50 protein-coding genes (1 of these 50 running past the window's edge) are annotated in these 57671 nt (G+C 67.5%); 21 read left to right on the top strand and 29 right to left on the bottom strand.

What is annotated here, in order from left to right:
* On the bottom strand, positions 1–1523 hold the 5' portion of the coding sequence (locus tag AB4Y80_RS07945) for a class I adenylate-forming enzyme family protein (RefSeq protein WP_442213459.1). It extends 43 nt beyond the left edge of the window; only the first 1523 of its 1566 coding nucleotides appear in the window; the start codon lies at positions 1521–1523; its stop codon lies off the left edge, out of view.
* Positions 1524–1571: 48 nt separating this feature from the next.
* On the opposite strand from AB4Y80_RS07945, the gene ypfJ reads away from it, so the two are divergent.
* Entirely contained in the window at positions 1572–2471 is a 900-nt protein-coding gene (ypfJ, locus tag AB4Y80_RS07940) for a KPN_02809 family neutral zinc metallopeptidase (protein ID WP_442213456.1), read from the top strand.
* An 89-nt stretch (positions 2472–2560) separates the two neighbouring features.
* On the opposite strand, the gene AB4Y80_RS07935 is transcribed toward ypfJ, so the two are convergent.
* From AB4Y80_RS07935 to AB4Y80_RS07910, 6 genes are read right to left on the bottom strand one after another with little or no spacing between them, the layout of a single operon-like run.
* Complete coding sequence (locus tag AB4Y80_RS07935; protein WP_442213454.1) at positions 2561–2911, bottom strand: metal-sulfur cluster assembly factor; 351 nt, start codon at positions 2909–2911, stop codon at positions 2561–2563.
* Between the two features lie 36 nt (positions 2912–2947).
* Positions 2948–3715: a Fe-S cluster assembly ATPase SufC gene (gene sufC, locus AB4Y80_RS07930; protein WP_442213452.1), complete on the bottom strand. Its 768-nt coding sequence runs from the start codon at positions 3713–3715 to the stop codon at positions 2948–2950.
* Positions 3716–3760: 45 nt separating this feature from the next.
* Positions 3761–4123, bottom strand: a complete 363-nt coding sequence (locus AB4Y80_RS07925) for a non-heme iron oxygenase ferredoxin subunit (RefSeq protein ID WP_442213449.1) — start codon at positions 4121–4123, stop codon at positions 3761–3763.
* Positions 4123–5439, bottom strand: a complete 1317-nt coding sequence (gene sufD, locus AB4Y80_RS07920) for a Fe-S cluster assembly protein SufD (RefSeq protein ID WP_442213447.1) — start codon at positions 5437–5439, stop codon at positions 4123–4125. Before sufD ends, AB4Y80_RS07925 begins: the two co-directional genes overlap by 1 nt.
* Positions 5440–6915 carry a Fe-S cluster assembly protein SufB gene (gene sufB / locus AB4Y80_RS07915; protein WP_442213444.1) on the bottom strand — a complete coding sequence of 492 codons (1476 nt, stop codon included), beginning with the start codon at positions 6913–6915 and terminating at the stop codon, positions 5440–5442.
* Positions 6915–7685, bottom strand: coding sequence for a helix-turn-helix transcriptional regulator (locus AB4Y80_RS07910; protein ID WP_442213442.1), 771 nt, complete (start codon positions 7683–7685; stop codon positions 6915–6917). The genes sufB and AB4Y80_RS07910 overlap by 1 nt, the downstream gene beginning before the upstream one ends.
* Before the next feature lie 186 nt (positions 7686–7871).
* Between AB4Y80_RS07910 and AB4Y80_RS07905 the strand changes: the two genes are divergently transcribed.
* The 3 genes from AB4Y80_RS07905 to AB4Y80_RS07895 are packed head-to-tail and all read left to right on the top strand — an operon-like array spanning position 7872 to position 10659.
* Positions 7872–8897 carry an ABC transporter ATP-binding protein gene (locus AB4Y80_RS07905; protein WP_442213440.1) on the top strand — a complete coding sequence of 342 codons (1026 nt, stop codon included), beginning with the start codon at positions 7872–7874 and terminating at the stop codon, positions 8895–8897.
* Entirely contained in the window at positions 8894–9697 is an 804-nt protein-coding gene (locus AB4Y80_RS07900) for an ABC transporter permease (protein WP_442213438.1), read from the top strand. The genes AB4Y80_RS07905 and AB4Y80_RS07900 overlap by 4 nt, the downstream gene beginning before the upstream one ends.
* Before the next feature lie 5 nt (positions 9698–9702).
* A complete protein-coding gene (locus tag AB4Y80_RS07895; protein ID WP_442213435.1) occupies positions 9703–10659 on the top strand; it encodes a COX15/CtaA family protein in 957 nt (318 codons plus the stop codon).
* 197 nt (positions 10660–10856) lie between these two features.
* Here AB4Y80_RS07895 and AB4Y80_RS07890 read toward each other — a convergent pair whose 3' ends face one another.
* Positions 10857–11816 carry a heme o synthase gene (locus AB4Y80_RS07890; protein WP_442213513.1) on the bottom strand — a complete coding sequence of 320 codons (960 nt, stop codon included), beginning with the start codon at positions 11814–11816 and terminating at the stop codon, positions 10857–10859.
* Positions 11817–12162: 346 nt separating this feature from the next.
* Between AB4Y80_RS07890 and tkt the strand changes: the two genes are divergently transcribed.
* From tkt to pgl, 6 genes are all read left to right on the top strand, one after another.
* Entirely contained in the window at positions 12163–14289 is a 2127-nt protein-coding gene (gene tkt, locus AB4Y80_RS07885; RefSeq protein ID WP_442213433.1) for a transketolase, read from the top strand.
* An 89-nt stretch (positions 14290–14378) separates the two neighbouring features.
* The gene (gene tal, locus AB4Y80_RS07880; protein WP_442213431.1) at positions 14379–15500 is read left to right on the top strand and encodes a transaldolase; all 1122 of its coding nucleotides are present in this window, start codon (positions 14379–14381) and stop codon (positions 15498–15500) included.
* A 3-nt stretch (positions 15501–15503) separates the two neighbouring features.
* Entirely contained in the window at positions 15504–17168 is a 1665-nt protein-coding gene (locus AB4Y80_RS07875; RefSeq protein WP_442213429.1) for a glucose-6-phosphate isomerase, read from the top strand.
* Between the two features lie 15 nt (positions 17169–17183).
* Positions 17184–18728: a glucose-6-phosphate dehydrogenase gene (gene zwf / locus AB4Y80_RS07870; protein WP_442213427.1), complete on the top strand. Its 1545-nt coding sequence runs from the start codon at positions 17184–17186 to the stop codon at positions 18726–18728.
* Positions 18725–19666 (top strand): glucose-6-phosphate dehydrogenase assembly protein OpcA, encoded by a 942-nt coding sequence (locus AB4Y80_RS07865; protein WP_442213424.1) that lies wholly within the window; start codon positions 18725–18727, stop codon positions 19664–19666. Before zwf ends, AB4Y80_RS07865 begins: the two co-directional genes overlap by 4 nt.
* A complete protein-coding gene (gene pgl, locus AB4Y80_RS07860) occupies positions 19663–20478 on the top strand; it encodes a 6-phosphogluconolactonase (RefSeq protein WP_442213422.1) in 816 nt (271 codons plus the stop codon). The genes AB4Y80_RS07865 and pgl overlap by 4 nt, the downstream gene beginning before the upstream one ends.
* Before the next feature lie 73 nt (positions 20479–20551).
* Here the strand turns inward: pgl and secG are convergent, their stop codons facing one another.
* The 15 genes from secG to AB4Y80_RS07785 all read right to left on the bottom strand — a co-directional run bounded on the left by secG (position 20552) and on the right by AB4Y80_RS07785 (position 38906).
* Positions 20552–20824: a preprotein translocase subunit SecG gene (gene secG, locus AB4Y80_RS07855; RefSeq protein ID WP_442213419.1), complete on the bottom strand. Its 273-nt coding sequence runs from the start codon at positions 20822–20824 to the stop codon at positions 20552–20554.
* A 160-nt stretch (positions 20825–20984) separates the two neighbouring features.
* Entirely contained in the window at positions 20985–21800 is an 816-nt protein-coding gene (tpiA, locus tag AB4Y80_RS07850) for a triose-phosphate isomerase (protein WP_442213417.1), read from the bottom strand.
* A 96-nt stretch (positions 21801–21896) separates the two neighbouring features.
* Positions 21897–23135, bottom strand: a complete 1239-nt coding sequence (locus tag AB4Y80_RS07845) for a phosphoglycerate kinase (RefSeq protein WP_442213415.1) — start codon at positions 23133–23135, stop codon at positions 21897–21899.
* A gap of 9 nt (positions 23136–23144) precedes the next feature.
* Positions 23145–24155 carry a type I glyceraldehyde-3-phosphate dehydrogenase gene (gene gap, locus AB4Y80_RS07840; RefSeq protein ID WP_442213413.1) on the bottom strand — a complete coding sequence of 337 codons (1011 nt, stop codon included), beginning with the start codon at positions 24153–24155 and terminating at the stop codon, positions 23145–23147.
* Positions 24156–24465: 310 nt separating this feature from the next.
* On the bottom strand, positions 24466–25089 hold the full coding sequence (locus AB4Y80_RS07835; RefSeq protein WP_442213411.1) for a superoxide dismutase: 624 nt from the start codon (positions 25087–25089) through the stop codon (positions 24466–24468).
* 108 nt (positions 25090–25197) lie between these two features.
* Entirely contained in the window at positions 25198–26178 is a 981-nt protein-coding gene (whiA, locus tag AB4Y80_RS07830) for a DNA-binding protein WhiA (RefSeq protein WP_442213409.1), read from the bottom strand.
* A gap of 23 nt (positions 26179–26201) precedes the next feature.
* Positions 26202–27185 (bottom strand): gluconeogenesis factor YvcK family protein, encoded by a 984-nt coding sequence (locus AB4Y80_RS07825; protein WP_442213511.1) that lies wholly within the window; start codon positions 27183–27185, stop codon positions 26202–26204.
* A gap of 26 nt (positions 27186–27211) precedes the next feature.
* Positions 27212–28135 (bottom strand): RNase adapter RapZ, encoded by a 924-nt coding sequence (rapZ, locus tag AB4Y80_RS07820; RefSeq protein ID WP_442213407.1) that lies wholly within the window; start codon positions 28133–28135, stop codon positions 27212–27214.
* Positions 28136–28198: 63 nt separating this feature from the next.
* The gene (gene uvrC, locus AB4Y80_RS07815; RefSeq protein ID WP_442213405.1) at positions 28199–30193 is read right to left on the bottom strand and encodes an excinuclease ABC subunit UvrC; all 1995 of its coding nucleotides are present in this window, start codon (positions 30191–30193) and stop codon (positions 28199–28201) included.
* Between the two features lie 98 nt (positions 30194–30291).
* On the bottom strand, positions 30292–30960 hold the full coding sequence (locus tag AB4Y80_RS07810; RefSeq protein WP_442213403.1) for a lysophospholipid acyltransferase family protein: 669 nt from the start codon (positions 30958–30960) through the stop codon (positions 30292–30294).
* The gene (locus tag AB4Y80_RS07805) at positions 30947–31711 is read right to left on the bottom strand and encodes an HAD hydrolase-like protein (RefSeq protein ID WP_442213401.1); all 765 of its coding nucleotides are present in this window, start codon (positions 31709–31711) and stop codon (positions 30947–30949) included. The genes AB4Y80_RS07810 and AB4Y80_RS07805 overlap by 14 nt, the downstream gene beginning before the upstream one ends.
* A 70-nt stretch (positions 31712–31781) precedes the next feature.
* Positions 31782–34679: an excinuclease ABC subunit UvrA gene (uvrA, locus tag AB4Y80_RS07800; RefSeq protein ID WP_442213399.1), complete on the bottom strand. Its 2898-nt coding sequence runs from the start codon at positions 34677–34679 to the stop codon at positions 31782–31784.
* Between the two features lie 167 nt (positions 34680–34846).
* Complete coding sequence (locus AB4Y80_RS07795; RefSeq protein WP_442213397.1) at positions 34847–35239, bottom strand: GntR family transcriptional regulator; 393 nt, start codon at positions 35237–35239, stop codon at positions 34847–34849.
* Positions 35236–37167 (bottom strand): ABC transporter ATP-binding protein, encoded by a 1932-nt coding sequence (locus tag AB4Y80_RS07790; protein ID WP_442213395.1) that lies wholly within the window; start codon positions 37165–37167, stop codon positions 35236–35238. Before AB4Y80_RS07790 ends, AB4Y80_RS07795 begins: the two co-directional genes overlap by 4 nt.
* Positions 37164–38906 carry an ABC transporter ATP-binding protein gene (locus AB4Y80_RS07785; protein ID WP_442213393.1) on the bottom strand — a complete coding sequence of 581 codons (1743 nt, stop codon included), beginning with the start codon at positions 38904–38906 and terminating at the stop codon, positions 37164–37166. The genes AB4Y80_RS07790 and AB4Y80_RS07785 overlap by 4 nt, the downstream gene beginning before the upstream one ends.
* A gap of 190 nt (positions 38907–39096) precedes the next feature.
* On the opposite strand from AB4Y80_RS07785, the gene AB4Y80_RS07780 reads away from it, so the two are divergent.
* On the top strand, positions 39097–39804 hold the full coding sequence (locus AB4Y80_RS07780; RefSeq protein ID WP_442213390.1) for an MBL fold metallo-hydrolase: 708 nt from the start codon (positions 39097–39099) through the stop codon (positions 39802–39804).
* Between the two features lie 35 nt (positions 39805–39839).
* Here the strand turns inward: AB4Y80_RS07780 and AB4Y80_RS07775 are convergent, their stop codons facing one another.
* Entirely contained in the window at positions 39840–40367 is a 528-nt protein-coding gene (locus AB4Y80_RS07775; protein WP_442213388.1) for a TetR/AcrR family transcriptional regulator, read from the bottom strand.
* A gap of 217 nt (positions 40368–40584) precedes the next feature.
* Between AB4Y80_RS07775 and AB4Y80_RS07770 the strand changes: the two genes are divergently transcribed.
* The 6 genes from AB4Y80_RS07770 (at position 40585) to AB4Y80_RS07745 (ending at position 46058) form a co-directional block, all read left to right on the top strand.
* Positions 40585–41652 (top strand): ABC transporter substrate-binding protein, encoded by a 1068-nt coding sequence (locus AB4Y80_RS07770; protein WP_442213386.1) that lies wholly within the window; start codon positions 40585–40587, stop codon positions 41650–41652.
* Complete coding sequence (locus AB4Y80_RS07765; protein WP_442213384.1) at positions 41653–42444, top strand: ABC transporter ATP-binding protein; 792 nt, start codon at positions 41653–41655, stop codon at positions 42442–42444.
* A 46-nt stretch (positions 42445–42490) separates the two neighbouring features.
* Positions 42491–43282 (top strand): ABC transporter permease, encoded by a 792-nt coding sequence (locus AB4Y80_RS07760; protein ID WP_442213382.1) that lies wholly within the window; start codon positions 42491–42493, stop codon positions 43280–43282.
* 63 nt (positions 43283–43345) lie between these two features.
* On the top strand, positions 43346–44053 hold the full coding sequence (locus AB4Y80_RS07755; RefSeq protein ID WP_442213381.1) for a metal-dependent hydrolase: 708 nt from the start codon (positions 43346–43348) through the stop codon (positions 44051–44053).
* A 50-nt stretch (positions 44054–44103) separates the two neighbouring features.
* The gene (locus tag AB4Y80_RS07750; RefSeq protein WP_442213379.1) at positions 44104–45246 is read left to right on the top strand and encodes an FAD-dependent oxidoreductase; all 1143 of its coding nucleotides are present in this window, start codon (positions 44104–44106) and stop codon (positions 45244–45246) included.
* Positions 45243–46058: an HpcH/HpaI aldolase family protein gene (locus AB4Y80_RS07745; protein WP_442213377.1), complete on the top strand. Its 816-nt coding sequence runs from the start codon at positions 45243–45245 to the stop codon at positions 46056–46058. The genes AB4Y80_RS07750 and AB4Y80_RS07745 overlap by 4 nt, the downstream gene beginning before the upstream one ends.
* 25 nt (positions 46059–46083) lie before the next feature.
* On the opposite strand, the gene AB4Y80_RS07740 is transcribed toward AB4Y80_RS07745, so the two are convergent.
* Together AB4Y80_RS07740 and AB4Y80_RS07735 are read right to left on the bottom strand one after the other, a co-directional pair.
* On the bottom strand, positions 46084–46782 hold the full coding sequence (locus AB4Y80_RS07740) for a PIG-L deacetylase family protein (protein ID WP_442213374.1): 699 nt from the start codon (positions 46780–46782) through the stop codon (positions 46084–46086).
* Positions 46779–47633, bottom strand: coding sequence for a trans-aconitate 2-methyltransferase (locus AB4Y80_RS07735; protein ID WP_442213372.1), 855 nt, complete (start codon positions 47631–47633; stop codon positions 46779–46781). Before AB4Y80_RS07735 ends, AB4Y80_RS07740 begins: the two co-directional genes overlap by 4 nt.
* Before the next feature lie 43 nt (positions 47634–47676).
* Between AB4Y80_RS07735 and AB4Y80_RS07730 the strand changes: the two genes are divergently transcribed.
* The 3 genes from AB4Y80_RS07730 (at position 47677) to AB4Y80_RS07720 (ending at position 52108) form a co-directional block, all read left to right on the top strand.
* Positions 47677–50211 (top strand): DEAD/DEAH box helicase, encoded by a 2535-nt coding sequence (locus AB4Y80_RS07730; protein ID WP_442213370.1) that lies wholly within the window; start codon positions 47677–47679, stop codon positions 50209–50211.
* A gap of 62 nt (positions 50212–50273) precedes the next feature.
* On the top strand, positions 50274–50798 hold the full coding sequence (locus tag AB4Y80_RS07725) for a GNAT family N-acetyltransferase (protein WP_442213368.1): 525 nt from the start codon (positions 50274–50276) through the stop codon (positions 50796–50798).
* Positions 50795–52108: an alpha/beta fold hydrolase gene (locus tag AB4Y80_RS07720; protein ID WP_442213366.1), complete on the top strand. Its 1314-nt coding sequence runs from the start codon at positions 50795–50797 to the stop codon at positions 52106–52108. Before AB4Y80_RS07725 ends, AB4Y80_RS07720 begins: the two co-directional genes overlap by 4 nt.
* 50 nt (positions 52109–52158) lie before the next feature.
* Here the strand turns inward: AB4Y80_RS07720 and AB4Y80_RS07715 are convergent, their stop codons facing one another.
* The 3 genes from AB4Y80_RS07715 to coaE form a co-directional block, all read right to left on the bottom strand.
* Positions 52159–53142 (bottom strand): TerC family protein, encoded by a 984-nt coding sequence (locus AB4Y80_RS07715; RefSeq protein WP_442213364.1) that lies wholly within the window; start codon positions 53140–53142, stop codon positions 52159–52161.
* A 173-nt stretch (positions 53143–53315) separates the two neighbouring features.
* Positions 53316–55397 carry an excinuclease ABC subunit UvrB gene (uvrB, locus tag AB4Y80_RS07710; RefSeq protein WP_442213363.1) on the bottom strand — a complete coding sequence of 694 codons (2082 nt, stop codon included), beginning with the start codon at positions 55395–55397 and terminating at the stop codon, positions 53316–53318.
* A 99-nt stretch (positions 55398–55496) separates the two neighbouring features.
* The gene (gene coaE, locus AB4Y80_RS07705) at positions 55497–56702 is read right to left on the bottom strand and encodes a dephospho-CoA kinase (protein WP_442213361.1); all 1206 of its coding nucleotides are present in this window, start codon (positions 56700–56702) and stop codon (positions 55497–55499) included.
* 85 nt (positions 56703–56787) lie between these two features.
* Between coaE and AB4Y80_RS07700 the strand changes: the two genes are divergently transcribed.
* Positions 56788–57465 carry an IMPACT family protein gene (locus tag AB4Y80_RS07700; protein ID WP_442213359.1) on the top strand — a complete coding sequence of 226 codons (678 nt, stop codon included), beginning with the start codon at positions 56788–56790 and terminating at the stop codon, positions 57463–57465.
* The last annotated feature ends 206 nt before the right edge of the window (positions 57466–57671 follow it).

Below are 57671 nucleotides of genomic sequence, written 5' to 3'. Positions count from 1 at the left end.
TCGCGCAGCAGCGCCCGGCTTGGCTTCCCGGCGCGGGTCAGGGGCGGCTCGGTCGCCACGTAGTACCGGGACGGGCGCGCCTGGTGCGCCAGCAGCGCCGCCCGGCCCCGGATCCCGGCCAGTGCCTGCCGAAGGAACGAGTCGGGCGCGTCGGCCGGGGCATCGACATAGAGGCCCGCGACCACGCGCTGACCCCGGTAAGGGTCCGCGATGCCGGTAACCATTACCGTGACGTCCGGTTGCTTCGCCCCCGCGGCAGGGGATTTCGCGGGGGGCGCGAGGGCGGCCTCGACCTGTTGCGGGTACACGTTGTTGCCGCCGGTGACGATCATCTCCGAGGCCCGCCCGACAACACTCAGCGTTCCCTCGGCGTCGAGGAATCCCTGGTCGTGGACGGTGGACCAGGGGCCGCCGCCGTCGTCCGCCGGCACGGAGCTGAAGGCGAGCCGGTCATCTCCCCAGGCGTAGCCGTCACTGACATAGGGGCTGCGCACATGGATGCCGCCCGTTTGCCCGGCCGGCAGCGGCACGCCGGCCGCGTCCCGAATGCTGAGCCGGGCGCCGGGGAATGCGCCTCCCACGCGCAGCGGCACGAACGGCCGCGTCGCGGTTGGACCGGCCACAACGCCGGCGGCCACGAAGCCCAGCTCCGAGGCGCCGTAATACTGGTGGATGACCGCCTGCGGGGCCCACGCGGCGGCGGCGGCCAGGGCGGGTGTGGATAGTGCCGCACCGGCGCACACGATGGAGCGCACGGCCTCCGGGCCGCGGCCGGTGGCCAGGCCGCGCTCGGCGAGCAGCGCCAAGACGGTGGGCACCAGCACGAGCCGGGTGACGCCGTCGTCCGCCAGGGCGTCCAGGACGGCGTCGGCGCTGAAGTCCGGCAGGGCACGGAACGTGGAGCCGGCGGCCAGGCATTCCGCGAGGGCGTACAGGTTCATGCTGGCGGACATGGGGCCGGGGGCCAGCGTGACGGTCTCGGGGCGGACGGCGAAGTAGCGCACGCTGGTGGCGAAGGACTCCGTCCAGGAGCGGCGGGTCCGGGTGAACGCCTTGGGCAGGGCGCTGGTGCCCGAGGTGAAGCCCAGCAGGAACGCCGATTCCGGCGGGCCGTCAGCGAGACCGGTCGCGACCCCGCGCGTCCTGCCGGCGGACCAGTGTGCCGCGGCGGCGGTGAGGGAGGCCCGCAGCGGCGCCGGCCACGACGGGTCCAGGACGGCGGCCACGCCGTCGCCGGCCACAGCGGTGCAGAACTCGACGGCGAGGTCAAGGCCGTTGGCCCGGTCCACGACGGTCACGAGCGGGCGCGGTGCGCCTTCCGGGGCTGCGCCTTCCGGGGCGTCCGCCCGGCGCAGGGCGGCCTCGAGGGTGGCCTCGACGGCGGCCTGCAGCTGGGCATAGCTGAGTGAGCGGGCACCCACGGCGACGGCGGTGCGCTCCGGTTGCATCTTGGCCCACCGGCGCACCTGGTTGAGAAACGGCATCGCCTTCATGGTAAGCGACGGGGCTCCGAAAATGTTCACTCGTCTCCACCCATGGGATGGTCGCCGGCCGGCGTCTAGTGTGGTGCCATGACGTTTAACGAGGGGGCCCGCCTTGATCCGTCGCAGGCCGAGGACCGGCGGGGCGGCATGCGCCCCGCCGGCAAGGTGGGGATCGGCCTCGGCGGCGGCCTGCTGCTCCTGATCGGCGCATTGCTTGGCATCAACCCGGACCTGCTGGCAGGGCTGGTGGGAGGCGGGTCCACCCAGCCGGCCATCGAACAGGGTGGCGGCTCGGAGCTGGAAAGCTGCCTCACCGGCCAGGACGCCAACAGCCGGCTGGACTGCCGCATCCTGGGCACGGCCAATTCGCTCAACAGCTTTTGGCCGGCCTACCTGCGGCAGTACAACGTCACCTACACGGCGCCGAAAACGGTGATCTTCAGTGCCCGGGTCGGAACGGGGTGCGGCACGGCCTCCTCCGACGTCGGCCCATTCTATTGCCCCGCGGACAACAAGGCCTACTTCGACCCGGACTTCTTCGCGCAGCTGGAAACCCGGTTCGGTTCCTCGGGCGGACCCCTGGCGCAGGAATACGTGGTGGCCCATGAGTTCGGCCACCACCTCCAGGACCTGCTGGGTACCGTCGGCAAGGCCCAGGCGGATCCGCGGGGCGCCCAGTCGGCCTCGGTGCGCACGGAGCTGCAGGCCGACTGCTACGCGGGCATCTGGATGCGGTACGCCTCCAGCCAACCCGCACCGGGCTCCGGCCGGCCGTTCCTGGCGCCGCTGGTGCAAAAGGACCTCAATGATGCGTTGTCGGCGGCCGCCTCCGTAGGGGACGACCGCATCCAGCAGGCCGCCACCGGCCGCACCAACCCGGAGTCCTGGACGCACGGCTCCAGCGCGCAACGCCAAAAGTGGCTGTACACCGGCTACCAGTCCGCCGACCTGGCCGGCTGCGACACATTCGCGGTCCCCGCGGTCTAACTTAAGGAAACTGACCCGCAATACATGTCGAAAAATCGGAAAAATCAACGATTTTCGACATGTATTGCGGGTCAGTCGCCAGGCGCGAGCTAGATGTTGAAGCCGAGGGCGCGCATCTGGTCGCGGCCGTCATCGGTGATCCGCTCGGGACCCCACGGCGGCATCCAGACCCAGTTGATCCGCCACTCGTCCACGATGGGTCCGAGCGCGTTTTCGACCTGTTCCTCGATGACGTCCTGGAGGGGGCAGGCCGCCGTGGTCAGCGTCATGTCCAGCAGCAGGGCACCGTCGTCCCCGTAGCGGTGCCCGTACAGGAGGCCGAGGTCGACGATGTTGACGCCGAGCTCCGGGTCGATGACGTCCTTGAGTGCTTCCTCGACGTCTTCCAGACTTGTCTGTGCGCTGGCCGCTGGGGCCGTTGATTCGCTGATATCAGTCATGATTCCTTCTTAGCGTAGGCGTGGGCCCGGTGCCGGCTAGGCCTGGACGGCTTGCGCCGACAGGTAACGGTCGTAACCTTCATCTTCGAGGCGGTCGGCGAGCTCGGGGCCGCCCTGCTCGGCGATGTTGCCGTCAACGAAAACGTGCACAAAGTCGGGCTTGATGTAGCGCAGGATGCGGGTGTAGTGGGTGATGAGCAAGGTGCCCAGCCCGCCCGTTTCGATGGCGCGGTTGACGCCCTCGGAAACAACCTTCAAGGCATCCACGTCCAGGCCGGAGTCGGTCTCATCCAAGATGGCGAACTTCGGCTTGAGCAGTTCCAGCTGCAGGATYTCGTGGCGCTTCTTCTCGCCGCCGGAGAAGCCTTCGTTGACATTGCGCTCGGCGAACTCCGGCTCGATGCGCAGCTGCTGCATGGCCGCCTTGACGTCCTTGGTCCAGGTGCGCAGCTTGGGGGCCTCGCCGTCGATCGCGGTCTTGGCGGTGCGCAGGAAGTTCGTCATGGTGACACCGGGGATTTCCACCGGATACTGCATGGCCAAAAACAGGCCGGCCCGGGCGCGCTTGTCCACGCTCATGGCCAGGACGTCCTCGCCGTCGAGCGTGATGGACCCGCTGTCCACCGTGTACCGGGGGTGTCCGGCGATGGTGGCGGCCAGGGTGGACTTGCCGGAGCCGTTGGGGCCCATGATGGCGTGGGTCTCACCGGTCTTGATGGTCAGGCTGACGCCCTTGAGGATCGGCTTGGCGCCTTGCTCGGTGGCGATGCTGACGTGCAGGTCCTTGATTTCCAGAGTAGACATACTCTATTTTCTCCTAAAAAAAGTTTGGTGGTGTTCGTTCCAGCGCTACTGCGTGATGACGCCGTTGAGAATGTTGGTGACGTCCACGTAGACGTCGTCGCCGTGGATGGCCAGGGCAAAGACCGGCACCGGTTCGAAGGCCGGCAATGTCAGCGGTTCGCCCGTTTTCAGGTCGAACGAGCTGCCGTGTGCCCAGCATTCGATGGTGGCGTCCTCCACGTCGCCCTCGCTGAGCGAAATTTCCGCGTGCGAGCACGTGTCCCCGATCGCGTGCAGCTCTCCATAGGAGTCGCGCACGATCGCCACGGGCAGCTCGCCGATTTCGACCAGGAGGGACGACTTGACGGATACGTCACCCACATGGCAGACGACGACGCCGGCCGGCAACGTGGCGGATGCTTCGGTCATTACAGCGTGCCTGCCGCCAGTTCACGCTCCACGGACTCGCGCAGGCGCTCCTCCAGGGCGGGAACCTTGATGTGCTGGATGACCTCGTTGAGGAACCCGCGCACCACCAGGCGCCGGGCGACGTCTTCGGGGATGCCGCGGGCCTGGAGGTAGAACAGCTGCTGGTCGTCAAAGCGGCCGGTGGCGCTGGCGTGGCCGGCACCCTCGATCAGCCCGGTCTCGATTTCCAGGTTCGGCACGGAGTCCGCGCGCGCACCCTGGGTCAGGATCAGGTTCCGGTTCAGCTCGTACGTGTCGGTTCCCTCGGCCTCCTTGCGGATGAGGACATCGCCGATCCACACGGCATGCGCGCCCTCGCCCTGCAAGGCGCCCTTGTAGGTGACCCGGGACTTGCAGTTGTTCGTGGAGTGGTCCACGAACAGGCGCTGCTCCAGGTGCTGGCCGGCGTCGGCAAAGTACAACCCGTACATTTCCACTTCGCCGCCGGTGCTGCTGTAGCGGGCGGACGGTGTGGTGCGCAGCAGGCTGCCGCCGAGGTTGACGACGACGTGCTTGACCTTGGCGTCCCGGCCCACCTTGATGTGCTGGGCGCTGGCGTGTACGGCGTCGTTGTCCCAGTCCTGGATGCTCACGACCGTCAGGGTCGCGCCGTCCTCCACCAGGATCTCCACGTTTTCACTCAGGACGGCGCTGCCACGGTGGTCCAGGACCACGACCCCGGTTGCGAACGGCTTGGCGTGCACCAGGATGTGCGACGCCGCAGGGGTCTCGCCCGCGCCGGTGATCGTCAAGGTGGTGATGTCATCGACCGTGCCGGCGTATTCCTTGGGCAGGGTGACGACGGTGGCGGTGGTGAAGTTTTCCCAGGCGGCCGCGGCCACCCGGTCCTCGGGAATGCCCGCGCTGCCGATGCGCGCATCCTCACGCCCCACGGTCTCAACCGTGACCGCGTCAGGGGTGGTGACCTCAATGGTGGGGGCCGGGCCGTTGAGTTCCTGGCCCTTGACACCCACGCGGTCCAGCCCGCGCAGGCGCTTGAGCGGGGTGAAGCGCCAGTCCTCTTCGCGGCCGGTGATGAGCGGGAAATCGGCCAATTTGTAGGAGGTGAGGCGGCCGGCGCGTGAGCTGTCCGGAATGCCGACCCCGCCGCCGTGGCTGTCGCCGCCGTGGCTGTGGGCCTTGGCTGCGCTGCCGCCGAGCGGGCCGGTCTCGGGATTGATCTCGGAAAGCTTTTCGCCTTCCTCGGTCATGCCCTTGATGAACCCCTGGGACCAAACTTTTTCGTCGGTTGTCTTTTCTTCGGTGAGCTCGGTCATTTAGCCGACGGCCCCTTCCATCTGCAGTTCGATCAGGCGGTTCAGTTCAAGCGCATATTCCATGGGAAGTTCACGCGAAATCGGCTCGATAAAGCCGCGCACGATCATAGCCATGGCCTCGTCCTCGGGCATGCCGCGGGACATCAGGTAGAACAACTGCTCCGCGCTGACCTTCGAAACGGTGGCCTCGTGGCCCATGGAGACGTCATCCTCGCGGACGTCGACGTACGGGTAGGTGTCCGACCGGGAGATGGTGTCCACCAGCAGGGCGTCGCAACGGACCGTATTGGCCGAATGGGTGGCGCCTTCGCGGATTTGGACCAGGCCGCGGTAGGCGGAGCGGCCGCCGCCGCGCGCCACGGACTTGGAGATGATGGAGGACTGCGTGTTCGGCGCAATGTGAACCATCTTCGAGCCGGTGTCCTGGTGCTGGCCCTCGCCGGCAAACGCGATGGACAGGGTCTCCCCCTTGGCGTGCTCGCCGACCAGGTAGACGGCCGGGTACTTCATGGTGACCTTGGAGCCGATGTTGCCGTCGACCCATTCCATCGTGGCGCCTTCGTGCGCGATGGCGCGCTTGGTCACCAGGTTGTACACGTTGTTGGACCAGTTCTGGATGGTGGTGTAGCGAACGCGGGCGTTCTTCTTCACCACGATCTCCACGACGGCCGAGTGCAGGGAGTCCGAGGTGTAGATGGGGGCCGTGCAGCCCTCGATGTAGTGGACGTAGCTTCCCTCGTCGGCGATGATGAGCGTGCGCTCAAACTGGCCCATGTTCTCCGTGTTGATGCGGAAGTAGGCCTGCAGCGGGATTTCGACGTGGACGCCCGGGGGGACGTAGACGAAGGAGCCGCCGGACCAGACGGCCGTGTTCAGCGACGCGAACTTGTTGTCGCCCACCGGGATCATGGTGCCGAAGTATTCCTCGAAGAATTCGGGGTGTTCGCGCAATGCGGTGTCGGTGTCGGTGAAGATGACGCCCTGGGCTTCCAGGTCCTCGCGAATCTGGTGGTAGACGACCTCGGACTCGTACTGGGCCGTGACGCCGCCGACCAGGCGGTTGCGCTCGGCCTCCGGGATGCCGATGCGCTCATAGGTGGTGCGGATGTCCTCGGGCAGGTCTTCCCAGGTCTGGGCTTGCTTTTCCGTGGAGCGCACAAAGTACTTGATGTTATCGAAGTCGATGCCGGAGAGGTCCGCGCCCCAGGTGGGCATGGGCTTGCGGTCGAAGTACTTCAGGCCCTTCAGGCGCATATCAAGCATCCACTGCGGCTCGCCCTTTTTGGCCGAGATGTCACGGACGACTTCCTCGCTCAGGCCGCGCCGGGCGTTGTCACTGGCGGTGTTTTTGTCCGACCAGCCGAAGGCATAGGTTCCGATGCCCTCCAACTCCGGGTTTCGTTCGAGGATATCGGTGGTGACACTGTCATGGACAGCAGCATCGGCGCCTACTTCCTGCGCTAGTTGATCCGTCATCACGGCCTTTCTTGCTGATGGTTGGAAATATTGTTCGACGGCGCGGCGTGGACTGCTGGCGTGTTGACACGCTTGCGGACCACGGCCCGCCCCGTTGGCACATGGGTGGTGCAAACATGTCCGCCGCTGGCGAGCGTGGACAGCCTGCGCACATCGACGCCCAGAAGCCGTGCAAAGACTTCCGTTTCGGCGTCGCAAAACTCGGGGAAGGTGGTCGCGAGCTCCTGGATGGGGCAGTGCCCCTGGCACAGCTGCTCGGCGGCCATGGCGGAATGGGGATTGAGCGAATTGGAGGTCGCCACGAAGCGGTCGGTGTTCAGGGCCGAGGCCAGGGCCTTGGAGCGGGCGGCCACGTCCGGGCCGGCGGCGTCAACCAGCGGCTGGTATTTTTCTTCCATCTTGGCAAACCGGCGCTCGGCAAAGTCGACGATCCCCTGTTCGCCCTGCCCCCCGGCAATCTCCGTCAGGGCCAGGCGTGCAATTTCCAGGTAGTCGTCACCGATCTCGCTTTGGCCCTGCTTGGAGACTACGTAGCGGCGCGCGGGCCGCCCCGCGCCGGCGTGGGCGTTGCTGGTCAGCTTGACCTCGATCACTCCCTGCCGGGAGAGCGTGTCCAGGTGGCGGCGCACCGCGGCGGGGGTCAGTCCGAGCAGCCTGCCCAATTGGGCGGCGCTGACGGGGCCGCGTTCGAGCACCGCGGTCAGCACCCGATCGCGGGTCCGCTCGTCCGGATCCGGCACGGCGGCAACACCCGAGACTGCCTGCGTCACCTGCACACCTCCAGCACATGGAAAAAACCGCTACTAATAAACAACACAAGTATGTCGTAATTCGCCGGTCCATACCAGTAAGGTGAGCCTACCCACGTTGCCGGGGTGCCCGGACGCAACGGCGCATACTCTTGTCCCTTCGCTGGTGCAGACTTTCGCGCATACTACCTCGCGTAGAATAGGCCCGTGCCAGAATCTCATTTCCCCGCCCCGGGGGCCGGCCCCGACGCCGTTCCCGCGCTGGATATCGCCGGCCTCGTCAAGGATGTCGGCCCGATACCGGCCTTGGAGGGCCGGATGAAGCGGATCATCTCCAACATCAGCCTGCGGGCCCATTACGGCCAGGTCACGGCCCTTTTGGGGGCCAATGGCGCCGGCAAGACGACGACCATTGAATGCGCCCAGGGGCTGCAGCGCCGTACCGCCGGCACCATTTCGCTCCTGGGCCAAGACCCCGAAACGGCCGATGCCGGGCTGCGGGCCCGGGTGGGGGTGATGCTCCAGGACGGCGGCCTGCCCCCGGCGGCCCGACCCGTGGCGCTGCTGCGGCACATTGCCGGGATGTATGACCATCCGCTGAGCGTGGATGCGCTGGTGGCGCGGCTGGGCATCGGCGAATTCTCCGGCACCACCATCCGCCGGCTCTCGGGCGGGCAAAAGCAGCGGGTGGCCTTGGCGGCGAGCCTGCTGGGCAATCCCGAAATTCTCTTCCTGGATGAACCCAGCGCCGGGTTGGACCCGCAGTCGCGGATCATGGTGTTCGAGCTCATCCGCGAGTTGCGCGACGCCGGCAAGGCGATCGTCCTCACCACGCACCTGCTCGATGACGCCCAGCGGCTCGCCGACTACGTCTACATCGTGAACAACGGCGAGTCGGTCACCCAGGGCACGGTGCCGGAGCTGCTGCGCCAGTCCACGGCCACCTTGACCCGGCGCACCATGACGTTTGAGGCGGCCCCGGGCGGGGACCTCTCCGGCCTGCGCCGGGCGGGGGTGGCGTGCGAAGAGACCCGGCCGGGCAGCTACCGGCTCACCGGTTCGCTGGAGCCGGCGGACCTGGCCGCCTTTGGCCGGTGGTGCGCGGAGCTGGCCATCATGCCGACGTCGGTGCACCTGGCGTCACAGTCCCTGGAGGATGTGTTCCTGGCCGTGTCCAGGGAAAGCTCCCCGCCCCAGCCCCTGTCCCCGGCCGTTGAAAGGGAAATCCGATGAGCGTCCCGGTCCACTCCCCCCACAACCCGGCGTCCCTGAATTTTAGGGACGCCCAGCCGGGCGCCGCCGCCCCGCTATTTCGGCGGGTGCTCAACCAGGGCCGGCACGAGGCTGCCACCATGTTGCGCAACGGCGAACAGCTGGTGCTCATGATCGTGATGCCGCTGCTGGGCCTGATCGCGCTGGCCGTCACCCCCATCCTGGACGGCATGGGAGATTCCCGCATCAACATCGCCACCCCCGGCATCCTGGCCCTGTGCGCCCTGTCGACGGCGTTCACCGGGCAGGGCATCGCGACCGGCTTTGACCGCCGGTACGGAGTCCTGCGTTTCCTCTCCACCACCCCGCTGGGCAGGACCGGGCTGATCGCCGGGAAGGTCATCGCGGTGCTGGCGGCGCTGGCCATCCAGGTGGCCGTCATCTCCACCGTGGCCGCCTTCCTGGGCTGGCGTCCGCCCGTCGTCGGCATCCTGCTGGGCATTCCACTGCTCGTGCTGGGCGCCGCCACCTTTACGGCCCTCGGCCTGCTCATTGCCGGGACGGTCCGGCCCGAGGCCACCCTGGCGATCACCAACCTGGGCTGGATCCTGTTCGCGGCCCTCGGCGGGATTGTGCTGCCGGCGGAAAAGTTCTCAACCACCATGGCCGGAATCGTCGACTGGCTGCCCTCCGGGGCGCTGGGAACACTGATGCGCGCGGCCCTGCTGGACGGCGACGTGAATATCTTCGCCCTTGTCATCTTGCTCGCGTGGGCCGTCGCCGGTTCGCTCGCGGCAATCAAATGGTTCAAATGGAGTTGAAAGACGTGAATGAAGTGAGTCAACGCAGCACGGCCGCCCGATCCCTGGGCAGCCGCCTCCCCACCACCATCACCCCCGCGCTGCGCCGGCTGTCCGTCGCGTCCCTCATCGGCCAGGGCGTGCTGATCGTCTCCGGCGGCGTCGTGCGGCTGACCGCCTCCGGCCTGGGCTGCCCCACGTGGCCCAAGTGCACCGCCGAGTCCGTGGTCAACACGCCCGAGATGGGCATTCACGGCATCATCGAGTTCGGCAACCGGACCCTGACGTTTGCGCTGGCCGCCGTCGCGCTGGCCATGCTGGTGATGTTGTGGAAGCTGCGCAGGGAACGGCGGGACCTGTTCGGGCTGGCGGTTGGCCTGCTGGCCAGCATTCCGGCCCAGGCCGTCATCGGCGGGATCACCGTGAAGACCGGCCTGAATCCTTACGTCGTCAGCCTGCACTTCCTGGTCTCCGCCGCCCTGGTGGTCTTTGCCATGCTGCTGGTGAACCGCACCTACGGCAGGACGGGCGTCTCGGCTCCCGCCGGCGTCGTGCGTCCGGGGCGGACCATCCGCCAGCTGAGCGTCGTGGCCGCCGTCTGCACCTACCTGGCCGTGGTGCTCGGGACCATGGTGACCGGTTCCGGTCCGCACGCCGGCGACGCCAACGCCCCCCGGAACATGCTTGACCCGTACCTGATCACCCGCACCCACGTGGTGCCGGTGTACCTCCTGGTGGCCGTCTCGGTCATCCTGGTGATCCTGCTGTGGCGCCGCGGCAAGGGCGACCTCCTGCGCACCGCCGCCATCTTGTTGATCGCCACCGTGGTGTTCCAGGGCGTCATCGGCTACTGGCAGTACTTCACCGGCGTCCCTGCCCTGCTGGTGGGCCTGCACATGCTTGGCTCCTCGGCACTGCTGGCCACGGGCACCAATATGGCCGACCTCGCCCTGCGCCGCGGTGCGGACCGGGTCCGCGCCTAAGCGACGACCGAACTAGTCCCCCAAGCGGGGACGACGGCGGCCCCGCACCTTGAACGCCCAAGGTACGGGGCCGCCGTCGTCCCCGGCTCACCACGCAACCAACCCGCAATAGATGTCGAAAAACACGCTCAAATCACGAATTTTCGACATCTATTGCGGGTCAGGTAGGGGTGGGGCGGGGGCGGTGCGGCGGCTAGTTAGCCGATCAACGGGGCCCCGACGAAGGGGTCGATGGCCAGGGAGAGGAACACCAGGGTCAGGTAGGTGATGGACACGTGGAACACCTTCATGGCGTTCTTCTTGGTGACCAGGTCCTTCGTGGAGTTGTTGTACAGCGTGTGGGCCTCAAAGAGGAACCACGCGCCGGCGGCCACGGCCGTGACCGTGTAGACGACCCCGGCACCGCCGAGGGGCACCATCAGCAGGGAGCACGCCACCATGGCCCACGTGTACAAGACCACCTGGACGGCGACGGTGCGGGACCCGGCCACGGCGCCGAGCATGGGGACATTGACGGCGTTGTAGTCGTCGCTGTAGCGCATGGACAGCGGCCAGTAGTGCGGCGGAGTCCACAGGAAGATGATCATGAAGAGCACGACGGCGGGCCAGTCCACCGTGTTGGTCACGGCCGCCCAGGCGATGAGCACGGGCATGCAGCCGGCGGCCCCGCCCCACACGATGTTCTGCGTGGTGCGGCGCTTGAGGATCAGCGAGTAGACCACGACGTACAAGAAGATGGCGCCCACGCCCAACAGGCCGGTCAGCGGGTTGGCGCCGAACCACAGGATGACCACCGACAACACGGCCAGCACCCAGGAAAACACGAGCGCCTCACGGGGGGTGATGACCCCGGTCACCAGCGGGCGCTTGGAGGTGCGGTGCATGATCTTGTCGATGTCGCGGTCAATGTAGCAGTTGAACGCCCCGGACGCGCCGGCGGCCAGCGCACCGCCGACCATGGTGGCCACCATGAGCCAGACGCCCGGAACGCCCCGCTGGGCGAAGAACATGGTGGGCAGCGTCGTCACCAACAGCAACTCCACCACCCGGGGCTTGGTCAGGGCCAGGTATCCCTTGGCCTTGGCGGAGAACCCCACGGAGCCGTTGGATGCGGTTCCGGCGGTGGGGGCATGCGTTGCACTCACGTGTAATGTCACCATGTTTCATCGTTGGATTCCAGCAATCGGCCGGACCTGCGTCAGGCCCCGGCCGAGCCTCTCAATATCATACCCGTCCGACGCTGGATAGGCATGAATCGACATTAGTCAAGGATCAGGGTGAACTTCCCTGAAACTTGATCACATGTCCGCGCAGGTGACCGCAATGTGAATGCGTGCGAGCCGCCGGATTTAGTGGTCGCCCATGGCTGTTGGACTAAGCTGAAGCCAGATGAAATTTTGTACCGTGAGCAGTGCGCACCGGGGCGGCTGGCAGGGTTTCGACCACGTCCGTCCGATGTCACCGCGCCTGTTTCATCCATGCACCCAACGAGAGGGACTGTAAGTGTCACATTTGGATTCCGCACCGTTTACCTGGACAGCCGAAGACCAGCGCGCGGTGGACACCGCCCGGGTGCTGGCGGCCGACGCAGTGGAAAAGGTCGGCAACGGCCACCCCGGAACCGCCATGTCCCTGGCCCCGGCAGCCTACCTGCTCTTTCAAAAGGTCATGCGCCTGGACCCGAAGACGCCCGACTGGATTGGCCGCGACCGGTTCATCCTCTCCCCCGGCCACACGTCCCTGACGCTCTACATCCAACTCTTCCTTTCCGGCTACGGCCTGGAGCTCACCGATCTTCAGGCGCTGCGCACCTGGGGCTCCCTGACCCCCGGCCACCCCGAGTACAAGCACACCCGGGGTGTGGAGATCACCACCGGCCCCCTCGGCCAGGGCCTGGCCTCCGCGGTCGGCTTTGCCTACTCCCAGCGGCGCATGCGCGGGCTGATGGACCCCGACGCCGCCCCCGGCACCAGCCCCTTCGACCACACCGTGTGGGTCATCGCCTCCGACGGCGACCTCCAGGAAGGCGTGACCAGCGAGGCGTCCTCGCTGGCCGGGCACCAGGAACTGGGCAATATGGTGGTCATCTACGATTCGAACCACATCTCCATCGAGGACGACACCAACATCGCCTACTCGGAGGATGTCCTTGCGCGCTACGAGGCCTACGGCTGGCACGTGCAGCGCGTGGACTGGACGAAGACCGGCGAATATGTCGAGGACGTCGCAGAGCTCAACGCCGCCCTTCAGGCGGCAAAGGCCGAGACCAGCAAGCCGTCCCTGGTGCTGCTGCGCACCATCATCGGCTACCCCTCCCCCAAGAAGCAGAACACGGGCGCCATCCACGGCTCGGCGCTGGGCGCCGCCGAGGTGGCCGCGCTGAAGACCGAGCTGGGCTTCGACCCGGAGAAGCACTTCGACGTCGACCCCGCCATCCTGGCCCACGCCCGCCAGCTGGTGGAGCGCGGCGCCGCGGCCCGCACGGAATGGACCGCCGGCTTCACCGCCTGGCAGGCCGCCAACCCGGAGAATGCGGCCCTGCTCGAGCGCCTCGAGAACAAGAAGCTGCCGGCCGGCTGGGAGGCCAGCCTGCCCGACTTTGCCCCCGGCAAGGACGTGTCCACCCGTGTCGCCTCCGGCAAGGTCCTCAACGCCATCGGCCCGGTGCTCCCGGAGCTGTGGGGCGGCTCCTGCGACCTCGCCGGCTCCAACAACACCACCATCGAGGGGTCGGGCTCGTTTGTGCCGGCTTCCAAGCAGACGGACACCTGGTCCGGGGGGCCCTACGGCCGGGTGCTGCACTTTGGCATCCGCGAGCACGCCGCGGCCGCCATTGTCAATGGCATCCACCTCGGCGGCCCCACCCGGGCGTTCTCCGGGACGTTCCTGATCTTCAGCGACTACCAGCGGCCGGCGATCCGGCTCAGCGCCCTCATGGGCGTGCCGTCCATCTACGTCTGGACGCACGACTCGATCGGGCTGGGCGAGGACGGCCCCACCCATCAGCCGGTGGAGCAGCTCGCCACGCTGCGGGCCATCCCCGGCCTGGACGTGGTGCGCCCCGGCGACGCCAACGAGGTCGCCGCGGCCTGGGCCAAGATCCTGCAGACCACCGACCACCCGGCCGGGATCGTGCTGACCCGCCAGAACATCCCCACCTACGCCCGCGGCGCCGGCCCGGCCACGGCCACCGACTTCGGCTCCGCCGCCGGGGTGGCCAGGGGCGGCTACATCCTGGCCGAGGCCGTGCGTGAGGGCACCGTCACCACCCCCGACGTGATCCTGATCGCCACGGGCTCGGAGGTCCAGCTGGCCGTGGAGGCCCGCGAGGCCCTGGCGGCCGACGGCGTCGCCGCCCGGGTCGTGTCCATGCCGTGTGTGGAATGGTTCCACGCCCAGCCGGCCGACTACCGCGAGCAGGTGCTCCCCGCCGCCGTCAAGGCCCGCGTGTCCGTGGAGGCCGGCCTGTCCCTGGGCTGGCGCGAATTCACCGGCGACGCCGGCCGTTCCATCTCCCTGGAACACTTTGGCGCCTCCGCCGACTACAAGCGCCTGTTCCAGGAGTTCGGCATCACCACCGAGGCCGTCACCGCCGCCGCCAGGGACTCCATGGCCGCCGCCGGTGCCTAGCCTCCCGCCGCAGGGCACGGGCCCTCCACCCGCCCCTGCGGAGTCTTCCTACCAAAGTCACATATTTTTTTCAGAAAGAAGATAAAGAGATGACTGATTTGACTCCCACTGCGGCCCTTTCCGCCGCCGGCGTTTCCATCTGGCTTGACGACCTCTCCCGCACGCGCCTGGAGTCGGGCAGCCTGCAGACCCTCATTGGCGACAAGAACGTTGTCGGCGTCACGACCAACCCCAGCATCTTCGAGGCCGCCATCACCAAGAGCGACGCCTACAAGGCCGAGCTGCGGGCCTTCTCGGCCCAGGGCGTGCACTCCGAGGACGCCCTCTTTGAGCTGACGACGGCGGACGTGGCCGCGGGCTGCGACTTGTTCGCCCCCATCGCCGAGTCCACCCGGGGCGTCGACGGCCGCGTGTCCATCGAGGTCGACCCGCGCAAGGCCTGGGACACCGAGGGCACCATCGCCGAGGCCAAGCGCCTCTACGCCAAGGTGGACAAGAAGAACGTCTACATCAAGATCCCGGCCACCCTGGAGGGGCTGGAGGCCATCACGGCCACCCTGGCCGCGGGCATCAGCGTCAACGTCACGCTGATCTTCTCCCTGGAACGCTACCGCGCCGTCGTCAACGCCTTCCTCAACGGGCTCGAGCAGGCCAAGGCCAACGGGCATGCCCTCGCCGATATCCACTCGGTGGCCTCCTTCTTCGTCTCCCGCGTGGACACGGAGATCGACAAGCGCCTCGATGCCGTGGGCACCGAGGAGGCTCGCGGGCTCAAGGGCAAGGCCGGCATCGCCAACGCCCGCCTGGCCTACCAGGTGTTCGAGGAGATGTTCAGCACCGAGCGCTGGGCCCTGCTGGCCGACGCCGGGGCCCTGCCCCAGCGCCCCCTGTGGGCTTCCACGGGTGTGAAGGACCCGGCCTACCCGGACACGATGTACGTCACCGAGCTGGTTGCCGCCAATGTGGTCAACACCATGCCGGAGAAGACCCTCGAGGCCGTCTTCGACCACGGCGTGGTCACCGGGGACACCATCACCTCCGGCTACCAGGATGCCAACGCCCTGCTGAACAAGCTCGAGAGCCTGGGTGTTTCCTACAACGACGTCGTGGACTTGCTGGAGCGCGAGGGCTTGGCGAAGTTCGTGACCAGCTGGAAGGAACTGCTGGACCACGTCCAGGACGCCCTGGACGCCGTCGGCGCGGAGGCCTAGGGCATGACGACGCTGGCATTCGCGGCCACCGGCGCCGCCCGGGCCGCCGGCACGGCCCACCTTCCGACGCTCGTGGCCGAGCGGATCGCCTCCCGGATCTTCGCCAAGGACGCCACGTTGTGGGGTCCGGACGCCGAAAGCGAGTCCGCGATCCGGCTCGGCTGGGTGAGCGCCCCCGAGGTGTCCGCGCCCCTGGTGGCGGACATCGAGGCCCTGCGCCTGGAACTGGCCGCCGAGGGTGTCACCCACATCGTGCTGTGCGGCATGGGCGGCTCGTCCCTGGCCCCGGAGGTCATCACGGCCACGGCCGGCGTCGAACTCACCGTGCTGGACAGCACCGACCCGGACCAGGTCCGTGCCGCGGTCTCCGACCGGCTCGCGCAAACCGCCATCGTCGTATCCTCCAAGTCCGGTTCCACGCTGGAGACGGATTCGCAGCGGCGCATCTTCGAGCAGGAGTTCGCCGCGGCCGGCATTGACGCCCGGCGGCGCATCATTGTCGTGACCGACCCCGGCTCGCCGCTGGACGCTTCCGCCCGCGCGGCCGGCTACCGCAAGGTCTTCAACGCCGACCCCAATGTGGGCGGGCGCTATTCGGCACTGACCGCGTTCGGTCTGGTTCCCTCTGGCCTGGCCGGGGTGGATGTGCGGGCGCTGCTGGACTCGGCCGAGGAGGCCGCGGAAATCCTGCGTGAGGACGCCGCGGAGAACATCGGCCTGGCCCTGGGCGCGGCCCTGGGCGGGACGGCCCCGCTGCGGGACAAAATCGTGATCGTGGACGAAGGATCGGGCATCGTCGGGTTCGCCGATTGGGCCGAGCAGTTGATCGCCGAATCGACCGGCAAGCTGGGCACCGGGCTGCTGCCCGTCGTGGCCGGCCCGGACTCCCCCGAGGTGACCGGCGGGGCGCCCGACGTGCTGACCGCGCGGCTGGTGGCCGCGGACGCCGACGTCGAGCTGGGCGAGAACGGCGCGAACGGCGAGAGCGGCTCAAATTCGGTATCCATCGCCGGGGACCTGGGCGCGCAATTGATGGTGTGGGAGTTTGCCACCGTCGTCGCCGGCCGCCTGCTGGGCATCAATCCCTTTGACCAGCCGGACGTGGAGGCCGCCAAGGTCGCCGCCCGCGGCCTGCTCGACGCCACCCCCGCACCGACGCCCGCCCTGTTCACCGACGGCGCCGTCGAGGTCCGCACGGCCAATGACGACGCCGGCTGGCTGGCCGGGGCCACGACCGTGGCCCAGGCCCTGGAGGCCGTGACCGGGCGGCTGCCGGCCAACGGCTACCTCAGCGTCCAGGCGTACCTGGACCGGCCCGCGAACCCGTCGCTGGCCGACGTCCGCGACCCGCTGGCGGCGGCCACCGGCCGTCCCGTCACGTTTGGCTGGGGACCCCGCTTCCTGCACTCCACCGGCCAGTTCCACAAGGGCGGGCCCGCCGTCGGGGTGTTCCTTCAAATCACCGGTTCCACCGCCGCGGACCTGCCCATCCCGGAGCGCCCCTTCACCTTTGGGGAGCTGATTGCCGCCCAGGCGGCCGGCGACGCCCGGGTGCTGGCCGACCACGGCCGGCCCGTGCTGCGTCTGCACTTCACGGATGTGGCCGCCGGCGTTGAACAACTGAAAACTGTGGTGGCCGCACTTGCCGGCCGGCACACCGACGCATAAGGCCAGAACACCTCCATGCCCCACGAAGCTGCTACACAACACCTCAACCCGCTCCGGGACAGCCGCGACCGGCGGCTTTCCCGGGTGGCGGGACCGTCGTCGCTGGTGCTCTTTGGGGTCACCGGCGACCTGGCCCGCAAGAAGCTCATGCCGGCCGTCTACGATCTCGCCAACCGGGGCCTGCTTCCGCCTAGCTTCGCGTTGGTGGGCTTTGCCCGCCGCGACTGGAGCGATACGGAGTTTGCCGCACGGGTCAAGGAGTCGGTGCAGGCCCACTGCCGCACGCCCTTCGACGAAACCGTGTGGAACCAGCTGCGCGAGGGCATTCGCTTCGTGCGGGGCGAGTTTGACGACGACGACGCCTTTGAACGGCTCAAGGACACCCTGGCCACCCTTGATGAGCACCGGGGCACGCAGGGCAATCACGCGTTCTACCTCTCCATCCCGCCCAAGGCGTTCGAGCTGGTGTGCCGGCAGCTGTCCGACCACGGGCTGGCACAAAACGACGCGGACAACTGGCGCCGGGTGGTCATCGAAAAGCCCTTCGGCCACAACCTGGCTTCCGCCCGGGCGCTCAACGACATCGTCGAATCGGTCTTCCCGGCGGATTCGGTGTTCCGCATCGATCACTACCTGGGCAAGGAAACCGTGCAGAACATCCTGGCGCTGCGCTTTGCCAACCAATTCTTTGAGCCGTTGTGGAACGCCAACTACGTGGACCATGTGCAGATCACCATGGCCGAGGACATCGGCACCGGCGGCCGGGCCGGCTACTACGACGGCGTGGGCGCGGCCCGCGACGTCATCCAAAACCACTTGCTGCAGCTGTTGGCCCTGACGGCCATGGAGGAGCCGATCTCCTTCAACGCCGAGCACCTGCGCGCCGAGAAGGAAAAAGTGCTGGCGGCCGTCAAGCTGCCCGCGGACCTGTCCCGGCATTCGGCCCGCGGCCAGTTTGCCGGCGGCTGGCAGGGCGGCGAGCACGTCCAGGGTTATCTTCAGGAGGAGGGCATCCCGGCCCATTCCACCACGGAGACGTACGCCGCGGTCCGGCTGGACATCAACACCCGGCGCTGGAGCGGGGTGCCGTTTTACCTGCGCGCCGGCAAGCGGCTGGGGCGCCGGGTCACCGAGATCGCCGTGGTGTTCAAGCGGGCGCCGAACCTGCTGTTCACCGACCACGGGGAGGACGACTTCGGCCAAAACGCCGTCGTCATTCGGGTCCAGCCCGACGAAGGCGTGACCATCCGCTTCGGCTCCAAGGTGCCCGGCACCCAGATGGAGGTTAGGGACGTCACGATGGACTTTGGCTACGGCCACGCGTTCACCGAATCCAGCCCCGAAGCGTACGAACGTCTCATCCTGGATGTGCTGCTGGGCGAGCCGCCGCTGTTCCCCCGCCACCAGGAGGTGGAGCTGTCCTGGAAAATCCTGGACCCGTTCGAGGAATACTGGGCGGCGGAGGGCGTGCAGCCGGAAAGCTACGAGCCCGGCAGCTGGGGCCCGGCGTCGGCCGATGAACTGTTGAAGCGAGACGGAAGGACGTGGCGTCGACCATGATCGTTGACCTGCCGGACACAACAACCTCAAGGATCACCAAGCAGATCGTCAAGATGCGCGAACAGGGCGGCGTCGTCACCCTGGGCCGGGTCCTGACCCTGGTGGTCATCACCAAGGGCGGGCTGGAGGAGGACGCCATTGCGGCGGCCAACCTGGCCAGCCGCGAACACCCGTGCCGCATCATCGTGCTGGCTTCCGGCTCCCCCGATGCCCCCACCCGCCTGGACGGGGAGATCCGCGTGGGCGGCGACGCCGGCGCGTCCGAGGTGATCGTGCTGCGCGGCCATGGGGAACTGGCCGCCGAGAGCGAGTCCGTGGTGTCCGCCCTGCTGCTGCCGGACGCCCCCATCGTGGCCTGGTGGCCGCACGGCGCCCCGGACTCGCCCAGCACGAGCCCGGTGGGCCGGATTGCGCACCGCCGGATCACGGACTCGGCCAACGAGGCCGATCCCCGGGCGGCGCTGGGGCACATCGCCCAAACGTACGCGGCCGGCGACACCGACCTCGCCTGGACCCGGTTGACCAACTGGCGCATCCAGCTGGCGGCCGTCCTGGACTCGGCGGACGGTTCCGAACCCGTCACCGCGCTCCAGGTGGAGGGTGCCAGCGATTCCCCCAGCACCCTGCTGCTCGCGGCCTGGCTGCACCGGGCCCTCGAGGTGCCCATCACCATCACGGAGGATGCGCGCGGCACCGGCATCCGGCGGGTGGTCATGGAACGGGCCAACGGAAACGTGGAGCTCCACCGACCGGGCACGACCGAGGCCGTGCTGACCCAGCCCGGGCAGCCCGTCCAGCGCATTTCGCTCCCGCGCCGGACGCTGCAGGACTGTTTGGCGGAGGAATTGCGTAGGCTGGACCCCGATGAGGTCTTCGGTGAGGTCATCACCCGGGGCCTGACGACGCTTTTGGCCGACGAATTGGTGGTACAGGCATGACCCGCAACGTTCGCATCACGCTCCATCCGTCCTTTGACGTGCTGGCCGCCACCACCGCCGCACGGCTCATAACGCGCCTGTTGGACGTCCAAAGTGAGCGCGGCGAGGCCACCGTGGTCCTGACCGGGGGCAGCGTCGGCATCGCCACCCTGACGGCCATTGCGCAGTCCCCGGCGCGGCTGGCCGTGGACTGGGCCAAGGTGAACTTTTGGTTCGGCGACGACAGATTTGTCGCCGCCGACTCCCCCGACCGCAACGCCGGCCAGGCCGCCGCCGCACTCCTGGACCATATCGACGCCGATCCGGCCCGGGTGCACGTCATGGCCGCCTCGGACCAGGTGGCCGATCTCGCCGCCGCCGCCGCGGACTACACCGCCCAGCTCGCCGCCGCCGCCCGGCTCGAGTGGGAGAACGACGACGACGCCGCCTCCGCGACGGAGCCGACTGTCCCCCGGTTCGACGTGTTGTTGCTGGGCCTGGGCCCCGACGCCCACATCGCCTCCCTGTTCCCGGAGATGGCCGGCATCCGCACCGCGGGAGTGCCGGTGGTGGGCGTGGTGAACTCCCCCAAGCCGCCGCCCCTGCGCGTGTCCCTGACGCTGGAGGCCATCAACTCGGCCCAGGAGATCTGGATTGTGGCCGCCGGCGCGGACAAGGCCGCCGCCGTCGGGCTGGGCCTGGCCGGCGCCAACCCGGTGCAGGTGCCCGCGTCGGGCGCCCGGGGCCTGGCCAAGACCCTGTGGCTCCTTGACCAGGACGCCGCCGCCAAGGTGCCCGAGCAGCTCATGCGCCGGGAACAATACAGCCGCTAGCATCCGCCGCACGCACAAAGGGTCCGCCCGGCATGTTGCCGGGCGGACCCTTTGTGCGTGTTGCCCTGCGGCTTTAGGTTGCGTAGGACATGATCAGGCCCAGTCCAATGATGTCCAGGCCCCACACAATGCCCAGGATCACGGTGAAGCGGTTGAGGTTGCGCTCGGCCACGCCGGAGGAGCCGAGGTTGGAACTCATGCCGCCACCGAACATGTCCGACAGCCCGCCGCCGCGCCCCTTGTGGAGCAGGATCAACAGGGTCAACAGCAAACTGGTGACGCCCAGGATGATCTGCAGGGTGATTTGAAGTGCTTCCACTGGTGGCCTTTCAGCATGGGCGGGCATCCGGTTGGGTCAACCGGGCCCAAATGGACGGCGTGTCCGTTGGCAGGAAAAACTCACGGTCCGGGTCACCCGGGCCGTAGTCCGCAGCCCAGTCTATCCGCCAACGGGACGGCTTGGCGAATGGACGGGGCCGCCTCGCCGCGGCGCCGGGCGGGTGCCCCTAGTTGGTGACGAGGTGGTTTTCAAAGCGGGCGATGCTGGCGAATTCGCCGGCGTCCAGGCTGGCACCGCCCACGAGCACGCCGTCGACGTCGCGTCCGGCCATGATGGCCGCGACGTTGGCTGCCTTGACGGAGCCGCCGTAGAGCAGGCGCGTCTTGGCGGCGGTGTCGGCGTCGAAAAGCGCGGCGAGCTCGGTGCGGATGGCCGTGCACATCTCCTGGGCGTCCTGCGGGCCGGCGACCTCACCGGTGCCGATGGCCCAGATGGGCTCGTACGCGACCACGAGTTCGGCCGCCTGTTCGGCGCCCAGGCCCGCGACGCCGGCGCGAAGCTGCGCCAGGGTGTGCTGGACATGGGTTCCGGCCTGGCGGACGTCCAGGCCCTCCCCCGCGCACAGCACCGGGGTGAGCTTGTGCCGGAACGCGGCCTTGACCTTGGCGTTGAGGAGTTCGTCGCCTTCGCCGTGGATGCTGCGGCGTTCGCTGTGCCCAACCAGCACGTAGCTGCAGCCGAGCTTGTTCAGGAAGGCCCCGGAAATGTCGCCCGTGTAGGCGCCTGCGTCTTGGTCGGAGAGATCCTGCGCCCCGTAGCCGAGTTTCAGCTTGTCGCCCTGGACCAGGGTTTGCACGCCGCGAATGTCGGTGAAGGGGGGGAAGACCGCGACCTCGACCCGGCTGAAGTCGTGCCGGGCGTCGGACAGCGTCCATGCCAGCTTCTGCAGCAGCGTGATGCCCTGGACGTGGTCCATGTTCATCTTCCAGTTGCCGGCAATCAGCGGCGTGCGGTCAAATTTTCCGTTGGTCGAAGTCGTCATCGCTCTCTCCATAAACTGCTCATTGGTGCATCCAGATGGTGGCGCCGCGGCGGGCGCAAGGCGGTGGCGGCGGAAGGTTCCGCCGCCACCGGATGGTTAGCGGTCCAGCGCTCTCAGCCCGGGCAGTTCCTTGCCCTCGAGGAACTCCAGGCTTGCCCCGCCGCCGGTGGAGATGTGCCCAAACGCGGAGTCGGCAAATCCGAGGGCGCGCACGGCCGCCGCGGAGTCACCGCCGCCCACCACCGTGAAGCCGCCGTTGGCCGTGTTCTCGCGTAGCGCCGTTGCCACGGCGCGCGTGCCTTCGGCGAAGGCGGGGAATTCAAACACGCCCATGGGCCCGTTCCAAAACACAGTCCTGGCGGAGGCCACCGCCTGCGCGAAGTCCGCGCCGGACAGCGGGCCGATGTCCAGCCCGATCCCGCCGGCGCCGAAGCTGCTTGACTCCATGGCGTCCGCGGCCACCGTCTCATGGGCGGCATCCGCGGCGAAGCCGGCGGCCACCACGATGTCGGTGGGCAGCACGAACGTGGTCCCCGCCGCTTCGGCCCGCGCGAGGTAGTCCCGCACCACGGGGATCTGCTCCGTTTCCAGCAGCGACGCACCGACGGCGTGGCCCTGCGCGGCCAGGAACGTGAACACCATGCCCCCGCCCACCAGGATCTTGTCGGCCTTGCCGAGCAGGTTCTCAATGACGGCCAGCTTGTCGGAGACCTTCGAGCCGCCCAGGACCACCACGTACGGGCGTTCGGTGGCGGTTGTCAGCGTCCGCAGGACGGTCAACTCGGTGCGGACCAAATCGCCCTGGTAGGACGGCAGCAGCGCGGCAATGTCAAAGACGCTGGCGTGCTTGCGGTGCACGGCGCCAAAGGCGTCATCCACATACGCACCGTCCTCTCCGGTCAGTGCCGCAAGCTCGGCCGCGAACGCCCCCCGTGCGGCGTCGTCCTTGGATGTTTCCCGCGCATCGAAGCGCACGTTTTCCAGCACCAGGACCGATCCGTCGGCCAGGGCTGCCGCTGCCGCCTGCGCGGCCGGGCCCGTGGTGTCCGCGGCCAGGGTGGCATTCAGCGCCGGGGCAAGTTCCGCGAGCCGGGCCACTGCGGGCGCCAGCGAATACCTGGCGTCCGGCACACCCTTGGGGCGGCCCAGGTGGGCGCAGACCAGGACGCGTGCACCGGCGTCGGCCAGGGCGGTGATTACGGGCAGGGAGGCCTTGATGCGGCCGTCGTCGGTCACCGTAGAGCCGTCGAGCGGCACGTTCAGATCGCTACGGATCAAAACGTACCGCCCACGGACACCGGCATCGACGAGTTCCTCGAGGGTGTGCAATGTCATTCCTTCAGCCTAACCCAGCTTGTCGGCCACAAGCCTGGTCAGGTCCACGAGCCGGTTGGAGTAGCCCCATTCGTTGTCATACCAGGCCACCACCTTGACCTGGTTGCCGATCACCTTGGTCAGGCCGGAGTCGAAGATGGAGGAGGCGGGGTCGTGGACGATGTCCGAGGAGACGATCGGGTCTTCCGTGTACGTCAGGTACCCGGCCAGCTTGCCCTCGGCGGCGGCGGCCTTGTAGGCGGCGTTGACCTCTTCGACGGTGACCTCCCGGCCCACCGTGGCCGTCAGGTCCGTGGCGGAGCCGGTGGGGACCGGGACGCGGATGGCGTAGCCGTCCAGCTTGCCCTTCAGCTCCGGCAGGACCAGCCCGATCGCCTTCGCGGCACCGGTGGAGGTGGGCACCATGTTGACGGCGGCGGCGCGGGCCCGGCGCAGGTCCCGGTGCGGGCCGTCCTGCAGGTTCTGGTCGGCGGTGTACGCGTGGATGGTGGTCATCAGGCCGCGCTCGATGCCAAACGAGTCGTTGAGGACCTTGGCCAGCGGGCCGAGGCAGTTGGTGGTGCAGGAGGCGTTGGAGATGATGTGGTGTGCGGCGGGGTCGTACAGGCCGTCGTTGACGCCCATGACGATCGTGATGTCCTCATCGGCGGCGGGCGCCGAGATCAGCACCTTCCGGGCGCCGGCGTCGATGTGCTTTTGCGCGTCCGCGGCCTTGGTGAAGAAACCGGTGGACTCGATGACGATGTCAACCTCCAGCTCCCGCCAGGGCAGCTTCGCCGGATCGCGCTCGGCGAGGACCTTGATCTCCTTGCCGTCCACCACGAGCTGGCCGTCGACGACCTTCACATCGACGCCCAGGCGCCCGGCCACGGAATCATACTTGAGCAGGTGGGCCAGCGTCTCGGGGCTGGTGAGGTCGTTAACGGCAACGATCTCAAGGTCGGCACCCTGTGCCAGCGCCGCCCGGAAGTAGTTGCGGCCGATCCGGCCAAATCCGTTGATGCCAATGCGAGTAGTCACTTTTTCTCTTTCCTTGGTGCTCTTGCGAACACGCGTTGTCAAGGCCAAGGTTGCCCCTCAACCAGTGGTTCCCGCACGACGTTGGGCAGAGATGTAGATTTTTGCGAATATCGTTGGCGCTCACGCGCCGCGGCTACTCGCGGTGGGCCCGGCCGCGGTGCCGGCCGGGCCGGGCACCGGCGAAACCGGCTTCGTGATCCATATTACGTTCCGTGGTGCCCGCCCCGAAAACCTGGCGGGGCGGGCGTCCACATTTTGGTCGACCAGGTGGGCAGGGAAACACCCGGGGGCCGGACCGCAGGGCAGGAAGCTACGGCAGAATCAGGCCGGTGGCGTTCTTGCGGGCGGCCTCGAAGCGCTTGGCGACGTCCGCCCAGTTCACGATGTTCCAGAACGCCTTGACGTAGTCGGCCTTGACGTTGACGTAGTCCAGGTAGAAGGCGTGCTCCCACATGTCCAGCATGAGCAGCGGGGTGGTGGCCACGGGGACGTTGCCCTGCTGGTCGAAGAGCTGCTCGATGATGATGTTCCCGCCCAGGCCCTCAAAAGAGAGCAGCGCCCAGCCGGAGCCCTGAATGCCCAGGGCGGCCGCGGTGAAGTGGGCACGGAATGCGTCGAAGGAGCCAAAGGCGTCGTCGATGGCGGCGGCCAGCTCGCCCTCGGGCTTGTCGCCCCCCTCGGGAGAGAGGTTGTTCCAGAAGATGGAGTGGTTGGTGTGCCCGCCGAGGTTGAAGGCGAGGTCCTTGGAGTACTTGGCGACATTCGCGAAGTTGTTGGTTGAGCGTGCCTCGGCCAGCTGCTCGAGTGCCGTGTTGGCACCGGCAACATAGGCCGCGTGGTGCTTGCTGTGGTGAAGCTCCATGATGCGGGCGGAAATGTTGGGCTCCAGGGCAGCATAGTCATAGCTGAGTTCTGGAAGTGTGTACTTAGTCACGGTTCCTCCGTTGCGATTCATTTATAGTTTGGCGGCTCGTTTGTCCCGCCATTTTGCATAACCGGGTGTGTGCCCGGTTATATTTCCACTCTTTCATATTAGGCGCGCTTATTGCTCGAGCATTTCGAAAGTAACGCTTGACTCGGTGCCCGGAATGCCCAGGTCCGCGGCCTTTTTGTCCGCCATGGCGAGCAGGCGGCGGATGCGCCCGGCAATAGCGTCCTTGGTCAGCGGCGGGTCGGCGAGCCGGCCCAGCTCATCCAGGCTCGCCTGCTTGTGGGCAACGCGCAGTTCCCCGGCGTACTTGAGGTGGTCGGGAACGTCGTCGCCGAGGATTTCCAGCGCCCGGTCCACGCGCGCGCCGGCGGCGACGGCGGCCTGCGCGGAGCGGCGCAGGTTGGCGTCGTCAAAGTTCGCCAGGCGGTTGGCGGTGGCCCGCACTTCCTTGCGCATGCGCCGTTCCTCCCACACGAGCAGGGTTTCGTGGGCGCCCATGCGGATCAGCAGTTCGGCGATGGTGTCCCCGTCACGGATCACCACCCGGTCGATGCCGCGCACCTCCCGGGCCTTGGCCGCAATATCGATGCGCCGGGCCGCCCCGACCAGTGCCAGGGCCGCCTCGGGGCCGGGGCAGGTCACCTCCAGGGCCGAGGAGCGGCCCGGTTCGGTCAGCGAGCCGTGGGCCAGGAAGGCGCCGCGCCACACGGCCTCGGCGTCGGCCGCGGAGCCGTTGACGACGACGGACGGGAGCCCGCGCACGGGCCGGCCCCGGCCGTCCAGCAGGCCCGTCTGGCGGGCCAGGGCCTCGCCGTCGCGCACCACCCGCACGACGTACCGGTTGCCGCGGCGCAGGCCGCCGCCGGAGACGACGATGATTTCGCTCTGGTGGCCGTAGATTTCGGCGATGGCCGCCCGGAGCCGGCGGGCCGTGGCGGCCGAGTCGACCTCCGCCTCGATGACGATCCGGCCCGAAATGATGTGCAGGCCGCCGGCAAACCGCAGCAGCGTCGACACTTCCGCCTTGCGCACCGAGGACTTCTTGATGTCCAGCCGGGACAGTTCCTCTTTTACCGCCACTGTCAGCGCCATAGTTTAGCCTTCACTCTCACGTGCTAGTTGTCCCCAAAAATGTCTCGGTATGCGGCAGCGAGCCGCAAGGGGTCGTGCACGGCCGCACCCCCGGACCCTCCCACCTTACCGAACACCACCTCGGCACCGATCATCGCGGCCGCCTCGGTGAACTCGGCCACATCGGTTATGCCCGCGGGATCCGCCAAGACCACGTCCACGCCGAACTCCGGGGCGTACCTGGCGATGACGCGCAGGTGGTCCGCGGCGTTCATGCCGGTGGCCTCGCGGTCGTTGATGTCAAGGTTCATGGTGATCAGGCGCCGAGCGGCGGTGGCGCACAGGGCGGTGCGCAGTTCCGGCAGCAACAGGTGCGGGAGCACCGAGGTGTACCAGGACCCCGGGCCCAGGACCACCCAGTCCGCCTGGGTGATGGCCGCCAGCGCTTCCGGGCAGGCCGGCGCGTTGTGCGGGACCAGGCGCACGTTTTCCACCTCGCCGGCCTTGGCCAGCGTGGCCTGGCCGCGGATGGTCCGCCGGAACGGCGTGCCGTCGGGGGCGTGGAACTTCACCTGCCCCTCGATGGTCAGCGGCACGCTGGCCATCGGCAGCACCTCGCCGCGGGCCCCGAGCAGGGCCCCCGCCCAGCGCAGCCCGGCCACGGTGTCGCCCAGCAGCTCCCACAGGGTGACGATCAGCAGATTGCCCAGGGCGTGGTTGTCCAGGGAACCGGTGACGCCTTCCCGGGACGTGAAGCGGTGTTGCATGACGTCGCGCCAGGTCCGCCCCCAGTCGGTGTCGTCGCACAGGGCGGCCAGGGCCATGCGCAGGTCCCCGGGCGGCAGGACGCCCAGCTCCTGGCGCAGGCGGCCGGAGGAGCCGCCGTCGTCCGCCACCGTGACGACGGCGGTGAGGTTGCTGGTGAGCAGGCGGAGGGCGGACAGCGACGCCGACAGCCCGTGCCCGCCGCCCAGGGCGGCCACCTTCACGCCGGACTCACCCGCCGGCAGCCGTCCCGCCGCCGGCATGATCGGCAGGATTCCGGTGTACACCGCTACTCCCTGCCCAGGTCGCGGTGCCTGATGCTGGTGGTGACGCGCGGCAGCTGGCTCAGCCGCTTGGCCAGTTCGATCGCCACGGCCACCGAACGGTGCTTGCCGCCCGTGCAGCCGATGGCAATGGTGGCATAGTGCTTGTTCTCGCGCCGGTACCCGGCCAGGACGGGCTCCAGCGCGTGGACGTAGCGGTCCACGAAGTCGGCGGCGCCGTTGTCCTTGAGCACGAAGTCGCTGACGGCCGCATCCTGCCCCGTCAGGGGGCGCAGCTGCGGGATCCAGTGCGGGTTGGGAATGAAGCGCACATCTGCCACGTAGTTCGCGTCTACGGGCAGGCCGTACTTGAAGCCGAAGCTCATCACCGTCAGGGCCAGCACCACGGGCCCGGATTCGGAGAACAGTTCCGTGACGGCGGAGCCAAGCTCGTGGACGTTCATGACCGAGGTGTCCAGCACCATCTCGGCCTGCGACTTCATCTCCGCGAGCAGGAGGCGCTCGGCGGCGATGCCGTCCAGGATGCGCCCGTCCGCCTGCAGCGGGTGCGGGCGGCGGCCCTGTTCAAACCGGCGCACCAGGGTTTCATCGCTCGCGTCAAGGAACAGCACACGGAAGGTGACGCCGGCGGCGGACAGCGCGTTCAGGGATTCGCGGATGTCGGCAAAGAGGGCCTTGCCGCGGACGTCGACGACGACGGCCAGCTTGGGCAGGGCGGCCGGCATGCGCGAGACCAGCTCGGCCAGCGTGCCCAGCATTTGCGGGGGCAGGTTCTCAATGACGTACCAGCCGTGGTCCTCCAGGGCGTCGGCGGCCGTGCTGCGGCCGGCCCCGGACATGCCGGTAACCACCAGCAGCTCCGACTCCACGGGCTTGACCGGCGTCAGCGCGCCGTCGTCGGTCTCCGGCGCTGGGTGGTGCTCCGTCATGGCACTGGTCCTTCTTGGGTCGTTGGGGCTGGTCGCCGGCGGTGGCCGGCGGCCAGCTCCAGCCTAGTCAAGAACCTCCCCGGTCGTCATATTGACGGCGGGGGCGGGCGTCCCGGCGTCCGTGTGCAGCGTCTCGTGGATGGCCTGGGCCAGGACGGGGCCGATCCCCCGGGCGCCGGCCAGCTCGGCGGCGTCGGCGGCCCGCACCTTCTTCAGCGAGCCGAAGTGCTCCAGGAGGGCCTTTTGCTTGGCCGCGCCCAGCCCCGGCACGGTGTCCAGCACGGAGGCGGTCATGGCCTTGCCCCGCTTGGCCCGGTGGAAGGTGATGGCGAAGCGGTGGGCCTCGTCGCGGATGCGCTGGAGCAGGTAGAGCCCCTCGGAGGACCGGGGCAGGATCACCGGGAAGTCGCTGTCCGGCACCCACACCTCCTCCAGCCGCTTGGCCAACCCGATCACGGCGACGTCGGTGATGCCCAGGTCCGCCAGGGCCTGCGAGGCCGCATGCACCTGCGGCACGCCTCCGTCGACCACCACCAGGTTCGGCGGGTAGGCAAACTTCGACGGTTCACCCTGGGCCGGTCCCGGGGCGCCGCTGCCGTCGGCGGCGACCCTCCCGGAAATCTCCCCGGAGGCCGTGACACCCTGCTGGCGCTGCGCCGTTTCGGCCAGGTAGTGGCGGAAGCGGCGGGTGATGACGTTGTACATGGAGGCGGTGTCGTCGACGGCGGCATCCCCGGTGATGGAAAACTTTCGGTACTCGCCCTTCTTGGCCAGCCCGTCCTCCACCACCACCATGGATGCCACCACATTGGTGCCCTGGACATGGGAAATGTCGTAGCACTCGATGCGCAGCAGCGGCCGGGGCAGCTCCAGCGCCTCCTGGAGTTCCTGCAGCGCCAGGGAGCGGGTGGTCAGGTCCCCGGCGCGCCGGGACTTGTGCAGGGCCATGGCGTGCTGCGCGTTTTGCCGCACGGTTTCCATCAGGGCGGCCTTCTCCCCCCGCTGGGGCACCTTGATTTCCACGCGGCCGCCGCGCAGCCCGGCGAGCCATTCGGCCAGATGCTCGTGGTTGGCCGGGCGCCGGGGCACCAGGATCTGGCGCGGAATGCTCTCCGGTTGCTGGTCCGCCGACCCGTAGACCTGCTGCATGAGGTGTTCCCACAGGTCCGCCTGCGTGGCGTCCTCCACTTTCTCCACCACCCAGCCGCGCTGTCCGCGGATGCGGCCGCCGCGGACGTGGAAGACCTGCACGGCCGCCTCCAGCTCGTCCTGTTCGACGGCGAAGATGTCCGCGTTGGTGTCCTCGGAGAGCACCACGGCGTTGCGCTCAAAGACCTTTCTGAGCGCGATGATGTCATCGCGCAGCCGGGCGGCACGTTCATAGTCGAGTTCGGCGACGGCCGCGGCCATGGACTTCTCCAGCTTGCGGATGAACCGGGTGGCCTCCCCGCCCATGAAGTCGCAAAAGTCCTCGGCCAGCGCCCGGTGGTCCTCCTCGCTGATGCGGCCCACGCACGGGGCGGCGCACTTGTCGATGTAGCCGAGCAGGCAGGGCCGGCCGCTGCGTTCGGCCCGCCGCAGGACCCCGACGCTGCAGCTGCGCACCGGGAAGACGCGCAGCAGGGTGTCCATGGTCTCCCGGATGGCCCCCGCCGTGTACGGGCCAAAGTACTTGGTGCCCTTGCGCCGTTCGCCGCGCATGACCTGGACGCGGGGGTATTTTTCGCTCATGGACACGGCCAGGTACGGGTAGGTCTTGTCGTCCCGGAAGGCGAGGTTGTAGCGGGGGGCGAATTCCTTGATCCACGTGTATTCCAGCTGCAGCGCCTCCAGTTCGCTGCCCACCGTGGTCCATTGCACGCTGGCGGCGTGGTGCACCATCGCATGCGTTTTGGGCAGCAGGGTGGCGGGGTTGGCGAAGTAGGAGTTCAGCCGGGAGCGGAGGTTCTTCGCCTTGCCCACGTAGATGATGCGCCCGTGTTCGTCCCGGAACCGGTAGACGCCGGGGTCGGTGGGAATCTCCCCTGGTCGGGGCCGGTAACTTGCTGGATCTGCCACAGTTCCATCATGCCATCCGCACCCGCGGGTGCTGCCACCTGAACGGGTTCGTCCGGCCGTCACCACCCGGCCGGAGGCTGGTGGTCCCGGTCCCGGGCCTACTCCAGGGTGGGGCTTTGGTTGTATTTGGCGCAGCGCTCCTGGCCAGAGAGTGCGGCAATGGCGTCCATGATGGTGTCCGTGACGGCACGCCGGGCTGGCAGGGAGTGTTCCGGGCCGGTCTTCTCAAAGTGCAGGGCAGGGCCRAAGCGCAGCGTGAACGGCGCCGGCTTGACCACCTTCCGCCCCGCCGGTTGCAGTTTTTCCGTCCCGATGATGCCCACCGGGACCACGGGGGCGCCCGTGGTCAGCGCCAGCCAGCCCACCCCGGTGCGGCCGCGGTACAGGATCCCGTCGCGGGACCGGGTGCCCTCCGGGTAGATGCCCACCCCGTCGCCGCGGCCCAGGATGTCCAGGAGCGTTTTCAGGGCCTTGACGCTGGCGGCCTGTTCGCCGCGTTCCACGGGGATGGAGTGGACGGATTCGAAGAATTGCCTCATCACCTTGCCCTTCAGGCCCCTGCCGGTGAAGTATTCGGCCTTGGCAAAGAAGGAAACCGGCCGGGGGGTGAGCGCCTGGACGATCACGGAGTCGAAGAAGGAGAGGTGGTTGGGGGCCACGATGAACGGCCCGCCCGCCGGGACGTGGTGCAGTCCCTCCACGGTGGGCCGGCACAGGGTGCCAATGGTGCCGCGCGTGAGCACCCGGGTCAGGTCATAGAGCGCCACGGGCACCCCCGTCCACCACGGCGGAACGGAAGGCGCCGCCGGCCGGGCCGGCTAGTTCGCGCGCCAGTTCCGCTGCGGTATGGACGACGCCGGCTGCCCCTGCCGCCGCCAGCTCGCCGTCGGGGGCAAATCCCCAGGACACGCCGATGCACGGGATGGAATTCGCCGCTGCGCCGTGCACGTCCTGGTGCCGGTCCCCCACCATGACGGCTCCGGCGGCGCCGCCCCGGGCCGCAGAGACGCCTAGCGCGGCGAGGGCCGACCCTATGATCTCCGACTTGCCCTGCCGGTAGCCGGCATCACCGGGCATCAGCGTTTCATCGGCCGAGGAACCGCAGATCACGTCAAAGAGCCCGGCCACGCCGTGGTGGGCCAGCAGCGTCTTCGCCAGCGGTTCCGGTTTCTGGGTGGCGACGCCCAGTGGGATGCCCGCGTCACGCAGGCCCGCGAGCAGCTCGCTGATCCCGGGATAGAGGCGGGAGCGTCCCTTGCCGGTGTCCCGGTACCAGCTCCGGTAGATGCCGATGGCCTCGGCCACCCGGTGCGCGGGCACGCCGGCGTGCCCGACCATGGCGTCGGCCAGCTTGGGACCGATCATGGCGTGGAGCGCCTCGTCTGCGGGCACGGGCAGGTCCATGGCCCGGAGGGCATGTGCGATGCCGCCGGTGATCCCCCCGGCCGGATCGACGAGCGTGCCGTCCAAGTCGAAGAGGACGGCGTCATAGAAGATGGCGGGGCCGGCGATAGTCACGACCCCAGTTTCTCATGGCCGCCGCTGCCCCTCGGCGAAGCATGCCCTGCCAGGCATATCTTGCCGGCGGCTACAGAACCTCGCGCAGGAACGTGGCCGTGTAGCTGACCTCATTTTGGGCCACCTTTTCCGGGGTGCCGGTGGCAATCACCTGACCGCCGCCGGTGCCGCCGTCCGGGCCCAGGTCCACGATCCAGTCGGCGCTCTTGATGACGTCCAGGTTGTGCTCGATCACGATGACCGTGTTGCCCTTCTCGACCAGGCCCTGCAGCACGAGCAGGAGCTTGCGGATGTCCTCGAAGTGCAGCCCGGTGGTGGGCTCGTCGAGGACGTAGATGCTGCGGCCATTGGAGCGTTTTTGCAGTTCGGCAGCCAGCTTCACCCGCTGCGCCTCCCCGCCGGAGAGGGTGGTGGAGGCCTGCCCCAGGCGGACGTAGCCGAGTCCGACGTCGACCAGCGTGCGCAGGTGGCGGGCGATCGGGGTGAACGCGGCAAAGAAGTCCGCGCCCTCCTCGATGGGCATGTTCAGGACGTCGGCGATCGACTTGCCCTTGTAGTGGACCTCCAGGGTTTCCCGGTTGTAGCGGGCGCCGTGGCAGACCTCGCAGGGGACGTAGACGTCGGGCAGGAAGTTCATTTCGATCTTCAGCGTGCCGTCGCCCGTGCAGGCCTCGCAGCGCCCGCCCTTGACGTTGAAGGAGAACCGGCCGGGCTGGTAGCCGCGCACCTTGGCCTCGTTGGTTTCGGCGAACAGCTTACGGATGTTGTCAAAGACGCCGGTGTAGGTGGCGGGGTTGGAGCGCGGGGTGCGGCCGATGGGGCTTTGGTCCACGTGCACCACCTTGTCCAGGTGTTCGAGCCCGTCCACGCGCAGGTGGCGCCCGGCCACCTGCTTGGCGCCGTTGAGCTTGGTCGCGAGCACCTTGTAGAGGATGTCGTTGACCAGCGTGGACTTGCCGGAGCCGCTGACGCCGGTGACGGCGGTCAGCACGCCCAGCGGGAACGCCACGTCGATGCCGCGCAGGTTGTTCTCGCGCGCCCCGATGACCTTCAGCTCACGCTTTTTGTCGTACTTGCGCCGCTTGGCCGGCACCGGGATGCTCCTGCGGCCCGAGAGGTAGTCCCCGGTGAGGGACTCGGTGTTGGCCAGCAGCCCCTCCAGCGACCCGGAATGCACGACGCGTCCGCCGTGTTCCCCGGCGCCGGGGCCGATGTCCACGATCCAGTCGGCCTCCTGGATGGTGTCCTCGTCGTGCTCCACCACGATCAGGGTGTTGCCGAGGTCGCGCAGGCGGGTCAGCGTCTCGATCAGCCGGCGGTTGTCGCGCTGGTGCAGGCCGATCGAGGGCTCGTCCAGCACGTACAGCACGCCCACCAGCCCGGAGCCGATCTGGGTGGCCAGCCGGATCCGCTGGGCCTCCCCGCCGGAGAGGGTGGCGGAGGCGCGTTCCAGGTTCAGGTATTCCAGTCCCACGTCCAGCAGGAACTTCAGCCGGGCCTGGATTTCCTTGAGCACCTGGCTGGCGATCTGGGCCTCCCGGCCGGTCAGCACCAGGTGGGAGAGGAAGTCAAAGCAGTCCCGCATGGACAGGGCGCAGACCTCGGCGATGGACTTGTCGTTGATCAGCACGGACAGCGACGCCGGGTTCAGGCGCGCGCCGCCGCAGGACGGGCACGGAATCTGGCGCATGTATTCCTCGTACCGGTCCCGGGCGGAGTCGGACTCGGTTTCCACGTGCTTGCGCTGGATGTATTGCACGGCGCCTTCAAAGCCGGTGCTGTACTTGCGTTCGCGGCCAAACCGGTTCTTGTACTGCACCACCACCTTGTGGTCCTTGCCGTACAGGATGGCCTGGCGGGAGTCGGTGCTGAGCTTGTTCCAGGGGTCGTCCAGATCGAAGCCCAGGTCATCGGCGAGGCCCGCCAGGAGGCGGTTCCAGTACTCGGTGGTGGCGGTGCCCAGCGACCACGGGGCGATGGCGCCGTTGCGCAGCGAGAGGAACGGGTTGGGCACCACCAGTTCCTCGTCCACCTCCAGCTTGGTGCCGATGCCGCTGCAGGCCTGGCATGCGCCAAACGGGTTGTTGAAGGAGAACGACCGCGGCTCGATCTCGTCGATGGCCAGGGGGTGCTCGTTGGGGCAGGCGAGGTTTTCGGAGAACTGCCGCACCCGGCCGGCGTGGTCGCCGTCCAGGTCCACCAGCTCGGCCAGCACCCGGCCCTCGGCCAGCCCCAGGGCCGTCTCCACGGAGTCGGTGAGGCGCTGCCGGATGCCGTCCTTGACCACGAGCCGGTCCACGACCACCTCGATGGTGTGCTTGACCTGCTTCTTGAGCTGGGGCGCGTCGGCGAGCTGGACCTGCGCGCCGTCGACCTTGACGCGCGAATAGCCCTTGGCGGTCAGTTCCCGGAACAGGTCCACAAACTCGCCCTTGCGTGCCCGCACGACGGGCGCGAGCACCTGAAAGCGCGTCCCTTCCGGCATTTCCAGCAGTTGGTCCACGATCTGCTGCGGGGTCTGCTTGGCGATGGGTTCACCACAGACGGGACAGTGCGGCGTACCCACCCGCGCCCAGAGCAGGCGCATGTAGTCGTAGATCTCGGTGATGGTGCCCACCGTGGAGCGGGGGTTCTTGCTGGTGGACTTTTGGTCGATGGAGACCGCCGGGGAAAGCCCCTCGATGAAGTCGACGTCCGGTTTGTCGACCTGGCCCAGGAACTGGCGGGCGTACGCGGAGAGGGACTCCACGTAGCGGCGCTGCCCCTCGGCGAAAATGGTGTCAAAGGCCAGGGAGGACTTCCCCGAGCCGGAGAGCCCGGTGAAGACGATCATGGCGTCCCGGGGCAGGTCCAAATCCACGTTACGAAGGTTGTGTTCGCGCGCGCCCTTGACGATCAAGCGGGATAAATCGGGGCGGGACACTTCAGCGCGCGACAAATCGGGGAGCTGGTTCACAGGCTGGGGCATTGTTTCCTTCAGACATTTCCGGCGTCAATCAAACACGTGTTAGGCAAGCACGTAAGGAGCGGATTCCTTATTTAGGCCACAACGAAAAGTATAGTCGAATCTTCGTTCGAACACGGGCGTTCGAACATTTCTCCGTACCGGCGTCCCCCGTCCGGGGCACCACCGTGCTACCGGACCGAGTCCCGGTCCAGGGCGGCCGCGACGATCGCCAGCGCCTTGGCGCCGGGCATGCCCAGGTCCTTCACGACGCCGGCAAACACGTCCGCGGCCTCGGCCACCTGCGCCCCGATCCTGTCCCCGCCCGAGGCCACGGCCGTCCCGCTGCGCCCCGCGGTGACGACGATGCCGGCCTGTTCGAGTTCCCGGTACGCCCGGGCGACGGTGTTGGCGGCCACGCCGAGGTCCGTGGCCAGGGACCGCACGGACGGCAGCCGGGTGCCGACGGCCAGGGCGCCCGCCGCGGCCAGGTCCAGGATGCGCAGCCGGATTTGTTCAAAGGGCGGCACGGTGGAGTCGGTGTCGACCTTCCAGCGGCGCACGATGACGTCCACGGCATTCATGCCCGGCTCGCCTCTTCCACGAGGGGATCCCCGAATTGGCTCATGTACAGATCGTAGTAGAAAGTGCGCTGCCCCAGCAGTTCCTCGTGCGTGCCTTGTTCGATGATGCGCCCGTCCCGCATGACCAGGATGAGGTCGGCGTCGCGGATGGTGGAGAGCCGGTGGGCGATCACAAAGCTGGTGCGATCCTGGCGCAGCCGGTTCATGGCCTGGCGGATCAACACCTCGGTGCGGGTGTCCACGGAGCTCGTGGCCTCGTCGAGGATCAGGATGCCCGGGTTGGCGATCCAGGCCCGGGCAATGGTCATCAGCTGGCGCTGGCCCTGGCTCAGCCCGCCGCCGTCGTCGGAAAGGATCGTGTCGTAACCGTCCGGCAGGGAACGCACAAAGTGGTCCACGTGCGTGGCCTCGGCCGCCTGCACTATTTCCTCAAAGGTGGCGTCCAGCTTGCCGTACGCCAGGTTTTCCCGGATGGTCCCGCCAAACAGCCAGGCGTCCTGGAGCACCATGCCGAAGCGGCGGCGGAGGTCGTCGCGGGTGAGCAGGGCCGTGTCCACGCCGTCGACGGTGATCTTGCCGGAGTCGATCTCGTAGAAACGCATCAGGAGGTTGACCAGGGTGGTCTTGCCGGCACCGGTGGGCCCGACGATCGCCACGGTCTCGCCCGGCTCGGCCACCAGGGACAGGTCCTTGATGAGCGGTTCGCCGGGGGTGTAGCTGAAGTTGACGTTGTCAAAGACGACGCGGCCCTTCGTCTCGCCCAGCACGGCGGCGGGGACGTGGTCCGGCCGCTGTTCCTGCGCGTCGACCAGGTCAAAGACCCGCTCGGCGGAGGCGACGCCGGACTGCAGCAGGTTAATCATGCTGCCGATTTGGGCCAGCGGCTGGCTGAATTGCCGGGAGTATTGGATGAACGCCTGGACGCTGCCGATCGTGATGACGCCCGAGGCGACCTGGACGCCGCCGAGCACGGCCACCACCACGTAGTTGAGGTTGGAGACGAAGTTCATGCTGGGCATGATGATGCCGGAGATGAACTGCGCCTTCGCGCTGGACTCATATAGCGAGTCATTGGAGACCTTGAACTTCTCGATGGCGTTTTGCTGCTGCCCGAACGCCTTGACGATCTCGTGGCCGGTGAACATTTCCTCCACGTGCCCGTTGAGCTCGCCGGTGGTCTTCCACTGCGCCATGAACTCCACCCGGGACCGCTTGGCGATGACCACGGTGACGGCGGCGATCAGCGGTACCGTCAACAGGGAAATTCCGGCCAGCAGGGGCGAGATGGAGAACATCATGCCCAGCACGCCCACCACCGTCAGCGTGGCGATGAGCAGTTGGGTGAGCGTCTGGTTCAGGGTTTGGGAGAAGTTGTCGATGTCATTGGTCACCCGGGAGAGCACGTCGCCGCGGGATTCCTGCTGGAAGTGGGACATGGGCAGGCGGTCGAGCTTGTCCTCGATCTGCTGGCGCAGCCGGTACATGGCGCGCTGGACGATGCCGGCGGTGATGTAGCCCTGCGCCCAGTTGAAGAAGAACGCCACGATGTACAGGCCCAGCACGATCATCAGCGTCGCACCGAGGGCCGTGAGGTCCAGCCCCTGGCCGGGCACCACGTTCATGCCGGAGAGCATGTCGGCCAGCTGGCCCTGCCCGCCGGCCCGCAGCGCCGCAACGGCCTGGTCCTTGGTGGTGCCGGCGGGGAACTTGTTGAGCATTTGCCCCACAACGCCGTTGAAAATGATGTCCGTGGCGTGGCCGAGCACCTTCGGGGCCACCACCGACAGTCCCACGGAGACGGCGGCGAGGAACACCACCCAAATCATCCGCAGCCGGTCCAGGGCCAGCAGGCCCAGGATGCGCTTGAGGCTGGGTCCAAACGCCATGGCCTTTTGCGGTGGTGCGCCGGTGCCCCTCATCATGCTCATACCGCGTTCTCCTGGTCTGCTTCAGTCAGTTGTGAGGTGACGATTTCCTGGTAGGTGGGGCAGCTGGCCAACAGTTCCTCGTGCGTGCCCTGCCCGACCAGCCGGCCCTCGTCGAGCACCAGGATGTTGTCCGCGTGCCGAATGGTGCCCACGCGCTGGGCCACCACCAGCACGGCGGCGTTGGTGGTGACGGGCTTGAGTGCCGCGCGCAGCTTGGCGTCGGTGGCGTAGTCGAGGGCGGAGAAGCTGTCGTCGAAAAGGTACAGCGAGGGGCCGCTGACCACGGCCCGGGCGATGCACAGGCGCTGGCGCTGGCCGCCGGAGACGTTGGCGCCGCCCTGGTCGATGGGGGCATCCAGGCCTTCCGGCATCTCGCGCACAAAGTCCGCGGCCTGGGCCACCTCCAGGGCGGCCCACAGCTCCTCCTCGGTGGCGTCCGGTTTGCCCATGCGCAAGTTGGTGGCCACGGTCCCGCTGAACAGGTAGGCCCGTTGGGGCACCAAGCCGATGGAACCGCGCAGGGTCTCCAGGGTCACGGCCCGGATGTCGTGCCCGCCCAGCTCGATGCTGCCCACCGTGGCATCGAGCAGCCGGGGGATCAGGTTCACCAGCGTCGACTTGCCGCTGCCGGTGGAGCCGATGACCGCCGTCGTGGATCCCGGGGCCGCCTCGAAGCTGACCCCGGAGAGCACCGGATCCTGGGCGCCCGGGTACTGGAAGGCGGCGTCGCGCACGCGCAGGACCCCGTCCAGCCGGTCCAGGGCCACGGCGTCGGGGGCGTTGGCCACGGAGGCCTGGATGTCCAGGACCTCCTGGATGCGTTCGGCGCTGACGGCCGCGCGCGGGATCATCATGAACATGAACATGGCCATCATGACGGACATGAGGATTTGCATGATGTAGCTCAGGAAGGCCGTCAGGGCGCCGATCTGCATGTCGCCGGCGTCGATGCGCTGACCGCCGAACCACAGCACGCCCACGCTGGTGACGTTGACGACGAAGAAGATGGTGGGGAACATCAGGGCCAGCAGCCGGCCGGCCCGCAGCTGCGAGGCGGTCAGGGCGCCGTTGGCGGTGGCGAACCGTTCGGCCTCAAAGTCGCGGCGGACAAAGGCGCGAATGACGCTGATGCCGGTGATCTGCTCCCGGAGCACGCCGTTGATGTCGTCAAGCTGGTGCTGGACCTTCCGGAAGGTGGGGACCAGCACACGCACGATCAGCCCGATCACCACGACCAGGACCGGCAGGATCACCAGCAGCAGCCCGGACAGCGGGACGTCCTGCTTCATGGCCAGCAGGATACCGCCGATGCACATGATGGGTGCGGTCACCATCAGCGTGAAGGACATCAGGGTGAGCATCTGCACCTGCTGGACGTCGTTGGTGGTGCGGGTGATCAGCGACGGCGCGCCGATGGCCCCCATCTCCTGGGCGGAGAAGGTCTCCACCTTCTCGAACAGCTCCCGGCGCACCTGCCGGCCCACGCCCATGGCGAGCCGGGCGCTCAGGTACGTGGCGGCGACGGCACACACCACCTGCCCGGCGGTGATCACCAGCATCCAGCCGCCCAGGGAGAAGATGGTGCCAATGTTTCCCTTGACCACGCCGTCGTCGATGATGTCCGCGTTGAGCGTGGGCAGGTACAGGGAGGCCAGCGTGGAGATGAACTGGAGCACCACGATCAAGGTCAGCGGCACTTTGTGCGGCGCCAAGTTGCGCCCAATCAACCGAAACAGCACATATCCTCCAAGGAATTCATCCGGCGGGCCACGACATCATTTAGCTAACAACGTACCGCGGCGGCGCCCGCCTTGTCTGCGCCCTTTTTCTCTGGGCGCAATGTGCCCGGACCCGGGCCGTCGCGCCCAGCGCCCGGCACCGCCCCTGCTACAGTGGTCGGCACAGCGGACACGCCGTAGGCTGGGTCCCATGGCTGAACAACTATGGACCCTGCCCGCCCTGACCATCCGGGCCGTTTCTCTCGGCACGATGGACAACAACGTCTACCTGCTCACGTCCCGGGAGACGGGCGCGCAAATCCTCATCGACGCCGCCGACAACGCCCCCGCCATCATGGAACTTCTTTCCGCCGGCGCGCGGGATTATGACGACACCGTTGGGGCGGACGACGCCGTTGTGGCGGACGACGCCGGCACTCCCGGCCGCTCGGCGGCCCGCCTGGCGCTGGTGGTCACCACCCACTCCCACTGGGACCACGTCCGGGCCCTGGCCGAGGTGGTCTCGGCGACGGGCGCGGACACGGCCGCCGGCGCGGCGGACGCGGCCGACATCGACGTCCCCACGGTGCAGGCGTTGTCGCACGGGGACCGCTGCGGTGCCGGCGACCTGGTTCTGGAGGTGATTGGCCTGCGCGGCCACACGCCGGGTTCGGTGGCGTTGTTGTTGCGGGTTCCCGGTGGCCCGGCACACCTCTTTACCGGGGACTCCCTGTTCCCGGGCGGGGTCGGCAATACGGGCGCGGATCCCGTCCGGTTCGCCCAGCTGATGACCGACGTGTCCGAAAGAATCTTTGCCGTCCTGGACGATGACACCATCGTCCACCCCGGCCACGGCGCCGGCACCACCCTGGGCGCCGAGCGCCCCGCCCTCCCCGAGTGGCGCGCCCGCGGCTGGTAGCGGCGCCGGAGGCTACGGCGCCGGGGATGCAGTCATCAGCTGGACAGGACGCCGATGAGGATGACCTCGATACTCGCTTGCAACCGCTGTTCGAGATCGAAAGGTTCCACAGGCCCGCGCAGCCAGTGGAAGAGCACTCCGAAGTACGCGTCGCGACACAGATGCCCAACCACATCCGGGTCAATATTGGATCGTACCTCGCCCCGTTCCTGCGCCTTCCTCACATGGGAGCCGAGCAGATCCGCCAAGTATGGATCATCGCGCATCGGGCCACCCGACTGCACCCAGGCATCGAAGATGCGCCGGGTCAGATCCCGGTGCTCGGAGTGCGATGAAGCGAGCTCGTGCACATATCGGGTGAGCAGGACAAGTAGTCCATGGGCTTCGAGCTTTTCGCCGTCGATGATGGCCTCGACCAACACGCGTCGGCGCGAGCCCCACTCCTGGATGAAGTCCGACTTCTTGGGGAAATAGTTAAACGCGGTCGCCCGCGCGACATCAGCCAACTCGGCAATCTCTTCCACCGATGTCTCGTGGAACCCTTTCTCCGAGAAGAGGCTCATGGCCGCGTTGTACAAGTTGTCGCGGGTGGATCGGGCGTTTCGCGTCCTGCGATCGGTCCGGGGACCCTCTCCGGTGGATTTCATGTCCGCAATCTCCCCAACTTTATCTCGAGGCCTCTTGACAAGGGGATCCTTGTCCACCCATAGTTTCACCTATTGGACTTGAGTCCAAAATTGGACTCTAGTCCAATACTACAACATTGAGGAGATGGCGGGCATGGCAAAGTTCGGACAAATGCGCAACGTGCGTCGGTCAGGCCGAATGCGAACGGCTGCCACGTTGGGCGCTCTTGCATTAATGGGGACGGTCTTGCAGGGCTGCGGGCAGACCGCCAAAACCTCCAACGTCGAACCCGTCGCCTTGACAGTCGCCAACAACTTCGCCCCCACCGGGGTCGTGCTCCCGCTGTACGCGGCCGACGTGCTGGGTTACTTCAAGGATGAGGGCCTCGACGTCAAGATCGATGCGCTGAAGAGCTCCCAGGATGCGCTCAACGCGGTGGACGCCGGCCGCGCCGACGTTGCCGTGACGAGCGCCATTCTGAGCATCGCAAATCAGCAGAAGAACTTGAAGACGGTGGCGATAGGCAATTCCATCGGTCGCCACTCCTACGGTTTCATGGTCGACAAGAAACTAGGCGTGCGCTCCTTGAAGGACCTGGAGGGCAAGACAGTGCTTGCAACCGCGGGATTCATCGTCGACGAGGCGAAGGCAGTGCTAAAGGAACAGGGAGTCGACCCTCAAAAGATCACGTTTGCGACCGTCAGCCCCGCCGCAATCCTCAACACATTCGTCGGGGGACAAGGAGACGCCTGGTTGACCTCGGTTCCGCTGGGAGAGGCAGCGGTCGCCAAGGACCGGCCCTCAAATCAGTTTCTTCTCTCCGACTACGGCGTCTCGATCCCCGACTACACGTATGCGGTGGCGCCGGGGAAGGTCAACTCGGACAAGGCGAAATTCAAGGCCTTCCTCACGGCTGTCTACCGGGGCCAGGAAGCTGCCATCAAAGACCCGGACGGTGTCGCCAAAAAAGTGGCCGAAAAGGTCCCCGGCCTAAAGGCGGAAACCGTCGCTGCCCAATGGAAGTCAACGATGCCGTTTCTCTGCAGTGCGAACGCCTCGGCCGGCTCGAGCCAAGCCTTCCAGGTCGCCGGCGACTGGAACCTGGCCAGCAAACTCTTGGCGGACATCGGGTTCACGAAGGGCAAGGTGGACGTGGAAAAGATGTACACGAACGACTTCGCCGGCACAGCGGTTGCATCGTGTCCCATCAAGGTTCCGTAGATGGACCGCGCACACGTAGAAGTCCGGAATGTCACGAAGGAATTCAGATCCTCACGGCGCACGGTCGAGGCGTTGCAGAACGTGACGTTTTCTGCCGCGCGGGGAGAGTTCGTCAGTCTGATTGGACCATCCGGATGTGGCAAGAGCACATTGCTCTCCCTTCTTGCCGGCCTGACCAACGCGACGCGCGGGGAACTCTCCGTTGATGGGGTCCCGACGAGTGGCCCCAACACGGCATCCGGGGTCGTGTTCCAGTCGGATCTGCTCCTGAGCTGGCGAACGGCCATGGAGAACGTATTGCTCCAATTCCAGATGCGCGGTCTGAAGCCCACCAAGGCGAATCGGAATCGCGCCGAGGATCTTCTCGAGATGGTCGGGGTGTCCGAGTTCCGAGATGCCTATCCACATGAGCTCTCGGGAGGGATGCGTCAGCGTGTTGCGATCTGTCGGGCGTTGGTCCACGAACCGAATCTGTTGCTAATGGACGAACCCTTCGGCGCGCTCGACGCGATCACACGCGAACAGATCAACTTTGACCTGGCGCGCATCGCAAGTGAGTCAGGAAAAACCGTCATTTTTGTCACGCACAGCATCGACGAGGCAGTCTTCCTCTCGGACCGTGTGGTGGTCATGTCGGGACATCCGGGGAGGGTCGCTGCACAGATCGACGTCGGGGTGCCCAGACCCAGAAGATCGTGGCCAACCAGCGGCTCGCAATTCGATGGTCCCACCCAGGCCGTTCGACGAGCCCTGGCGTCGGCATCAGCTGCGACGGGGGGCAGTCATGAATAAGGATGCGCGCAGGATCCTTGAACGGGAACGGGAGGGCCTTGACTTGATGTCGAAGCCGGTCTCCAACGATGGGCCGATGCGAAAGATCGCAGTAGGTGATGCTCTGTGGGGTGCCGGTGGATTTGCCCTGTTGGTCATTGGCTGGCAACTCGTGGTCACCTTGTCGGGCGTCCCCGAGACGACGCTGCCATCGCCAACAGATGTCCTGATGGAGGCGATCGCGAACGCCGATCTCCTCTGGGCATCTTGCGTGGTGACGGTTCGGGAGATTCTGATCGGCTTCGTGCTGGCGGCAGTCATTGGATTTGTTGTTGCCGTCGGACTCTCTGCGTCGCGTACGGCGCACAGGCTGGTCTATCCCTCGCTCGTTCTGATGAACTCTGTTCCCAAGGTCGCCGTAGCACCCCTTTTTCTCATCTGGTTCGGGTTCGGGGCCACAACAAATGCCCTGCTCGCGATGACCATTGCCGTGTTTCCCGTGATCGTCAATACCGCATTGGGCCTGGACGGCATCAGCGACGACTACGTGCGCCTGGGAAAGGTCATGGGCGGGAATCCGTGGCGGCTCTTCTTCCGAATCCGGCTGCCATCTGCACTCCCCAGCATTTTCGCCGGACTCAAGCTGGCCACCTCGTTCGCCACGATCGGAGCGATTGTCGGTGAGTTCATCGCCGGGCAGGAGGGTTTGGGATACCTTGCGCAGCTGTCCGCCGGCCAGCTCGAGACGGCGATCACATTCGCGGCGATTGTTGTCATGGCCATGATCGGACTCGCGTTCTTCTACTTGGTGGCGTGGCTCGAGGCGGTGCTGGTTGGGCCCAAGCAGCACTCACGCTAACCATCCACCACCACTCGGGCGGGCGCTTTGCCCTCGCCGACTTCTCTCAACGATTGGAAAACTGTGAATACCACACCGGATCAAGGCATCGAAGTAACATGGCTCGGACATGCCGCATTCTCGATCCGCTTCGAAGAGCATCATGTCCTCATTGATCCCTGGCTCGACAACCCGGCAAGCACGGGGGCCAAGCTCGATCCCGATCCCACCACCCTGCTGGTAACCCACGGCCACTTTGACCATCTTGGCCAGGCCGTCGAACTTTCGCTGGCTCATGGCATCCCGCTGATCGCACCCGGGGAGACGGGCATCTATTGCAAGGCTCAGGGGTGCGAAGCTCCCCTGATCAACCTGGGTGGGATTTACCGCCGCGGAAATCTGGCCGTCAAGTGCGTCCCCGCCGTTCACTCGACGTCCGTCGGCCCCGAGCGGGCCTACGGTGGATTGGCGGCCGGTTACGTATTGAACCTCGGAGGATTCCGTCTCTACCACGCAGGCGACACGGCACTATTTAGCGACATGAAGCTCATCAGCAGTCGCTACGCCCTTGATCTCGCTCTGTTGCCCATCGGCGGAACGTCGACAATGGGTCCGGAGGACGCCGTGGACGCCGTACGGCTGCTTGAGCCTCGCTTCGTCATCCCGATGCATTTCGACACGTGGGACTTCATTTCCCAAGACGCCCAGGCATTTGCCGCGCGCATTGAATCCGAGACCTCGGCCACGTGCATTCTCCTGGATCCGGGATCGTCGCACCTGTTCACCCGATAAGGGCCGGCATTGGCCGATCAACTACTTTCACTACAAGTTTGGAGTATTCCATGCAAGGACATGCAGAAATCGCTGGGGCCGGCCTGGCCGGTTTGAGCCTGGGCGCGCTGATCGCTGAACGCGGTTGGTCGGTGCGACTGCACGAGCGGAACGAGGCCGTGCGCGAGATCGGTGCCGGGATCTATCTCAAGCCGAACGGATTGCGAGCCCTGGCCGCCATTGGCGTCCTGGACCAGGTCAAGTCAGAAGGTACCCAGCTCACGGGCGAGTCCCGGCTTGACTCGCGCGGGTCAGTCATCGAATCACGGAAAACCACGGGTGCATCACAAATCTGGAGCATTCCTCGCGAAACCCTGATCCAGATCGTCCACCAGCGGGCACTTTCAAACGGGGCAGAGATCCTCACAAGTTCCCCCGTTGCATCGGCCTCAACTGACGGGCAGCTCATCCTTGGGGACGGGAGCGCCCAGCCCGCGGACCTGGTCGTAGCTGCCGATGGAGTGGGTTCTCTCGTGCGCGATGCCTTGGGTTTTGGCCAGCGCAACGAACGACTAAGCACAGTGGCCACTCGATACCTTGTCCCGACAAGGGATCTTTCGCCGGAGCCGATCCTGCGGGAATACTGGTCCGGTGCGCGGCGGATCGCGTTTGCGCCCAGCGGCCCGGACCACACCTACATCTATGTAATCTGCAGGGCAGATGATGCGCGCGGGCTTGCCCAACCGCTGGACATACAAAGCTGGTCGGAGTCCTTCCCGGTGTTGAAGGAGGAGGTCAAGGCCTTGGCGTCCTTCAACGCGGTCCAGCACAACTATCCACTGGTGAAGTGCCACACGTGGTCGCGCGGGCAAGTGGCGATCATCGGCGATGCTGCGCATGCCCTTCCCCCCACGTTGGGACAGGGCGCCAATCTTGCCATGAGCAATGCCTTGGGACTCGCCAGGAGCCTGGACGTCGCGGCCGACGTTCCGTCGGCTCTGCTGAGCTGGGAGCGGGAGCTGAGAAAGTATACCGAGATCACCCAGAACTGGTCGCTGCGCTACGACCGACTGACCTGGAACTGGCCCAATGGTCTCGACAGTGTCCGCAAGCGTCTGTTGTGGGCTTTGACCGTCCCCGTTATGCGCAAGCGAATCCATGTTGCCGACCGCATGGTGCCTGATCTGCTGACGTCGAGCGGACGCCCCGCATGAGCGGCGCGGCAGAGAGTCCTGCGCGCCCCGGCGGCGGACTCGGCTCGAACCGGCTGCGAGAACTCTTGGACCGGAAACCGGTGCTGATCGGCGCAATGGTCAATACACCGAGCCCCCGTCTCGTGGAGGTCTGCGGCCACGCGGGCTTCGACTGGCTCTTTGTCGACGGCGAACACGAAATGGTGGACTTGCGGGCCGCCTACGATCTTTGCACCGCGGCGGATGCTGTGGGAGTGCCCATCGCCGTCCGGGTGCCCTCCGGCCGCCCCGAGCTCCTCCTCGGGTTTGCCGAAGCCGGTGCCCATTGCGTAGTCGTTCCCCACGTACAGGATCGGACCGGCGCCGAAGCGATAGTGCGCGACCTCGCATACCCGCCACTGGGGCGCCGTGGCGTCCACTCGCGGACGCGGGCTTCAAACTATGGAATGCATCTGAGCCCGGTGGACTACTTCGCACTTGACGGAAGCCATGCCATGCCCATGGCAATGATCGAGGACGCCGCCGCAATCGAGGGCATCGAGGAGATCGTCCACGTTGATGGGCTGGACCTCTTCCTGGTTGGGCCGGGTGATATTTCCGGATCGTTGGGGGTCCCCGGTCAACTGCAGCACCCGGAGGTCGTTGCCCATGTCGAACGCGCGATGGGGGCGATTTCGCGCGCAGGCAAGGTGGCCGGTGTTCTTGCCTCGACCCCGGAATCGGCCGCCGCCTACGCCAAGATGGGGGCTCGGATGATCATGTGCTCCACCGGCGCGCTCTCGGGCAATGCATTCCACAACTTCCTCAAAGCGACCGGTTCCCTCCTGGCGTGAGTCGGCCTGGCTTAGGTCGGCGCCGTCAGAAGTACAGCTCGAAGCCGACCATTCCCCCGCCGGTCACCATGTCCACCTGGCGCCGGGCCTGGGCCTCGACGGGGTCCGGGGACAGGGCCGCCAGGTAGGTGCGGTGTTCGGCCAGTGAGGCCACCGCCTTTTCAATGCTGCCCGCACTGACGGGCTGCGCATGGGTGGGCTGCGGCGAACTGACCGCCACCCACCGGACCTTGTGCCGGGGCAGGCCCTCCTCGAGGAGCTCCGGAAAGATCCATTCGTTGTCGGCGTCGCCCACGGCGTCCAGCACGCTGCGGCCTACGGCCCGGTGGTCCGCACTGTTCCAGCGGCCCGGGCCCCAGTGGTCGCGGTGGTTGAGGGTGAGCACCAGATCCGGCTTCGTGCGTCGGATGTGCCGGGCAAAGTCGCGGCGCAGCGCGGGGCCTTCCTGCACGCGGCCGTCGGGATGGTCCAAGAAGACGAGGTCGCTGACGCCCACCCGGACACAGGCGTTCTCCTGTTCGCGGGTGCGCAGCGGGGCACTCTGCGCCGGGGGCAGGCCGGCGATGCCAGCCTCCCCGCGGGTCGCCACGAGGTACGCCACTTCCTTGCCGGCGGCCACCCATTCCGCCACGGCGGCCGCCTGGCCGTATTCGGGGTCGTCGGGGTGGGCCACGATGACCAGGGCGCGCTGCCAATCCTGCGGAAAGTCCGCCAGCTCGGTCATCGTCCCGCCCCGCCTTCCCATTTCTGCCCCACCATGAAGATCCGCCGGAACGGGAAAACGGTGCCGAACTCCGTGGCCGGGTAGGCCGCATCCAGCAACGCCGAGTATTCCGCCTCGAATTCCGCGCCCTGGCCGGGATCCAGTGCCTGCAGCACGGGGCGCAGGCCGGTGCCGCGCACCCAGTTCAGCACCGGCGCCTCCCCCGGCAGCAGCTGGTTGTACGTGGTCTCCCACACATCCGCCCGGCAGCCCCCACGCAGCAGGAGCTCATGGTACTGGGCAGGCTCCCACACGGCGTCGTCATGGCGCAGGACCCCGTCCAGCTGCTCGCGCCAACGCGGCGACTGCGCCACCTGGCGCATCAGGGTGTGCGACGGGGAGGTGAAGTTGCCCGGCACCTGCACGGCCAGCCAGGCCCCGGGCCGCAGCGCATCCAGCCACCGGGCCATGAGCCCCTGGTGCCCCGGCACCCACTGCAGGGCGGCATTGGAGACCACGACGTCCGTGTCCGGCCCGGGCATCCAGTCGCGCAGGTCCGCCACCGCATAGGCGAGGCCGGGGCGGCCCTGGCGGCCGTCGTCGCCCGCCCCGCCGTCGCCCGCCCCGCCGGAGAGGGCCCCGGCAGCGACCGCGGCAATCATCTGCGCCGAGCTGTCCAGGCCCAGCACCGCGGCCCCCGGCCAGCGCTCGGCCAGCGTGGCGGTCAGGGTGCCCGGACCGCAGCCCAGATCCACCACCTGGCCCGGCGCGGCGGCCGTGACGCGGGCGGTCAGGTCGAAGAACGGCCGGTCCCGGAAGTTGCCGAATTCCACATACTTCGCCGGATCCCAGCCCAATTGGTCCATTCCCATGGCGTTATCCTGTCACAGCCGCTCCCCATAGACTGGAAGGACCATGAATCTTCTTGAACAACTTTCCGGCCTGAACCCCACCTCCAGCGACGACGACGTTCTAGAGGCGTTCCTGGAATGGACCATGGACCGCGGGCTGGAACTGTACCCGGCGCAGGAAGATGCCACCATGGAACTGGTCAGCGGCAACAACGTGATCCTCTCCACCCCCACCGGTTCCGGAAAGTCCCTGGTGGCCGTCGCCGCCCACTTCAACGCCATGGCCCGGGGCGCGGCCAGCTACTACACGGCGCCGATCAAGGCGCTCGTCTCGGAAAAGTTCTTTGCCCTGTGCGAGATTTTCGGCGCGGAAAACGTCGGCATGATCACCGGCGACTCCTCCGTCAACCAGGACGCCCCCATCATCTGCTGCACGGCGGAGATCCTGGCCAACATCGCCCTGCGCGAGGGCGAGGACGCAGACGTCGGCACGGTCATCATGGACGAGTTCCACTACTATGCGGACCCACAGCGCGGCTGGGCCTGGCAGCTGCCGCTCCTGGAGCTCCCCCAATCCCAATTCCTGCTCATGAGCGCCACGCTCGGCGACGTCGCCCGCTTTGAAACCGAGCTCACGGAACTGACCAACCGGGTCACCACCACGGTGTCCTCGGCCGAACGCCCCATCCCGCTGCACTACTACTACGTGCAGACCGGCGTGCACGAGTCACTCGAGGAACTGCTTGCCACGAAGCAGGTCCCGGTCTATGTCGTGCACTTCAGCCAGGCCGAGGCCATCGACCGGGCGCAGAACCTGATGAGCATCAACGTGTGCACGCGCGCGGAGAAGGACAGGATCGGCGAGCTCATCGCCGGCTTCCGCTTCGCCGCCGGCTTCGGCAAGACCCTGAACCGGCTGGTCCGGCACGGCATTGGCGTCCACCACGCCGGCATGCTGCCCAAGTACCGCCGCCTGGTGGAGCAGCTGGCCCAGGCCGGGCTGCTGAAGGTCATCTGCGGCACCGACACCTTGGGCGTGGGCATCAATGTGCCCATCCGGACGGTGCTGATGACCGCGCTGAGCAAGTACGACGGCGTCCGCACCCGCGTGCTGCAGGTGCGCGAGTTCCAGCAGATTGCGGGCCGGGCCGGGCGGGCCGGCTACGACACCGCCGGCACCGTGATCGTCCAGGCGCCCGAGCACGTCATCGAGAACACGAAGGCCATGGCGAAGGCGCTGGCAAAGTTCGGCGACGACGCCAAGAAGCTGCGCCAGGTGGTGAAGAAGAAGCCGCAGCAGGGCTTTGTCAGCTGGGGCGAGCCCACCTTCAAGCGCCTGGCCGAATCCGTGCCGGAGCCGCTGACCTCCAGCTTCACCATCACGCACGCCATGCTGCTGAACCTGCTGGAGCGCCCGGGCGACCCCTTCCTGGCGGCACGGAAGCTGTTGACGGAGAACCACGAATCCCCGGCGGCGCAGCGGCGGCTGATCCGCAAGGCCCTGGGCATCTACCGGGAGCTGCTCGGTGCCGGGATCATCGAGCGCATACCGGCGGACGAGCTCGAGGCGGACGGGCGCACCGTCCGGCTCACCATGCACCTGCAGATGAACTTTGCCCTGAACCAGCCCCTGTCCCCGTTTGCGCTGGCCGCGCTGGAACTCTTGGACCCGGAGTCCCCCGGCTATGCGCTGGACACCATCTCCGTGATCGAGTCGACGCTGGAGAAGCCCCGGCAGATCCTCTCCGCCCAGCTCAAGCGCGAACGCACCGAAAAGGTGACCGCCATGAAGAGCGAGGGCATCGAGTACGACGAACGCATGGCCATCCTCGACGAGGTCACCTACCCGCAACCGCTCGGGGACATGCTGTTTGCCGCGTTTGAGGTGTACCGCAAGGCCGCCCCCTGGGTCGGTGACTTTGAGCTGAGCCCCAAGTCCATCGTGCGGGACCTGTACGAGCGCGCCATGAACTTTGGCGAATACGTGCAGTTCTACTCGCTGGCCCGCTCCGAGGGCATCGTGCTGCGCTACCTGACGGACGCGTACAAGGCGCTGCGCCAAACCGTGCCGCAGGACGCGCTGCGCGAGGACCTGGCCGACATCATCGCCTGGCTGGGCGAGATGGTCCGCCAGGTGGACTCCAGCCTGCTGGACGAGTGGGAGAAGATGACCTCCGGCGAGGTGGAGGGACCGGCCGTCGAGTCCGCCGTGCCGCCGGCCCCGCCGCGGCTCACCGACAACCACCGCGCCTTCCGGGTCATGGTGCGCAACGAGATGTTCCGCCGCGTGGAGCTCGCCGCCGACGACGACTTTGAAGCCTTGGGCGCGCTCGACGGCGACCACGGCTGGGGTGCCGACCGGTGGGCCGACGCCCTGGATGCGTACTGGGACGAACACGAATACCTCGAGTCCGGCCCGGCCGCCCGGGGCCCGGCGCTGCTGGACATCACCGAAACCCCCGACACCTGGACGGTGCGCCAGACCCTGGCCGACCCCGCCGGCAACCACGACTGGGTCATCACGGCCACGGTGGACCTGGACGCATCCAACGAGGCCGGTGCCGCCGTCGTGCGCCTGAGCGACTTCAGCCGCCTGTAGGGCCGCCGCAACGGCCCGGGCGCACGTCGCCGCGGCGCCCGGCCACCGGATATGCTCGTTTTATGAGTCTGATTCGTCCCGCATCCCCCTCCGATGTCCCCGCCATCCTTGGCATGATCCACGACCTGGCCGTCTATGAAAAAGAGCCCGACGCCGTCCGGAACACCCCGGAGATGCTGCATGCGAGCCTCTTCGGGGAGAACCCGCAGGCCTTCGCGCACGTGGTGAACGGCGACGTGCCCGGTGAGCCCATCGTCGGCTTTGCCCTGTGGTTCCTGAACTACTCCACGTGGGAGGGCACGCACGGGATCCACCTCGAGGACCTCTACGTCCGCCCCGAGGCCCGCGGCGGCGGCCACGGCAAGGCACTGCTGCGCACGCTGGCCCAAATCGCGGTGGACCGCGGCTATGCCCGGGTGGAGTGGAGCGTGCTGGACTGGAACGAACCGTCCATCAACTTTTACAAGAGCATCGGCGCGGCCCCCATGGACGGCTGGCACGTCTACCGGCTCGACGGCGACCGGCTGGGAACCTTTGGCGCGCGCGCCGGCGCGGCCCGCGGCGAAGCCGCCAAGGCCTCCGTATGAGCGCGGGCCAACCCTACGCGATCCGCCAGATGCGGATGCGCGACCACTGGTTCACCGCCCCCCTGGACCATGCGGAGCCAGCCGGCCCGTCCATCACCTTGTATGCCCGGGAAATCTCCGATCCGGCCCTGGATGGCCAGGGACTGCCGTGGCTGCTGTTCCTGCAGGGCGGCCCGGGCGGGCGCGGCAACCGGCCCGTGGCGCTCAACGGCTGGCTGGCCGAGGCCGCCAAGACGTTCCGGGTGCTGATGCTGGACCAGCGCGGCACCGGCCTCTCCACCCCCGCCAACCGGCAGACCCTGCCGTTGGTGGGGGACGCCGCCGCGCAGGCCGACTACCTGGCCCACTTCCGGGCCACCGACATCGTGGCGGACGCCGAGCTCATCCGTGCCGCCCTGGGCTCGGGCCCGTGGTCCATCTTCGGCCAAAGCTACGGCGGCTTTTGCGCGCTGAGCTACCTGTCCTTCGCTCCCGCGGGGCTGCGTGAGGTGATCATCACCGGCGGTCTGGGCCCCTTGGCCGGCCCGGCGGACCAGGTCTATGAGGCCACCTTCGCCCGGCTGATGGCGCGGAACGCCGAATACTTTGCGCGGTTCCCGCAGGACCGGCAAATCGTCACCCGCATCATCTCCCACGCGGCGGCCGTGCCCGAGTTCCTGCCCACGGGGGAACGRCTGACCCCGGAGCGCCTGCAAATGCTCGGCAACTTCTTTGGCGGCAATACCCGCATCGACACCCTGCACTACTTGCTGGAGGACGCGTTTGTGCCCACGCCCGACGGCGACCGGCTCTCCGACGGCTTCCTGGCCCAGGTGTCCGCCCAGGTGGGCCGCGCCGCCAACCCGCTGTATGCGCTGATGCACGAGTCCATCTACGTCCAGGGCGCCGCCAGCAACTGGGCCGCGGCCCGCGTGCTGGCCCGGCACCCGGAGTTCCACCCGGACGCGGCCGAGCCCCTGCTRACCGGGGAGGCCGTGTACCCGTGGTACTTCGAGCAGGACCCCGCCCTGGCCCCGCTGCGCGAGGTGGCCGAATTGCTCGCCGCCCGCACAGAGGGCTGGGGTGCCCTGTACGACCCCGTGCAGTTGGGGCGCAACACCGTCCCGGTGGCCGCCGCCGTCTACTCGCAGGACATCTACGTGGACCGGGACATCTCCGTGGCCACCGCGGCCGCCGTCAACGGCCTGCAGGTGTGGGAGACCGCCGACTTCCACCATGACGGGATTGCCGACGACGGCGAAGGCATCTTCGCCCGCCTGCTGGGCATGGTCCGCGGCACCCCCGGCGAGGCATCCGCCGTCGCCCCGTAGGCTGGATCGCTTCGGCGGGGCCCGTCCGGGCCCCGCCGCGGGTGTTCGGGCTACTTGGCGACGGACTTCCGGCGCTGGGTGAGCAGGCTGGCGACGATCGCAACGGCCATGGTGCCCAGGATGACGGCCAGCGAGACGAAGGTGGGGATCTCCGGCGCCCAGGCGATGGACTTGCCGCCGTTGAGGAACGGGAGCTCGTTGACGTGCATGGCGTGGAAGATCAGCTTGATGCCGATGAACGCCAGGATCACGGACAGGGCGTGCTTAAGGTAGATCAGCTTGTCCATCAGGCCGCCGAGCAGGAAGTACAGCTGGCGCAGGCCCATCAGGGCAAAAATGTTGGCCGTGAAGACGATGAAGGCGCTCTGGGTCAGGCCGAATATGGCCGGGATGGAGTCGACGGCGAACAGCAGGTCCGTCAGGCCGATGGTGACAAAGACAATCAGCATGGGGGTGAAGATCCTCTTGCCGCCGACCGTGGTGCGCAGCTTGGCGCCGTCGTAGCGCTCGGTCATGGGGATGAGCTTGCGCACCCGGCGGATCAAGGCGTTCTCGGTGGCCTCATCGGATTCCTCGTCCTCCGGGCGGCTTTGCTTCCACGCCGTCCAGAGCAGGAACGCGCCGAAGACGTAGAAGATGGCGCTGAACTGCTCGATGACCACGGCGCCGACCATGATGAAGATCCCGCGCAACACCAAGGCGATGATGATGCCAACCATGAGCACGCCCTGCTGGTAGGCGCGGGGCACGGCGAACCGGGCCATGATGATGATGAAGACAAACAGGTTGTCGATGCTCAGGCTGTATTCGGTGACCCAACCGGCCACGAACTGGGCGCCGAATTCCGGGCCGGTGAACAGGAACAACAGGGCGGCAAACACGAGCGCCAGGGCCACGTAGAAGCCGACCCAGAGCCCGGCCTCCTTCATGGAGGGGAGGTGCGGGCGTTTTATGACGATCAAAAGATCGGCGAGCAGGATGAGTCCGAGGACGGCAAACGAACCGATCTCAAACCAGACGGGCAGAGTATGCACAGGGTACCTTTCCAGGCATGGCGGAATGACATAAGTCTCTCCGCCGCCGGAACGCGACCGCTACACCCGGCGCGGCAACGGTGCCGCACGTGCTGACGTGTATAGCGCTTGGGATACTCCCCTACTTCTCGTTAAGTCTAGCCGAGAATTTGCCCCGCATGATTCGTGGCCGCTCAGGCGTGGCCGGCCTCGCGCATTTGCCGGAGCTCCTTTTTCAGGTCCTGGACCTCGTCGCGCAGCCGGGCGGCCAGCTCGAAGTGCAGGTCCGCGGCGGCGCCGTGCATTTGCGCGGTCAGCTCCGCGATCAGTCCCATCAGGTCCTCGGCGGGCCGGGCCGCCAGGCCGCCGGGGCGGACCGCCGGCTTACCCTTGGCCTTCTCCCGCTTGGACCGGGCCTCCTCCAGCAGCGCCGCGGTGTCGGCATCCTCCCGGGCCAATTGGTCGGTGATGTCGGCAATCCGCTTGCGCAGCGGCTGCGGGTCCAGGCCCCGCTCGGTGTTGTACGCCACCTGGATTTCGCGGCGGCGGTTCGTTTCGTCGATGGCAAACTGCATCGAGTCGGTGATTCGGTCCGCGTACATGTGCACCTGTCCGGAGACGTTGCGGGCCGCGCGGCCGATGGTCTGGATCAGGGACGTGGAGGAGCGCAGGAACCCCTCCTTGTCGGCATCAAGAATGCTCACCAGGGACACTTCGGGCAGGTCCAGGCCCTCCCGCAGCAAGTTGATGCCCACCAGCACGTCAAAGACGCCCATCCGCAGTTCGCGCAGGAGCTCCACCCGGCGCAGGGTGTCAACGTCGGAGTGCAGGTACTGGACCTTGATGCCGTTGCCCAGCAGGTAGTCGGTGAGGTCCTCGGCCATGCGCTTGGTCAGCGTGGTGACCAGCACGCGCTCGTTCTTCTCCGTCCGTTCGCGGATCTCCCCCAGTAGGTCGTTGATCTGGTCCTTGGAGGGCTTGACGATGATTTCGGGGTCGATCAGGCCGGTGGGCCGGATGATCTGCTGGACGTAGCCGTCGGACTTGCCGAGCTCGTACTTGCCCGGCGTGGCGGACAGGTACACCGTCTGGCCCACGCGCTCGAGGAACTCGTCCCACTTCAGCGGCCGGTTGTCCATGGCGGAGGGCAGCCGGAACCCGTGGTCGACCAGCGTGCGCTTGCGGGACATGTCGCCCTCGTACATGGCCCCGATCTGCGGCACCGTCACGTGGGATTCGTCGATGACCAGCAGGAAATCGTCCGGGAAGTAGTCCAGGAGGCAGTGCGGGGCGCTGCCCTGCTCACGGCCGTCGATGTGGCGGGAGTAGTTCTCAATGCCGTTGCAGAACCCCATCTGCTCCATCATCTCCAGGTCGTAGGTGGTGCGCATGCGCAGCCGCTGGGCCTCGAGCAGCTTGTTTTGGCCCTCCAGCTCCCCGGTCCGGACCGCCAGTTCGTCCTCGATCGCCTTCACCGCCCGGGCCATGCGCTCGGGCCCGGCGACATAGTGCGACGCCGGGAAGACATACATTTCCGTTTCTTCGCGAATCACCTCGCCGGTGAGCGGATGCAGCGTGTAGATGTTCTCGATCTCGTCGCCGAAGAACTCAATGCGCAGCGCCTGTTCCTCATACATGGGGATGATTTCCACGGTGTCCCCGCGCACCCGGAACGTGCCGCGGTGGAAATCGATGTCGTTGCGCGCGTATTGCATGCTGACGAACTTGCGCAGGAGGTCATCCCGGTTCATCGTGGCCCCGCGCGTGAGCGTGACCATGCCGGAGACGTATTCCTCGGGCGTGCCGAGCCCGTAGATGCAGGAGACGGTGGCCACCACGATCACGTCGCGCCGGGTCAGCAGCGCGTTCGTCGCCGAGTGCCGCAGCCGTTCCACTTCCTCGTTGACGGAGGAGTCCTTTTCAATGAATGTATCCGACTGCGGCACATAGGCTTCGGGCTGGTAGTAGTCGTAGTAGGAGACGAAGTATTCAACGGCATTGTTGGGCAGCAGCTCCCGGAATTCGTTGGCCAGCTGCGCCGCGAGGGTCTTGTTTTGCACCAGGACCAGGGTGGGGCGCTGCACCTGTTCGATCAGCCAGGCCGTCGTGGCGGACTTGCCCGTGCCCGTGGCACCGAGCAGCACCACGTCCTTTTCGCCGTTGGTGATCCGTTCGGTCAGGTCCTTGATGGCGGCGGGTTGGTCGCCGGCCGGTTGGAAATCGCTAATGACCTCAAAGGGGGCAACAACCCGACTGATCTCCTGCGCAAGACTCATGGCCTTAACGCTACCGCTGATGCCGGCCCCGCGAACACAGCGGGCGCAACATCCGCGAAAACCCCCAGGGACCGCCGTCCACGGCGCGCCGGCGTCAAGCTAGCGGGCCCGCCAGCCGCTGCGGCGCATCCACGCCTCCACTGCGGGCACGGCCCCGGCAAACCACGGCTCCTTGGCGTCGGCGTAGCCGGCGGTGGACGCATCCCCCGCGTGCGCGCGGGCGGTTTCCCGCTTCATGGACGCGTAGGCCCCGCGTGCCGCGTCGTCCGAACGCAGCCAGTCGCGAAACGCCACCGCCAGCACGGCCCCCGGCGACCCGTGCACGCGCACGTGCAGGTTGACGGGCCGGCCGGGATCGGCCGCGTTGTGGAAGCGCTTCTCCCAGCGGCCGCCGGCCCCGGCGCCGTCGAACGCATGGGCGGTGTCCCACCACTCGCCCTCGCGGCGCGGGAAACCGGCCCGGGCCAGGGCGGGCGCGGCGGCATCGGCGTCGGCGAGGCTGCGCACCGTCAGCTGCAGGTCCAGAACGTCCTTGGCGGCCAGCCCGGGGACGGAGGTTGACCCGATGTGCTCAACCGCGACCGCCGCGTCACCGGCGGCGAGGCCGATCCGCGCGGCCAGCCGGGCGGCCTGGGCCGGCCAGGCAGGGTCGGGCCCGGTGATCACGGCGGGACCGGCGGGAAGCGCGGGCCGGCCCGCGGCAAGGTTGGCCGCGAATGGCACGAGCCGCCCGTGCCAGAGCGCATCGAGGGCCGCGACGGCCGCCTGCGAGGTCCCCGAGTTGTCGAGCACGACGTCGGCGCCCGCGAGCCGTTGCTCCCGACCCACCTGCGCGGCCATGCGGGCCGCGGCCTCCGCCGCGCTCATGCCGCGGTTTTCCGCCATGCGCCGGCGTTGCGTCTCTTCCGGCGCGTCCACGACCACCACCAGGTGGAAGGCCGCGCCCTGCCCGGTCTCCACCAGCAGGGGGATGTCCTGCACCACGATGTCGGTGGGGGCGGCGGCCCGGTGCAGCGAGTCGGCGGCGGCACGCACCAGCGGATGGATGATCCCGTTCAGCGCGGCCAGCTTATCCTTGTCGGCGAAGACGACGGCCCCCAGGGCGGGCCGGTCGAGGGAGCCGTCGGCGAGCACCAGCCCGGGCCCAAACGTCTCCACGACGGCGGCCAGCCCCGGCGTGCCCGGCGCCACCACGTCGCGGGCCAGCCGGTCGGCGTCGATCACCACCGCACCCAATTCACGAAAGTGCGCGGACATCAGGGACTTGCCGGCAGCGATGCCACCCGTGAGACCAATCGAAAGCATGACTCCACCCTAGACCGAACCCGCTCACCGCACGGACGGGCACGCCCGCCGCCGCGGGCCGCGAACAATCACTAGACTGGGGTCGGTGACCGGGAATCAGACTTCAGCGACGAGCTACCTCACGGTGGACGGAAGCCACCGCCACGAGCTTGACGTCAAGCGCTCCCGCTTCATCACCTACCTGCGCCGGGTGGAGTCGGAGGAAGCCGCCCGCGACGTGGTCGCCGAACTGCGCAAGACACACTTCGATGCCCGGCACCACTGCAGCGCGTACATCGTGGGCCCCGACCGGACCCTCCGGCGCGGCAACGACGACGGCGAGCCGGCCGGCACGGCCGGTGTCCCGATGCTTGAGGCGCTGGCCCAACGGGAAACGGCGCCGGGCAGGCACGAGCTCAGCGACGTCATCGCGGTCACCGTCCGCTATTTTGGCGGGATCCTGCTGGGCGCCGGAGGGTTGGTGCGCGCCTACTCCGACTCGGTCTCGAGCGCCCTCGACCAGACTCCGCTGGTCCGGCGGAACAGGCTGCGCCGCTTCACCGTCGCCGTGCCCCATGCCACGGCCGGGCGGCTCGAGCACGAGTTGCGCGCGGCCGGCTACGTGATGACCGGCAACGCGTACGACGCCCGGGACACCCGGGTGGGCCTCGCCATGGCGGACCACCCCGGCACCATCGCGGCGGCCCGTGACCGGCTGGCGTCCCTCACGGCGGGTGCCGGTGAGCTCGTCGACGCCGGCGCCGAGTGGGTGGACGTCCACTGAGCCCGCCACACCCATCCCTCCCACCCCACCCCGCCCATCCCCGCCCGTCCCGTCCTTCAACTGACTGTGAGTCTTAGTGGTAGCTGGTCTGGGACTGGCTGGCAGAGTGGGTACTAGCCGTTCCGCCCCGTGGATGTGACTCTTCAACTGACTGGCTCCGTTTGGATGCCTTGTGCGGGACCTGTCCATTCATGGGGTGGTCGGCC

Source organism: Specibacter sp. RAF43 (genome assembly GCF_052114065.1).
In the GTDB taxonomy this organism is placed as follows: domain Bacteria; phylum Actinomycetota; class Actinomycetes; order Actinomycetales; family Micrococcaceae; genus Specibacter.
This window is presented reverse-complemented; position numbering and strand designations above follow the sequence as displayed.

Excerpts from the sequence above, each read along its gene's own strand:
- ypfJ (WP_442213456.1), top strand. The coding sequence starts at position 1,572 with ATGACGTTTAACGAGGGGGCCCGCCTTGATCCGTCGCAGGCCGAGGAC.
- AB4Y80_RS07935 (WP_442213454.1), bottom strand. The coding sequence starts at position 2,911 with ATGACTGATATCAGCGAATCAACGGCCCCAGCGGCCAGCGCACAGACA.
- AB4Y80_RS07925 (WP_442213449.1), bottom strand. The coding sequence starts at position 4,123 with ATGACCGAAGCATCCGCCACGTTGCCGGCCGGCGTCGTCGTCTGCCAT.
- sufD (WP_442213447.1), bottom strand. The coding sequence starts at position 5,439 with ATGACCGAGCTCACCGAAGAAAAGACAACCGACGAAAAAGTTTGGTCC.
- sufB (WP_442213444.1), bottom strand. The coding sequence starts at position 6,915 with ATGACGGATCAACTAGCGCAGGAAGTAGGCGCCGATGCTGCTGTCCAT.
- AB4Y80_RS07900 (WP_442213438.1), top strand. The coding sequence starts at position 8,894 with ATGAGCGTCCCGGTCCACTCCCCCCACAACCCGGCGTCCCTGAATTTT.
- tal (WP_442213431.1), top strand. The coding sequence starts at position 14,379 with ATGACTGATTTGACTCCCACTGCGGCCCTTTCCGCCGCCGGCGTTTCC.
- AB4Y80_RS07875 (WP_442213429.1), top strand. The coding sequence starts at position 15,504 with ATGACGACGCTGGCATTCGCGGCCACCGGCGCCGCCCGGGCCGCCGGC.
- zwf (WP_442213427.1), top strand. The coding sequence starts at position 17,184 with ATGCCCCACGAAGCTGCTACACAACACCTCAACCCGCTCCGGGACAGC.
- AB4Y80_RS07865 (WP_442213424.1), top strand. The coding sequence starts at position 18,725 with ATGATCGTTGACCTGCCGGACACAACAACCTCAAGGATCACCAAGCAG.
- pgl (WP_442213422.1), top strand. The coding sequence starts at position 19,663 with ATGACCCGCAACGTTCGCATCACGCTCCATCCGTCCTTTGACGTGCTG.
- secG (WP_442213419.1), bottom strand. The coding sequence starts at position 20,824 with ATGCCCGCCCATGCTGAAAGGCCACCAGTGGAAGCACTTCAAATCACC.
- tpiA (WP_442213417.1), bottom strand. The coding sequence starts at position 21,800 with ATGACGACTTCGACCAACGGAAAATTTGACCGCACGCCGCTGATTGCC.
- AB4Y80_RS07845 (WP_442213415.1), bottom strand. The coding sequence starts at position 23,135 with ATGACATTGCACACCCTCGAGGAACTCGTCGATGCCGGTGTCCGTGGG.
- whiA (WP_442213409.1), bottom strand. The coding sequence starts at position 26,178 with ATGGCGCTGACAGTGGCGGTAAAAGAGGAACTGTCCCGGCTGGACATC.
- AB4Y80_RS07825 (WP_442213511.1), bottom strand. The coding sequence starts at position 27,185 with ATGCCGGCGGCGGGACGGCTGCCGGCGGGTGAGTCCGGCGTGAAGGTG.
- rapZ (WP_442213407.1), bottom strand. The coding sequence starts at position 28,135 with ATGACGGAGCACCACCCAGCGCCGGAGACCGACGACGGCGCGCTGACG.
- uvrA (WP_442213399.1), bottom strand. The coding sequence starts at position 34,679 with ATGCCCCAGCCTGTGAACCAGCTCCCCGATTTGTCGCGCGCTGAAGTG.
- AB4Y80_RS07795 (WP_442213397.1), bottom strand. The coding sequence starts at position 35,239 with ATGAATGCCGTGGACGTCATCGTGCGCCGCTGGAAGGTCGACACCGAC.
- AB4Y80_RS07790 (WP_442213395.1), bottom strand. The coding sequence starts at position 37,167 with ATGAGCATGATGAGGGGCACCGGCGCACCACCGCAAAAGGCCATGGCG.
- AB4Y80_RS07780 (WP_442213390.1), top strand. The coding sequence starts at position 39,097 with ATGGCTGAACAACTATGGACCCTGCCCGCCCTGACCATCCGGGCCGTT.
- AB4Y80_RS07775 (WP_442213388.1), bottom strand. The coding sequence starts at position 40,367 with ATGAGCCTCTTCTCGGAGAAAGGGTTCCACGAGACATCGGTGGAAGAG.
- AB4Y80_RS07770 (WP_442213386.1), top strand. The coding sequence starts at position 40,585 with ATGGCAAAGTTCGGACAAATGCGCAACGTGCGTCGGTCAGGCCGAATG.
- AB4Y80_RS07765 (WP_442213384.1), top strand. The coding sequence starts at position 41,653 with ATGGACCGCGCACACGTAGAAGTCCGGAATGTCACGAAGGAATTCAGA.
- AB4Y80_RS07760 (WP_442213382.1), top strand. The coding sequence starts at position 42,491 with ATGTCGAAGCCGGTCTCCAACGATGGGCCGATGCGAAAGATCGCAGTA.
- AB4Y80_RS07750 (WP_442213379.1), top strand. The coding sequence starts at position 44,104 with ATGCAAGGACATGCAGAAATCGCTGGGGCCGGCCTGGCCGGTTTGAGC.
- AB4Y80_RS07745 (WP_442213377.1), top strand. The coding sequence starts at position 45,243 with ATGAGCGGCGCGGCAGAGAGTCCTGCGCGCCCCGGCGGCGGACTCGGC.
- AB4Y80_RS07740 (WP_442213374.1), bottom strand. The coding sequence starts at position 46,782 with ATGACCGAGCTGGCGGACTTTCCGCAGGATTGGCAGCGCGCCCTGGTC.
- AB4Y80_RS07735 (WP_442213372.1), bottom strand. The coding sequence starts at position 47,633 with ATGGGAATGGACCAATTGGGCTGGGATCCGGCGAAGTATGTGGAATTC.
- AB4Y80_RS07730 (WP_442213370.1), top strand. The coding sequence starts at position 47,677 with ATGAATCTTCTTGAACAACTTTCCGGCCTGAACCCCACCTCCAGCGAC.
- AB4Y80_RS07725 (WP_442213368.1), top strand. The coding sequence starts at position 50,274 with ATGAGTCTGATTCGTCCCGCATCCCCCTCCGATGTCCCCGCCATCCTT.
- uvrB (WP_442213363.1), bottom strand. The coding sequence starts at position 55,397 with ATGAGTCTTGCGCAGGAGATCAGTCGGGTTGTTGCCCCCTTTGAGGTC.
- coaE (WP_442213361.1), bottom strand. The coding sequence starts at position 56,702 with ATGCTTTCGATTGGTCTCACGGGTGGCATCGCTGCCGGCAAGTCCCTG.